Genomic DNA, 57,671 nt, shown 5'->3' with positions numbered 1-57,671 from the left:
GGGGCGAGCGACGGATCGGTGCGCGTGGGTGCGTGGAGGTAGAGCGAGAAGTCGTCGGCGAGGCGGCGCCGCACGAAGATGTCGTCGAGCAGCCCGCGATACCGCGGCCCGAGCACGATGGTGTGGTGCGCGAGCGCCGGGTACGCGCGGTCGACGCCGAAGTAGCCGACGAACAGCCCCATCGACTGCCGCACGCGCGCGACGCGGCGATCGGCGTGCACGCGGCGGTGACGCGCGTCGACGAGCTGCGCGTACACCGTGGTCGGATCCGCGTTGCACACCACCCGGTCGGCACGCAGCGTCTCGCCGCACGCGAGGCGCACGCCCTCCACGGCACCGCCGCGGCCGACGAGGATCCGCTCCACGGGCGCCGAGAGCCGCAGCTCGCCGCCCATCTCTTCGAGCAGCCGCGCGAGCGCCGAGACGATCGCGCCCGTGCCGCCTAACGCGAAGTGGACGCCCCACTTCCGCTCGAGCCAGTGGATCAGGAGGTAGATCGACGAGGCACGAAAGGGGTGCCCGCCGACGAGCAGCGGCTCGAACGTGAGCGCCTGCCGGAGCCGCTCGTCGCGCACGTGCTCGGCCACGAGTGCGTAGACGGACCGATGGCTGCGCAGCCGCACCATGTCGGGAACGACGCGCAGCATGGTCGACAGCCGATCGAACGGCTGATCGGCGAGCCGCGTGTAGCCGACGTCGAAGATGCGCTCGGCCACGCGCGCGAGCCGTCGGTAGCCGTCGACGTCGCGCGGGCTCAGTCGCTCGATCTCGGCGAGCAGCCGCTCCTCGTCGCCGTGGTAGTCGAACGTCGCGCCGTCGTGAAAGAGGATGCGGTAGAACGGATCCACCGGCACGAGCGACACGTAGTCGCGGCGGTCGCGGCCGGCGAGCGCGAACAGCTCGTCGAGCAGGTACGGCGCGGTGATGACGGTGGGGCCGGCGTCGAACGTGTAGCCGTCGCGGCGGAACGTGCGCGCCCGGCCGCCCGGCTGGTCGAGCGCCTCGACGAGCACGACGTCGTCGCCCCGCGCGCGCAGGCGGATCGCCGCGGCGAGGCCCCCGAGTCCCGCGCCGACGACGACGGAGCGCGCGCGGCCGCGCCGCGTCACGCCGAACGTGCCGAAGGTCGCGCGGCGTGCTCCGCGAGCCACGGGCCGACGCCGCGGAGGCGCTCGACGCGCGCCGCGCCTAACGCGGCGAGCAGCCCCGCGTGCCCGGGCGCCTCCGCGCCGCCGACGAGGAGCGCGACCTCGTCGTCGAGCGCGGCGCGCAGGGCGCGCAGCTCGGGCTCGATCGCGTCGCCGGCGCCGGGCACCACGACGCTGAGCGCGACGACGCGCGCGCTCGCCTTGCGCGCCGCGGCCGCGATGTCCGCCGCCGGAAGGTCGGCGCCGAGGTAGGAGACGCGCCATCCGGCCGCCGCGGCGAGCACGGCGACCATGAGCGCGCCGAGCTCGTGCCGCTCGCCCTGCGGCGTGGCGGCGACGAGCGCCGGCGCGGTGTCGCTCCACGCGGCGCCGCGCGACTCGTTCGCGGCGCGGAACGTCTCGAGCATCCAGCCGAGCACCTGCCGCACGGCGACGGCCGCCGCGTGCTCGTGCGCGACCGTGATCTCGCCGCGCTCCCAGAGCCGGCCGACGCGGCGCAGCAGCGGCACGACGACACGCTCGAAGAACGGCCGCGGCGGCAGGCCGACGAGCGCGCGGCCGAGCAGCGTCTGGAGCTTCGGCGCGTCCATGTCGCGCACCGCGGCGTCGCACGCGCGGAGCAGCGCGCCGAGCACCGCGGGCTCGCGGCCGCGCGCCGCCGCCGCGCGAGCCGTTCGCGGCGTGCGGGCCGCGCGTGGCTCGGCGAGCCCCTCCACGAGCGCGCGGAGGCGCGTCGTCGGCACCCGCGAGAGATCGGTCAGGGACCGTCCCGCCGCGGCGAGCGCGCGCAGGAGCCGGAGCCGCTCGATGTCGGCCTCGGAGTAGAGGCGGCGGTCGGTCTCGGTGCGCGCCGGCGCGACGGCGCGGTAACGGCGCTCCCAGGCGCGGACGGTGGCGGTGGTGAGCCCGGCCCGTCGCGCGGCGACGCGGATGGGGTAGCGCGGCTCCGCGTGGTCGGCGGGCTCGGACGGCGTCGGCATGCGCAGGAGGATAGGCCGTTGTACAACTTCTGTCAAATATCGGCACCAGAATAAATTTGACAGAGCATGGACAGGCGGTTAACCTTCCCCTCGCACCGGTCAGGGGACCGGGCGGACGACAGGGGGGAGGATGGGGGGAGGCACGCGCAGTCTGGCGTCACGGGTGGAAGTGGATGGGGCAGGATGGGAAAGGGCCCCGTGGCGTCAGACTCCGCTGCGTCCCGCGCGCGCGGCGCTCGGCGCGCGCATCGCGCTCGGCGCGCTCGTCGCGCTCGTCGGGTTCACCGCCGCCGCGCTCGCGGGCTTCGCCGTCTTCGGACGTCACCCCGACCTGCTCGCGCGCTATCCCGGCGCGGGACCGGTCTACGCGGTCGCGTTCACGTTCTTCGCGCGCACGCAGGTCGCGCTCGCGTTCGTCGCGCTCGCCGTCGCGCTCGTCCACGTCGCGGGCGCGCGCTGGCTCCCCGCCCTCGCCGCCGTGTACGCGGCGAGCCTGGCGAGCGAGCTGTTAGGCACCACGGTCGGCCTGCCGTTCGGCCCGTACCACTACACCGACGGCCTCGGCGCGAAGTGGTTCGGCCACGTGCCCGTGCTCATCCCGCTGAGCTGGTTCACGATGGCCGTGCCGTCGCTCGCGCTCGCGCGGCGCGCGCATCCCGCGGCGACGGTCGTCCTCGGCGCGCTCGTGCTGCTGTCGTGGGACCTCGCGCTCGACCCCGCGATGAGCCGCGTCACGACGTACTGGCTGTGGGGCGGCACCGGCCCGTACTACGGCATGCCGTGGTCGAACCTCGTCGGCTGGTTCGTCACGGGGCTCGCGCTGATGGCGATCCTCGTGCGGCTCGGCGCCGGCGCGTGGACCGCGCGGCTCGACCGCCGGTGGGTCGCCGCGTTCTACGCGACGAACCTCGCGCTCCCGTTAGGCATGACCGCGGCCGCCGGGTACTGGGGCGCCGTCCTCGTCACCGTCGGCGCGCTCTCGGGGTGCGCGCTGCTGCAGAGCGTCCTGCGGTGACGTCGCTGCTGCGGATCGAGCCGCACCACGCCGACGTCGCCGAGCTCCGCGCGCTCGTCGATCCGCCACGCGACGGCTGGCTCGCGTACATGGCGCGCCATGGCCGCTCGTTCCGGTTCGCCGCGCGCTGCCTGGACGCCGCGGACCGCGACCGCATCGCCGCCGTGTACGCGTTCTGCCGCTTCACCGACGACCTGGTGGACGTCGGCGACGCCGACGACGCGCGGCGCACGGAAGCGCGTCTCGACGCGTGGCTCTCCCTGCTGCGCCTCGAGCACGCCGGCGGCGTGTCCGGTGTGCCGCTGCTCGAGCGCGTCGTGGGCGATCTGCGGCGACACGACGTGCCCTTGCGCCACGCCGAGGAGCTGATCGAGGGCGTGCGCATGGATCTGCGCCGCGTGCGCTACCCCACGCTCGACGCGCTGCGCGTGTACACGTTCCGCGTCGCGTCGACGGTGGGGCTCTGGCTCTCCGAGCTGTTCGGCGTGCGCGGCGCGTTCGCGCTGTCGCGGGCCGCGCGGCTCGGGCACGCGATGCAGCTCACGAACATCCTGCGCGACGTGGGCGACGACCTGTGGCACGGCCGCGTGTACCTCCCCGCCGATCTGATGGCCGTGCACGGCGTGTCGTCGTTCCACCTCTCGGCGTGGGGGCTCGGCGGCGTGCCGCACGACGACGGGTGGCGCGCCCTGGCCGAGTCGTTGATGGCGGAAGCGGAGGCGGCGTACGACGACGCGCGGGAGGCGTTGCCGGTGCTGCCGCCGGGGTTCCGCCGCGCCACCGCGGTGGCGGCGCGCGTCTACCTGGGCATCCACGACGAGATCCGGCGCGCCGACTACGACGTCTTCGGCCGACGCGCGTGGGTGCGCCCGCGCCGCAAGCTCACGCTCGCGGCGCGGGCGCTGCTCGACCTCGGGCCGCGCGGCGCGTTCAGCGCAGCCGCGCGACGGTGACGGCGCCCGACGCGCCGGTCGTCGTCCAGCTCACCGTGCCCGTCTGCCCCGCGGCCACCGTGAAGCGCAGGTAGGCCGCGCTTCCGCCGCGCACCGACAGCGTCGTCGGCGCGCCGCTCGACAGCGCGCGCGTGGCGAGCGGGTAGGTGCTCGTCGACGTGATCGCGTCGAGGATGGAGCGCTCGTTCCAGCTCGGCTCCTGCCACTGCGTCGCGACGCCGGCCACGTCGTCGAGCAGCAGCGACGTCGCCCAGTCGCGGAACAGCGGCGCGAGATCGCTGCCGAAGACCTGGCGCAGGTTCGCGAGCCCCGTCGTCGTGGAGTTCACGAGCCGCTGCCACACCACGTCCTGCGCGGCCGCCTGGTGATCGACGGCCCACCGCAGGAAGCTCCACGTCGCGCCGCGCGTGGCGAGCGAGTCGTCGTCGGCGTAGGGCGAGTTGCTCGACGGATCCTCGAGGTACGACGACAGGCGCCCGAAGTTGTCGATCCCCTCGTCGTTGAACGCCGCGCGGAAGATCGCGTTCGCGCGCAGCGTCGCCGCGTCGAGGTTCTTCAGCGGCGCGAGCCCCGACCGCGCGTAGAACACGAGCTCCTCGGCGACGTGCGCGAGCCCCTCATCGAGCCACGTCTCCTCGAAGTCGGTGGCGGCGGTGTTCACGTACAGGCGGCGCGAGGAGTTGATGAGATGCTGGTACTCGTGCGCCGTGGTCGCGATCGTGGCGCTCGTGACGAACGACTTCGAGAACGCGTTGCCGTTGATCGCGCCCGACGGATCCGGCACGACGAGGTAGAACATCTCGCCGACGTTGCTCGACGCGCACGCCTCGAGGCCGTTCGTCGCCGTGGTGGGGAACAGGTCCCGGCTGTAGAAGAAGCCGCCGATGTAGTAGTCGGCGTTGCGCGGCGTGAGCGCGTTCACGGCGCTCGTGAAGAACAGGATGACGTGGCCGTTGCCGTCGATGTCGGTGGGCTGGCCGAAGTTCTTCGTGTCGACCGCGTCGACGAGCGTGTCGAACGTCGCGGCGATCGAGGCGTAGTCGGCCTGCGTGAAGCCGCCGGACGGGTTCAGCGTGTCTGCGACGACGATCGCCTTGCTGCCGACCGCCATCACGCGCGCGCCGCGCATCTCCGGACGCGTGCACGCGTCGTCGGCGTTCGCGTTCAGCGAGACGACCGTGCCCAACGTGGGATTCGCCGGGATGACGTCGAGCCGCGCCGTGGTGCCGCCGCGCCGCGCCGTGTACCACGCGCGGGCCGTGCCGACCATCGGCGACAGCGCCGCGCGCTCGGTCGCCCGCAGCCGGCGCTCGAACTGCGCGCGCGGGCTCACCGACGCCGACGCGCCTAACGTCGCGAGGCCGCCGGTCGGCGCCGAGCTCGCGAGCACGGTGCTCACCGGCTGCACGCCGGCCGCCTGCACGACGAACGTGGCGCGCGTCGCGCTGCTGCTCGATCCGTTGAACGGGATGACGGCGTACTCCGCCCCGGACGTGCCGCCGTCGAGGCACACCGACGAGCCGCTCTGCACCGCCGTCGCGCCGACGGCGAGCGACGTGGGCGTGCACGGCGCCGTGATCTCCGCCGCCACCGCGGTCTCGGTGATCGTCGTGGCGATGCTCGTTCCCTGCACCGACGCGCCGATGACGACGCTTCCGGCGGCGGTGCCGAGCGTGACCTGCGTGCTCGCGAGCCCGCTCGCGTCGGTGACCGCGCTCGACGCGGAGAGCGTGGCGGCGCCTGACGAGACGACGAACGCCACCGTGGCACCCTGCACCGGTGCGCCCGCGGTCGTCGCGACCTGCACGACGACCGACGAGGACAGCGTGGTGCCGACGGTGCCCGACTGTGCGCCGCCGCTGACGACGGTGATCGCGCCCGGCGTCGGCGTCGTCGTGGAGGTCACCGCCGAGTCGCCGCCGGCGCACGCCGCGAGCAGCGAGAGGGCGAGCGCGTGCCGGGCGAGAGACGTGCGCGACATCGAGGTGATCCGGTGGTCGATGGTGTGGCATGCGATGCGGCCTTCACGCAATGGAACACGCGTCGGGGGCCGCACCCTTACCGCGGCACCCGACGCGTGTCCGTTAGGCGTGTTCAGCGGCCGCCGCGCTCGCCGCGCTCGCCGCGCTGCGCCTGGCGCTTCTCCATCTCCGCGACGTTCGCGTCGAACTGCGTGCGCTGGTCGGCGGTGAGCAGCGAGCGGATCGACGCGACCTGCTGCTCGCGTCGGCGGTCCATCTGCGTGCGCAGCTCGGCCATCTTCGCGCGCGCCGCCGCGGTGTCACCGCGCTGACGCGCCGCGCGCACCTCGTCGAACGCCTTGCGTCCCTCGTCGCGCGCGGCCTCCGCGCGCTGCCTGTCGTGCAGCGCGGCGATCTGCTGCCGCTGCGCGTCGGTGAGCGTGATGCCCTTCAGCAGCATCCGCTCCGGGCCGCCCGGGCCGCCGGGACCGCGCCGGCCGCGGAACGTGCTGTCGGCGGTGTCGCGGCGCGGCGCCGCGTCGCCGCGCGGCGGCTGCGCGCTCACGCCCGCGGCGACGAGAGCCAGGGCGAGCGCGCCGATCGAGATCGTCTTGCGCATGGTGCAAACTCCGCGTGGACGTCGTCCCGTCGTCGCGCGTCGGAGATGACGCGTCGCACGACCGGTTCGCATCGTCGTACGCCGCGCGCGGCGAGACGATCCGCTGGCGTGCACCATCTGCACGTACGTGTTGCGAACGGCGGTTGCGGCGACACGAACGGCGGCTCACGCGGAGGCACGGAGGACACGGAGGAGAACCACTTCTTGTTGGGTTCCTCCGTGTCCTCTGTGTCCTCTGTGGTTGAGGACTGCAAAGCAGGTCACGTTCCTTCCGGCCGGTTCCAGGTGCTGGGCGAGGACCCTAGGGATCCAACGGCGATGAAAAGGATCTCGAGATCTCTTCAATCGCACGTGGATCCCCAGGGTCCTCGCCTGTCACCTCGCGCCATCCATGTTCGTCGAGGACGAGAGCGCCGTCGGCGCGCGGTGGCGGCGGCACGCTCGCGCTCACCGCACCGATCGTCACGAAGGCATCGGGCGACGCGTGGACGCGGCCGCGAGGGACGACCAGGGCGTGAACGCCGGCGTGCGGGCGGCGGGCGCGAGCCGCATCACGATCGCGGCGGCTCGGTGACGACGAGCGCGCGCGGCACGACCGGCACGGCCGGCGCGCGCGCGCCGGCGATCCTCGTCTCCGGCGTCGTGACCGCGACCGATGCGCGGCTCGCCGCCGCAGAGTCGGACGGCGCGACGCTCGACGACGCGGCGTCGCTCACACTGGTCGGCGGCTCGCTCGCCGCGGCCGGCGACGCGCTCGAGGACACGGAGGGCACGGAGGAAGCCGACAAGTGACGTGGTTCTCCTCCGTGTCCTCCGTGTCCTCTGTGGTTCAAACGACTCGTGCGCTACCGTTCGCATCGCACCGGTGCATCTCGTGCGCGCACGCGTGCGATCCGTGCCACGAGGGGTAGCCGCGGGCCGGCGACGTGCGACAGAATCGAGTGCATCGTGACCGCCGACTCCGACCCGCTCGCCCACCCCGGCGCCCCCGAGCGCTTTCCGCTCTCGCGCCGCGAGCTCGCGATCATCGCCGCCGTGTGGAGCGCGTACGCGGTGCTCTCCATCGCGAGCCGGCTGTTCGACCTGCCGGAGCGCGGGTCGACCTTCATGATCGGCTCGGCCGGCGTCGCGCTGGCGGAGGCGCTGTGCTGGGCGCTGCTCACGCCGCCCATCCTCGCGCTCGCGGACCGGTTCGATCCCGACCGCGACCGTGCGCGGCAGATCGTGCAGTTCCTCGTGCTCGGCGTCGTCGTCGCCGTCGCGGTGGGGTGGCTCGGCACGTGGCTGCGGCAGACGCTCACGCCGGGCGGGCCGCGGCCGCCGCGCGACGTCGCGTCGTTCGACGCCATGCGCGGATTGACGCGCGGGCGCGGCGGGCGTGGGCGCGGCGGGCCGCCGATCTGGTTCGGCATCCTGAACGCGATCGTGCTCTACCTCGGCGTCGTCGCCGCGGGGATCGCGCGCGCGTTCTCGCGTCGGTACGCGCTGCGCCGCCACGAAGCCGCGCGGCGCGAGGCGGAGCTGCACGCGCAGCTCGCCGAGGCGCGTCTCGATGCGCTGCGGCGGCAGCTCGATCCGCACTTCCTGTTCAACACGCTGAACGCCGTCTCCGCGCTCGTCGAGCGCGACCCGCGCGGCGTTAGGCGCATGATCGCGCGCCTGAGCGAGCTGCTGCGCCACAGCTTCGAGGGCGGCGACGAGGCGGAGGCGCCGCTGCGCGAGGAGCTCGCGCTGCTCGCGCGCTACGTCGAGATCATGCAGGTGCGCTTCCAGGGGCGCCTCACCGTGGAGACACACGCCGACGAGAACGTGCTCGACGCCCTCGTACCGACCATGATCCTGCAGCCCATCGTGGAGAACGCGATCAAGCACGGCGTGGAGCGCGCGACGGGACCGGGCAGCGTGCGCATCGGCGCTGCGGCGGACGGCGGCGCGCTCGTGCTCACCGTCCGCGACGACGGGCCCGGCCCCGCGGCCCCCTCCGCGCGCACCGGCGTCGGCGTGCGCAACACCGTGGAGCGGCTGCGGCAGCTCTACGGCGACGCGGGCTCGTTCACGCTCGCGCCGGGCGCGACCGGCGGCACCGTGGCCGAGATCCGGCTCCCGCTGCGCACGCGCGCCCGCGCGCTCGGCACCGTCACGGCCCTCGGAGGCGTCCATGTCTGACGACCGCGCGGCCGCGCTGCCGCCGGTGCGCGTGCTCGTCGTCGACGACGAGCCGCTCGCGCGCATGCGGCTCGAGGATCTGCTGAGGCACGAGACGGGTGTGGAGCTCGTCGGCACGGCGGAGAACGGCGTCGAGGCGGTCGACGCGATCCGTCGCCTCTCGCCCGACCTCGTGTTCCTCGACGTGCAGATGCCCGGCAAGACTGGCATCGAGGTCGTGCGCGAGGTCGGCGCGGAGCGCATGCCGGCGACCATCTTCGTCACCGCGTTCGACCAGTACGCGCTGCAAGCGTTCGACGTCGCGGCCGTGGACTATCTCGTGAAGCCGTTCGACGACGAGCGGTTCGAGGAGGCGTTCCGGCGCGCGCGCCGCCGCCTCGCGCTGGAGGGCATGGACCGGCTGCGCGCGCAGCTCCTCGGCGTGCTGCAGGGCACGCCGGCGCCGGCCACGCCGGCCGGGGTGCCTAACGCCGCGCCGCGCCGCTGGCTGGAGCGCATCGCCGTCGAGGTGCGCGGCAAGGTGCGTCCGGTGCCGGTGAGCGAGATCGACTACATCACCGCCGCGGGGCCGTACGCGGAGCTCCACGTCGGCGACCGCCGCCACGTCATCCGCGAGGCGATGCAGACGCTCGAGGAGCGGCTCGATCCCGACCGCTTCATGCGCGTGCACCGCTCGGTGATCGTGCGGCTCGACCTCGTGGAGGCGCTGCACCGCGGCGCGGGCGGCGACTACGAGCTGCAGCTGAGGGGCGGCGGCCGGCTCAAGGTGAGCCGCTCCCGGCGCGAGGCGCTCGAGCGCTGGCTCGGCGTGTCGTCGTGACGCGGGTCACATGCGGCCCCGCTCGCCGCATGCAACGTCCGCCGGAGGCGCGACGTGTGTTGAGGGATGCGGGAGCGCGGCGGTTGAGGTGTCTCCTCTCTGAGCGTCTCCGCGCACCGCTCGCGACCCGCGTCCTCTCACGCCTCTCGACTCCCGTGGCCTCGCACCCACTCGGCCCCAACGGTCGATTCGTCGACCTCTTTCTCGACCGCGTCTCGGCGATGACGCCGGCGGACGTGGACGCCGCGGTGGTCTCGTGGCGCGAGTCGCAGCATGCGCCTCGGGACTGGGCGGCGGCCGAGGAAGCGGCGGCCACGGCACTCGTGCGCACCGAGCGCGGCGAGGCGGCGTGGACGCTCCAGGACCGCATCCACGCGGTCGTGTGCGGCCCGCAGTGGGCGCGGCAGCGCGCGGCGGGGCTCGGCGCGCTGCGCTCGGCCGTCACCGCGGAGTACCTCGTCGCGTCGGCCGCGCTCGCGCTGCTCGTCGCCGACGTGCTGCCGCCGCGCCACCTCGCGCGGCTCTACGCGCCGTTCCTCGCGTCGGTCCCGCTCGCCGAGATCTCGGCCGTCTCCGCTCCGACTTCGCTCGCGGCGAACGACGCCTAACGTGCTCAGCCCCCCGACGCGTTCGGGTTCGACTGCCGCTCGGCGAGGCTGATCGGGATGCACGTCGCGCGGCCGTCGAGGAAGCCGTTGTGCGACGCGTCGGTCGCGGCCTGCCAGCGGCGGAGCTGCCACAGCCGCCGCCCCTCGAGCCACACCACCGCGCCGTACTCCTTCTCGAGGATCTGCCACGCCGCCGCGAGGCCCGCCGGCGGCGGGGACAGGGCGGGCAGCCGGTACACCGTGCGCTGCTGGTTGATGAGCGCGAACGCGCCGCCGATGTCGCCGGTGCGCAGCGCCGCCTCGGCGCGGAGCATCAGCATCTCGGTCCCCTTCGTGAGCGGGATGTCGGCGCCGAGGTCCGTGTACTTCCGCTGCCGGAAGAAGTTCGTCTTGCCGTCCTGTCCCTTCTGCACGGCCGTCTTCGCGGCGCTCGTGTAGATCGTGTCCCACGGCACGCGCGGGTCGTTGAACACCTGCGCCCACTGCGTGCCGAACACGGTGAACTCGCGGCGCACGTAGGTCTCCTGCACGAGCGAGTTGTTCTCGCGCGTGGAGTTCGTGGAGTACACGGCGTTGTACACGAACGCCGCCGGCACCTGCTGCGCGTCGGCGACCGCGCCGGGCCAGTCGCCGAGCGACGCCTTCACGCTCGCGCGGCCGCCGTACGCCGCGTTCAGCACGTCCACCACGTTGCGCGCCTGCGCGATGCGGATGGCCTCCGTGAAGTAGGCCAGCGCGCGCTGGAAGTGCACGGAGTCGGACTGCACCGCGCCCCCGTCGATGACGGCCTTGCAGGCGTTCTCGCCCAGCAGGCGGTCGGCGAAGCCGGCGAGCAGGTTCGCGCGCGCCGACGCGGCGTCGTTGTCGTACGTGAAGCCGGGGAGCGCCTTCATGCGCGTGATCCCCTGCTCCGCGACCCACCGCGCGCGCTGCATCAGCGCCCACTGGTCGTTGATGTCCTCGGGGTTGATGATGCCGCGGTACCAGAGCCCCTCGCCCGTGTAGCTCCCGCCGTGTCCGAGCTCGTCGGACGCGATGCCCGAGATGCGCACGACCTCGTCGAGCGCGTTCGACAGGTCGCTCGACATGCCCGTGACGAAGCCGGGGACGGCGTCCGGCGTCTGCAGCGACTCGTCGGCGATGGGGCCGGGGTTCGTGACGGTGAGGTAGTCGTGGCACGAGGCGCCGAGCGCGATCGCCGCGGCGAGCGCGCCATGCCTAACCATCCGGGAGTGACGCATGGTCGTGTCTCCGTGTCGGTCAGAAGTGAACGCGCGCGGAGAGCAGGAACTGCTTGCTCGGCGGCAGCTGGTAGTACTCGCGGCGAGCGAGCGTCGCGCCCTGGTCGCTCGCGTCGCGCAGCTCGGGATCGAGCCCGTCGTAGTCGGTCGACTTCCACAGGTTGCGGCCGGAGAGGATCAGCATCGCCGACGCCGCGCCGGGCACGAACCGCTTCGGCACCGTCCACGCGACGGAGGCCGAGCGGATCTTGAAGAAGTCGGTGGGCTCGATCCAGTAGTCGCTGTTGATCTTCGTCGGGTCGATCGCGCACTTCGCGCGCTGCATCGCGGTGACGCCCTGGAGCTGGTTCGCGCGGATCGCCTTCTGCGTGCCGTAGCACGGGTACCATACCGAGCGGTTCTCGTTCTGGTAGCCGACGAAGTTGCCGAGCATCCCGCCGCCCTGGTACTCGCCGAGCACGTCGAGCGCGAGGTTGCGGAACAGCCGCACCGTGGTGCTCACGCCTAACAGATGGTTGGGATACGCCGAACCGAGGAACTGGTCCTGCTCCACGACCGGCTCGGCGATCGCGTCGGGGTTCGTGACCTTGCGCCCGAAGTACGACGGCACCGGGTACCCCTCGCGCACGTACACCGACGAGCCCATGGAGATGATGCGGCCGCCGAGGTCGATCGCCTTGCTGTTCATCGCCGTGTAGCTCACCCGGCCGCTCCACTGCAGCTTGTCGAGCCGCAGGATGTCGCCCGAGAGCTGCACCTCCACGCCGCGGTTCTGCAGCGTGCCCACGTTCTCGAGCTGCGTGCGCGTGAAGCCCTGCGTCGGCGGGTACGTCACGCCGATCAGCGCATCGAGCGTCTTCGCGCGGAACATCGTCAGCTCCAGGCTCACGCGATCCTCGAACGCGCCCGCGTCGAAGCCGAGCTCCAGCTCGCGCGTGCGCTCGGGGCCGAGGTTCGGGTTGCCGATCTGGTTCGGCGTGAAGCCCGGCTTCCCCTCGTCGCCGGCGATCGGATCCCACGTGCGCACGGCGTCGAACGCGCCCGGCGCCTTGCCCGACTCACCCAGCGCGGCGCGCAGCTTCATCGTCGAGAGGAGCTGCTTGGGCCAGAAGCCTTCCTCCGAGATCACGTACGCGGCGCTCACCTTCGGGTAGCTCTGCAGCCCGAAGTTCGATCCGAACGCGCTGTTGCCGTCCATGCGCAGCCCGCCGGTGACGAACAGCCGGTCGCGCCAGCCGAACATCTGCTGCACGAACAGCCCCGCGTTCACGACGCGCGGGCGGTCGACGCGGCCTAACGTCACGCGCGCGGCGCTGCCCAGCGTCGGGTCGCCGGGGCCGGAGAAGTCGTTTCCCGTCTCGCCGATGAACTTGTCGCGGTCGTCGAACATCTGGCCGCCCCACGACGACGTCGAGGCGAGGCCGAGCAGCGTGTGCTGGAACGTCCCCGCGTAGTCGAGCGACAGCTTCGTGTGGTTCCAGTCCGTCTTGTCGAGGCGTCCCAGCGGCAGGTTGATGTAGCCGAACGGGATCACGTCCTGACTGTCGACGTTGTTGTAGTCGTAGCCGATCGCGACGCGGTTCGTGAGCGCCTGCAGCGGGCTCCAGTTCGCGGTGAGGCCGGTGATGAAGTGGTCGGCGCTGTTCGTCGCCTGCTGGTCGAGGATGTACTTGTTCGTCACGCACGTCGTCGTGATGCCGGCGCACTCGCCCTTGCCGCCCTTGAAGTTCCCGAAGCTCCCGCGGCCGACGTTGAGCATGAAGCCCCACGCGAAGTTGCCGTCGGGGATGAAGCGCGTCTCGTTGCGGTTGTAGGCGGTGTTGACGTTGAACGTCAGGCTCGGCCGCGGCGAGAACTGGAAGTTGGCGCGCGCGCCGCCGGACTTCGCCGAGCCGGTGGGCACGACGCCCTGCTCGCCGTCGTACGTGCCCGAGAGGTAGTACGACATCTGCTGTGCGCCGCCCTTCACCGCGACCGACGCCTGCGCCACCGCGCCGGTGCGCAGCCAGCTCCCGCTCGCGGGGCACGTGGGATCGACCCACAGCGAGTCGCGCGAGTCGCGCAGGTCCGGCCCGCGGCACTTGTTGACGAACACGCCCGTCGGATCCTCGCTCGAGCCGATGTGCCCCATCGCGTTCGCGCCGCCGCCCGCCTCGATCGACCATTCCGGCGTGCCGGCCGCGCCGCGCTTCGTGAAGATCTGGATCACGCCCGGCGCCGCCTCGGTGCCGTAGAGCGTCGTCGCCGCGGCGCCCTTCACCACCTCGATGCGCTCGATGTCCTCGGGCTTGATGTCGTTGTACGACGCGGTCGCCTGCCGCGAGCCCGGGGAGATCGGCCCCGCGTCGCTGTAGATGCGGATGCCGTCGACGTAGATGATCGGGTTGTTCCCCTGCGTGACGGAGTTCGTGCCGCGCAGGCGGATCGTGCCGCCGGCTCCCGGCTGCCCGGAGTTCTGCAGCACCGTGATGCCCGGCGCGCGTGCGCCGAGGATGTCCTGCGTGTTCTTCACCGGCGCGACCTCGAGCTCGCGCGCCGAGATCGCCGCCATGGAGTTGCCGACCTCCTTCTTGCGCGACTCCACCGCCGTGCCGGTGACGACGAGCGCGTCGAGCGACACCGCCGCCGGGCGCAGCTCGAAGTCGACGACCACGGAGTCGCCGCCGCGCAGCGTGACGGCGCGCGTCTGCGCCGCGAAGCCGATGAGCTGCACGCGCACCTGCTGCGCGCCGGCCGGCACGCCGACGATGCGGTAGACGCCCTGCGCGTTCGTGCGCGCGCCGCGGGTCGTGCCCACGATGGAGACCTGCGCGGCGTCCATCGGGATGCCGCCGACCTGCGTCACGCGGCCGCGCACGATGCCCGTCGGCGGCTGCGCTCCCAGCGGAGCGGCGAGAGCGAGGGTGGCGAACACGAACACGAACACTCGAGGACCCGACATCGCGACCTCCGTGGAATTCGATCGGGACGAGTTGCAAGGTCTAAGGGAAAACCTGCAGGGGGATCTCGACGGCGATCTTCATGGATCTCGGGATAGGCTCGCGGCTCCAGGCTGGAGCCTATCCCGAGATCCACGGAGATCGCCGTTGGATCCCCAGGCGTATTCGCCTAACACCCTCATCGCGCTCCATCGTCCTTCAGCCGCTGCACGACGGCGCGCCCCACCGCCAGACCGAGCGTGTCCCCGGCCTCCACGTCGAAGCGGTAGTGCACCGCCGCGTAGACGCGCGACAGCGACGCGTCCGTCGCCTTGTCGCGGTACGTCCGCGCCGCGTCGGGAAACAGCTCGGCGAACACCTCGGCGGCGGCGGTCGAGATCGTGGAGTGCCCCGACGGATAGCTCGGGAACGGCGGCGTCGGGAACACCGTGCGCAGCGTGGAATCCGCCGTGACGGGACGCTCCACCCAGTAGTGGAACTTCGCGTCCCAGCAGGCGACGAACGCGTCGTACATCGCCACGCTCGACGCGGCCTGCGCGCGCGCGGCGTGCACGGTGGCGATGCCGCGGTCGGCGAGCTCGCGCAGCATGAACTTCTCCCAGATCACCGACGGCGCGTCGGTGGCCCAGTACCGCGCCACGTCGGCCTGCGCCGCGGTGCGCCCGACCGAGAGCGCGCGCAGCTCGGCGACGTCGCGCGCGAAGCCCGGCGAGCCGGGCGCGGGCGGCGGCGTCGGGCGGAACGCGGCGCCGTTAGGCAGCACCCACGTGCGCCACCCGCCGGCGCCGGCGTCGAACGGCACGCCGACGAACTTGTTCGGCGTCGGACGCCACAGCCCGTCGCCGGCGGGGATCGCGCCCGTCCACGGTTCCGCGGCGCCGTCGACGCGGGCGCGCGCGATCACGCGCGCCGCCACCGCGCGACCGATCGCGGCCCCCGCGTCAACGTCGCTCGGGTACGCCGCGCCGGCCTCCACGCGCGCCTCGCCGGCCTCGCGCGCGAGCGCGTGGAACGCGAGCGTGTCCTCCGCCGGGAAGAGATACGCGAGCACCGCGGCCGCCGCCTCCGCCACCGCGGCGTGCTCCGACGGATAGCTCGGCACGTCGCCCGCGGGCACGAGCGCACGCACTCGGCGGTCGGTCGCCGACGGCGCGGTGCGGCGATACGCGTACTTCGCGTCCCATGCCGCCACGAGCGCGTCGTACGCCGCGACGTGCAGCAGCGCCATCACGCGCGCGGCGCGCACCGGCGTCGCGAGCCGCACGTCGGGGAGCAGCGGGAAGTAGAAGTCGAGCGTGCCGAGCGCCACCGAGTCCCACGGCGCGGTGGGATGGCCGCTCCACCGGCGCAGCGCGGCGTCGCTCACCGCGCGGTGCGCCTGCCGCTGCACGATCGCCTCCAGCTCGCGCGCCTCGTCGGCGGAGCCGGGCGCGGGCGGCGCCGCGGGGCGGAGGGCGCTTCCGTCGGCGAGCACCCACGTGCGCCACTGCCCCGCGTCCGACTCGGCCCGCGCCGCGTTAGGCGCCGACGGCGCGTCGCGGCACGCGACGACGACGAGCGCCGCCCAGGCGACGACGCGAACGGCTCGGTGCGCGCGGCGCGCGCGGCGCGACCGGCTCATCGCACGTCCGCGGTGCCGCGCGGCATGGTCTCGAGATGCGCCGTGATCGTGCGCGCGATGCCCGGCCCGAGGTCGCCGAACGCGTCCACGTACGGGTGCAGCACGAACGGGCGCTCGGTCGTCACCGGCTCGCCGCGGTCCGTCGCCGGCTCGATCGTGATGACGTGCGACCACCGCATCCGCCCCTGCGCGTCCTTCTCGCGCAGGTCGAGCGGCAGCGTGAGATCGGCGCGCCACGGCAGGCGCAGCGGGTTCGAGATCCAGTCGTCGCCGGGGAAGTCCTCCAGCCGCGCGCGGCGGAAGTCGAGCACGCCGGAGAACGGTCCCCACCCCGTGTCGTCCGGCTGGTTCACGGCGCTCGTCCAGTCGGGGACGAACTTGCCGTACGAGAGCCAGATCGCGTTAGGCCGGTCGAGGTCGCGCACCATCCACCCCTCGTACGTCCATCCGCTCTGCAGCGGCGTGAGGCGCACGTAGTAGTCGCGCTGCGCCGTCTGCGCGGGCGCCATGTTGAACAGCCACACCCCCGACTGCTCGTTCGACGGGTAGCCGAGGCTGTCGTTGTCGCTCGGCGTGAACATCGTGAACTGGCCGGGCGACGGGCGCAGCGGGAGGTCGTTCTGCGTCACCGCGCCGGCGTACCCGAGGTCGGCGTGGCCGCGTTGTACCCGGCCGCGGAGCAGCAGCTGCGCCGACGGCACCGCGTCGGCGTCGTCCGGCCGCTCGAGCGTGATCTCGATCGCGGTCGGGTCGGCGACGGGGCTCGCGAGCGTGTACGACCCGCCCGTCGCGAAGCGGCCGATCGACCGCCGCGTCTCGCCCGCATCCACGACCCACGCCTCGTAGCGGCCGTCGCGCGCGGTGTCGAGCGCCGGCAGCGCGACGGTGAGCAGCACCTGTGCGGGGCCGCCGGCCGTGCCGTGCGGACCCGTCGGCGCGACGCCATCGGCGCCGCACGCGGCGAGCGACACGGCGAGCGACACGAGCAGCGCGCAGCACGCGCGCGAACGCAGGCGACCAGCGGGGGGCATGGTCTCGAGCGGGGGTGGACGGAGTCGCGGGCTACGTTACTGGCGGTCCCACGCTTGTCAAACGGGAGACCCGCGCACGGGCCCGTACGCCACGCGCGGCGCGCGGCGGCAGCGTGCGGTGTGACGAGCGGCTGGGCATGTGAACCGCAGAGGACGCAGAGGACGCAGAGGGTCGCAGAGCCTTTCATTCGAACCACAGAGGACACGGAGGACACGGAGGCGTACCACGCTCGTTGGTTTCCTCCGTGTCCTCTGTGCCCTCTGTGGTCGAAAAAGCAGTCCTCTGCGGCCCTCTGCGTCCTCTGCGGTTTCGACTCCGAAAGGCAACGACCTGCCGAACGGTGGCACGAGCCGTATGTTGGCCGAGACGGGCGCCCCCCCGCGCGCCGTCTTCCGCTCCCCGCTCCGCCCATGGCTCACTGCATCCGTCACCGCACCCGCCTCGTCGGCGCGCTGCTCGTCGCCGTCGCGAGCACCGCCGCCGCGCAGAACCCCGCGCCGAGCGCCCCGCGCCGCGGCGCCGACGTGCCGCTCGACTCCGCGCGCGTACGGCTGCTCTACGTCAGCAACCGCCCGGCGGACCTGCCGAAGGCCGACTACGACCGACAGATCGCGCAGAAGCGCGCCACCGACAGCATCTACGCCGCCCGCAGCGCCGGCCTGATGGAGTTCCGCAAGATCACCTACAAGAGCCGCGCGGACGGCATGGAGATCCCGGCCTACCTGTTCGCGCCGCTCGCCAAGCGCGGCACCGGCGGCCACGCGGCGATGGTGTGGGTGCACGGCGGCGTGCACGGCGACTGGGGCACGAGCATGTTCCCGTTCGTGCGCGAGGCCGTGCAGCGCGGCTACGTCGTCGTCACGCCCGACTACCGCGGCAGCACCGGCCACGGCGCCGCCCACTACGAGGCGATCGACTACGGCGGCAAGGAGGTCGACGACGTCATCTCCGCGGTCGACTACCTGAAGACGCTGCCGTACGTCGACATGAACCGGCTGGGCATCATGGGATGGAGCCACGGCGGGTTCATCACCGCGCACACGCTCTATCGCACCGAGCACCCGTTCAAGGCCGGCGCCGCGATCGTGCCGGTCACCAATCTCGTCTTCCGCCTCTCGTACAAGGGCCCCGGCTACCAGCGCGACTACGCCGCGGAGGAGGGGATCGGCGGGCTGCCGTTCGAGAAGCGCGAGGAGTACATCAAGCGCTCGCCCGTCTTCCACGTCGAGAACCTGAAGGTGCCGATCCTCGTGCACGTCGCGACGAACGACGAGGACGTCAACTTCGTCGAGGATCAGCAGATGGTGTACACGCTCCGCGCGCTGAAGCCCGATCTCGCGGAGACGAAGATCTACGTGAACCCCGCACCGTGGGGCAGCAGCGTCGGCCACGCGTTCAGCCGCCGCGTGGACCCGAAGACGCTCGAGCGCGTCGACTCGCCGGAGCAGATCGACTCGTGGAACCGCACGTGGACGTTCTTCGAGTGGAACCTGCGCCCGTACGAGGACCGCTCCAAGCCGCTCCCCCCGGTGCGCACGATGCCGTGAGCTCGCCGTGGACACGCCGCACTCCACGCCGCATTCCACGGAGACGCTGTTCGTCGCGCTGTACGACGAGTTGAAGCGCCTGGCCCACCGCCAGATCAACGCGGTGGACGCGTTCGCGACGCTCCGCACCACGGAGCTGGTCCACGAGGCGTACCTGAAGCTCGGCCGCGGCGACGACACGTCGTGGGAGGGGCGGGCGCACTTCTTCGGCGCGGCGGCGCGCGCGATGCGCCAGGTGCTCGTGGACTTCGCGCGCCGCCGCCGCTCGCTGAAGCGCGGCGGCCCGGACGCGCCCGTGACGCTGCGCGACGACGACGCGGCGCTCGAGCTGCAGCTCGAGGAGCTGCTCGACCTCGACACGGCGCTCGACCAGCTCGACGCCATGAACCCGCGGCTGCGACAGGTCGTCGAGCTGCGCTTCTTCGCCGGCGTGGCCGAGGAGGAGATCGCGCACATGCTCGGCGTGTCGGTCCGCACCGTCGAGCGCGACTGGCTCAAGGCGCGGCTGTTCCTCCTCCGCGAGCTGGATCGGGAGCCGGAGCCGCCTAACGCCGACGAATCCGGAGGCGTCGCATGACGCAGCTCGACCGGTGGCGGCGCGTGGAGCAGGTGCTCGACGCGGCGCTCGCGCGCGAGCCCGCGCAGTGGCCGGCGCTGCTCGACCAGACCTGCGCCGGCGATCCGGATCTGCGGCGCGAGGTCGAGTCGCTGCTCGACCGACTCGGCACGGCGCGGCGCTTCCTCGACGCGCCGCCGATCGGCGCGGCCGCGGCGGCGATGGCCGAGCGGCGCGCGGAGGCGTACGCGGCGCCCGCGCAGGAGGGGCGGCGCGTCGGCGCGTACCGGCTCGTGCGCGAGATCGGCCGCGGCGGCATGTCGCGCGTATTCCTGGCCGAGCGCGCCGATGGACAGTTCGACCAGCGCGTCGCGTTGAAGCTGCTGCGCCCCGGCCTCGACGCCGACATCGACCGCGAGCGGTTCCGCGCCGAGCGCCAGATCCTCGCGACGCTGAACCACCCGAACGTCGCGCGCCTGCTCGACGGCGGCATGACCGACGACGACCAGCCGTATCTCGTCCTCGAGCACGTCGACGGCGTCCCCATCGATCGCTACTGCGCGGCGCGCTCGCTCTCCGTCGCCGAGCGCGTGCGGCTCTTCCTCCCCGTCGTCGAGGCGACGCAGTACGCGCACCGCAGCCTGGTCGTGCACCGCGACCTGAAGCCGTCGAACGTGCTCGTCACCGACGACGGCACGCCGAAGCTGCTCGACTTCGGGCTCGCGAAGCTGCTGCAGGACGGCACCACGCCGGTGGTCGGCGCCTACGCGCCGCCCAGCACGCGCGCGGGACACCGATGGATGACGCCGGAGTACGCGGCGCCCGAGCAGATCCGCGGCGAGCCGGTGACGACGCTGACCGACGTGTATCAGTTGGGCGCCCTGCTCTACGAGCTGCTCGCCGGCCGGCTCCCGTTCGGCGCGCGCGTCGGCCGCGAGGGCGGCGAGCGCGCGCTGGAGGACGCGATCCTGCGCGGCGACCCGCCGCCGCCGTCCGCGGTGGCGGCGACCGACGACGCGCGCCGTGCGCTGCGCGGCGATCTCGACGCCATCGTGCTGAAGGCGCTGCGCAGGGAGCCGGAGCGCCGGTATGCGTCGGCCGCCGCGCTGCTCGACGACCTGCAGCGGCTGCGCGATGGACGCCCCGTGCTCGCGCGGCCCGACGACGCGTGGTACCGCGTGCGCAAGTTCTGCGTGCGGCACCGCGGGGGCGTCGCCGCCGCGTTCGGGATCGGCGCGCTGGCGACGGCGTACGTGAGCACCGTCGTCGTCGGCCGCGCGCGGATCCAGCGCGCGCTCGTCGAGGCCACGGTGAACGCCCACAAGGCGGAGCAGGTCACCGACTTCATGCTCGGCCTGTTCGAGGCGAGCGAGAGCGGCAAGGCGCTCGGCGACACCGTGACGGCGCGGGCGCTGCTCGGTCGCGGCCTGGCGCGCGCCCGCGAGCTCTCCGGGCAGCCCGAGCTCCGCGCGCAGATGCTCGACGTGATCGGGCGCGTCCACACGCAGCTCGGCGACTACGACGAGGCGCGTCCACTGCTCGACGAGGCGCTCGCGATCCGGCGCCGGCTCCACGGCGAGAATCACGTGGACGTCGCGAACTCCCTGGAGCACCTCGCCGACGTGTACGAGAACAAGCAGGAGCTGCCGGAGACGATCCGGCTGCGCCGCGAGGTGCTGGCCGTCAGGCGCACGCTCGGCGGCGAGCGGGACCCGAAGACGGTCGACGCGCTCTACGACCTCGCGGTCGACCTGCACCAGGCGGGCGACGCGCGCACCGCGGTGCCGCTGTTCGATCGATGGCTGTCGCTCATCGCGCGTCAGCCGCGCGAGATCACGCCGGCCCGCGCCGCGCGGCTGACCGGCGCGGCGAACCTGTTGAACTACCGCGGCGACTTCGTGCGCGCCGAGCCGCTGTACCGCCAGGCGCTCGCCGTCACCCGCGCGTTCTACGGTGAGCGGCACCCGGCGGTGACCGCGAACCTCATCGAGCTCGGCATGTCGTTAGGCGAGCACGATCGCCACGACGAGGCCCAGGCGCTGCTCCGCGAGGCGGTCGACATCCTGCGCGCGGCGCACCCGCAGGGACATCCGGATCTCTCGGTGGCGCTGCGCAACCTGGGCGTCGAGCTCGCGCGGGCGAAGCGCTATCGCGAGGCCGAGCCCGTGCTGCGCGAGGCGCTGCAGATGAACCGGCGGTTCCTCGGGCCCGATGCGATCGACGTCGGCGTGCTGGACGTCGACCTCGCGAGCGTGCTGACCCAGAACGACCAGGCCGACGAGGCGGTGGCGCTGAGCCGCGACGCGCTGCGCGTCTTCCGCTCGCAGCTGGGCGAGAAGAGCGCCATGGTCGCGAACGCGCGCGTCCACCTCGGCGACGCCCTGCGCGCGCAGGGACGCCTCGCCGAGGCGGAGCCGCTGCTGCTCGCCGGCTACGAGCGCTTCCGCGTCGACAACGTCATCACCCGACAGTGGCGCCTCTACGCCCTCGCCGCGCTCGTGCGGTTCTATACCGCGGCGAAGCGCGACGCCGAGGCCGCGAAGTACCGCGCGCTGCTTCCGCCGGACTGATCACGGCCGCGGCACGCGCAATCCGCTCGGCACGCGCTCCGGCGTGAGCGACGAGAGGTTGCGCGCCGCGTCGTCGGTCAGCGCGGACATGTAGGCCATCAGCTTGTTCACGACGTCGTCGCCGAACACGACGCCGTTCAGCAGCGTGTCGCGCGTCGCGAGGATGCGCGACGCCGTCGCCAGCAGCGACCCGCGCAGCCCCGCGTCGAGCGACGCGCCGTCGAAGCTCTGCAGCTTCAGGTCCGACTGGCTGTAGTGCGCGACGAACGCCCGCAGCGACGTGACCGCGCCGTCGTGGCCGTACGGCGCGGTGAGCTCCACGTTGCGCAGCGGCGTCGTGCGGAAGCGGTACCGGTCGGCGGCGAGCCCCGTCACGTTCATGCGCCCGAAGTCGTCGCGCCCCCCGTCGCCGTTCCCCTCGCCGGGGCCGATCTGCGCCACCGCGACGTTGTGGAACTGGTCGTCGCTGAACGTCGCGCCGTCGTGGCACACGGAGCACTTCAGCGACAGGAACGTCTGCGCGCCGTCGAGCTGCGCGGTGGTGAGCGCGCGGTCGTCGCCGGCGAGGAAGCGATCCCACGGCGTGTTCGTGAACGTCAGCTTGTCCACGATGAAGCCGCCGATCGCGTTCGACGCGTGCGCGAACGTCATCTGGTCGAACCGCGTGCCCGGGTACGCGGCCTCGAACATCGCGCGGTACTGCGGGATCGCGCCGAGCCGCCGCATGAGCGCGGCCCAGATGCCGCGCAGGTCGGTGTCGGCGACCATGCCGACCTCGTTCTCGCGGCCGGCGCGCATCTCTGCCCGGCTCGTGACGGGGAACATGCCTAACGCGGAGATCGGGCCGAACTCGAACGTGCGCTGCATCTCCGCCGTGACCTGCGCGCCGGCCGGCGTCTGCACGCGCCCGTCGGGGCCGAGCTGCACGCGGCCGTCCCAGAACAGGTGCTTCATCGCGCCGAGGGCGAACATCGGCGGCGCGTTGCGCGGGATGAGCGTCCCCGCGGGGTGCAGCCGCGACGGCCCGAACCCCGAGCCGCCCTGACCGATCGACAGCGAGCGGCCGTCGCCGGTGGAGAAGCCCGGCAGGTGGCAGGTGGCGCACGCGATGTCGCGGTTGCCGCTCAGGATCGGGTCGAACAGCAGCGCGCGGCCGAGCGCGACGAGCGCGGGCCGCACCGGCGCCGGACGACGCAGCGGCACGATGCCGCGCGACGCCGCGAGCTGCCGCACGATCGCCGCCGTCGCCACCGCATTCTCGGCGGACGTCATCACGCCGCCCGACGCGACGCTGGCCGACGCGGCCCCCGGCGCGCGCGTCCGGGCCGGCTCGGTGGGACGCTCGGCGCAGGCGGCGAGCGTGCATGCGGCAGCGACGACGGCGGCGACGACGGCGACGGGCGACGACACAGGGCGACGCATGGGGCGGCTCCGGGAATCGCAGGGGACGACGCGGCACTCCGCGACCGGCGCGGGGCCGTTCTCCGACGGCGTCTGCTCATACGACAATCCGCGGCCGCATCCGCCATCCGACCCGTCGGGCGACGAAGCGGCCGTCCGGTGCGCCGCACCGCACCCCCTTACGCGCGCTTCGTCCCATCGTTCCGCGCATGAGCCCTTTCCCGTCCCTGCGCTGGCCGCGCTGGCCGGCGGCCGCCCAACGACGCGCGCTGCTGTGGGCCGCCGGCTGGGTGGCGTACGGTGCGGCGCTCGCCGGGCTGCGGCTCGCGCTCGACCGCGCGCCGGCGCCGGTGGCCGCGCGCTGGGTGCTGCCGACCGCGCTCGCCCTCGCGCTCGCGTGGATCGCGCTCACGCCCGTCGTCGCGCGCGTGGACCTCGCGGTGCGACGCGCCCGTCTGCCGTGGCGCCCCACGCTGCTGCTCCACGGCGCGCTCGCGCTCGCGGCGTGGCTGGTGCTCTCCATCGTGCGGCGCGGCGTGCTCGCCGCGCTGCTGCCCGCGGCGCCGCGGTACTGGCCGCTCGCCGTCGCCGAGGTGGACCTCGACCTCGGCACGTACGCGCTCATGCTCGCGCTGCTTCGCGCCGTCACCACGCACCGCGAGCTCGTACGCCGCACGCGCCGCGCGCTGCAGCTCGAGACCGAGCTGGCGCGCGCTCGGCTCGACTATCTGCAGCGGCAGCTTCGCCCGCACTTCCTGTTCAACGCGCTGAACGCCATCGCGCAGCTCGCGCGCGACGCGCCGACGACGTCGGCGAACATGATGCGCCACCTCGCCGAGCTACTGCGCGCCGCCACCGTGGCCACGGACGTGCCCGAGGTGACGGTGCGCGACGAGCTGGCGACGCTCGCGTCGTACGTCGCGATCGAGCGGCTGCGCTTCGGCGACCGGCTCGACATCACCCAGCGCGTGGATCCCGCGGCGTGGTCCGCGCTGCTGCCGCCGCTCCTGCTGCAGCCGCTCGTGGAGAACGCCGTGCGCCACGGGCTGCGACACGGCGGCCGGGTGCACGTCGACGTCGCGGTCGTCGGCGAGACGCTGCGTGTGACGGTGGAGAACGGCGCCGCGGAGCAGGCGTCGCCCGACGTGTCGATGGGCGCGTCGATGACGTCGACCGGCGGGCACGGCATCGGGCTGCCGAACACGCGCGCGCGGCTCGCCCAGCTCTACGGCGCGCGCTACGGGCTCGCGTTAGGCACCGACGCGACGGGCCGCACCACGGTCACCATCGAGCTGCCGTGGCACGACGTGCCCGAGCGCGAGGTCGCGGAGCTCGACGACCCCGCGGGCCCCCCCGACCCCACCGGTCTCACCGGCGAGCATCCGGTGCCCCCGCAGCGCCCCGCGCCTAACGTGCCGCTGCTGTGGCCCGCCGTGATCGGCGTCGGCGCGGTGTGGACGGCGCAGGATCTCGCGCGGCTCGCGCTGCGTCCGGCCGTCACGGGGGTGGCGGGCGCCGCGCCCGGAGGTGACCGCATCGTCGTCGCCGTGATGCTCGTCGCCGCGCTCGTCGCGTGGGGCTACGCGCGCGGCGTGCGCGCGTGGTACAGCGAGCGCGCGCTCGCCTCGGCGCGGCTGGAGCGGGAGATCGAGCGCACTCGGCTGCAGTCGCTCACGCTCGACGTGCGCCCGCCGTTCATCCTCTGGCTGCTCGACCGCGCGGCGCGCGTGGTGGTGTCCGACCCGCCGCGCGGCGAGCGGATCGCCGAGCGCACCGCCGACCTGCTGCGGATGCTGCTCGACGCCTCCGGCCGCACGCGGCTGACCCCCGACGAGGAGCGCGCGCTCGCCGCGATGACCGACGAGCTGCGCGCCCTCGCGACTATCGAGCGTTGTAGCGCCACTGGAGGATGATGGCCCCCGCCGGGTGCCGCCGGCCGAGCAGCGCCGACTCCTCGCCCGCGGTCAGCCGCCGTATCTCGATCACGTCGTCGGCGCGCACGCTCACGAGGTAATCGGGCCCGCCGAGGAACGCGCCGCGCGAGTCGTACACGCCGAAGCGGTCGAGCGACTGCGTCGGAACGAGCCCGAAGTCGCCCCGCGGCAGCTCGCCGCGCACCATCTGCGGCCACCGCTGCGACACGACGTCGGTCAGTCGCTGGTCGCGCGGCAGCGACGCGGCGGCGATGACGTACGAGTCGCGGGACGTCGTCACGAGCTTCGGCAGCGTCGTCCCCTGCTCGAACAACGCCCCCGACGAGAGCCCCCCGCTCGCGCACGCGGCGAGCGCGGACAGCGTCGAGGTGGCGAGGACGGCGCGGGCGAAGGACTGTAGCGTCGGGCGCATCGGGAAGAACCTCCGTCGAGGGGTGAGCCGGTGTTCTGGACATCACCCTAGGGCCCGGCGCCGCCGATCTCTCCGCCCGCGCGACGGAACGTCCGTCCGGTGCGACGAAGCGGCTGCGGGACTACGACACCTGAGTGGCTGCGTGGCTGCGTGACACCGACGTACTCACGCAGCCACGCAGCCACGCAGCCACGCAGCCACGCAGCCACGCAGCCACGCAGCACTCACGCGTTGCGGTCGATGCACCCCTTGTTCGGGATCCGCTCCCCGGTCCGCGGCGTGTTCGGGTTGTTCCCCTCGTCGATCGGGATCGGGAGGTTCACGTCGGTGCCGTACGTGCCGGTGCGCCCGTTCGACAGGTAGTTGCCCGACGGGAACACGCTCGACGCGGGGCGCGCGTACTGTCGCACGAGGCGGCGCATGTCGCCCAGGCGGTGCGACGTGCCGAACAGCCAGAACGCCCGCTCGCGGAACAGCAGGTCGCGCGCGGCATCCTGCGTCGCCGGCACGGCGAGCGGCACGAGCGCGGAGAAGTCCTGCTCGAACCCCGTCGGCAGGTCGGCCGGCACCCGCTGCTCGCGCGCCGTCGGATCCGCGCGGAGCGCGTTCAGCGTCGCCGTCATCCCCGCGCGGTCGCCGCGCCGGAGCTGCGCCTCGGCCACGATGAGCTTCGCCTCGATGCCGTCGGCGAGCACGGTCAGCGACGAGCGATCGGGGTACTTCAGCTGCAGCGGCGACGGGCCGTTGTCGAAGCCTAACGCGCCGGCGTCGAACGGCACGCGCGGATCCTCCGCGGTCACGAAATCGAGCCCGTTGCCGCCCTCGCGGTCGGCCACGCCCCACCGCCCCTCGTTCGCCGTCAGCTCCCACACGCCGTTGTACTGGCGCGCCGAATTGCTCGACGACTCGATGATCCACTGGAACCCGATCGGCACGCTCGCCACCGCCGCCGCGGCGTCGTCGAACCGCCCGAGGTCGAGCAGCGCGCGCCCGCGTCCGACCTGCGCCAGCGCGCGCTGGTCCGCCGAGATGCCCGGGATCGCGAGCGCCGAGTCGAACTTCGCGATCGCGCTGCCGAACATCTGCGACGTCGTCTGCGGCTGGCCGTACGTGATCTGGTTGTTCTCGTCGAGCGTGCTGAACGGCACGCCGGAGCAGTAGTTCTCGCCGAACAGCGTGTACGAGAAGCCGGCCAGCGTGAGCGCGTCGATCCGCCCCGACGCGTTCGGCTGGTTGAACTTCACGTACTGCGCCGACGCGCGCTCGGCGGCCGCGCGGGCGCGCGACAGGTCGAGGAAGATCCCCGCCATCGTGCCGTTCTCCGACTGCACCTGGCGCCGGTCGACGTCGAAGCGCGACGCGAACGATTCGGTCTGGATGAACTCGTCCGTGAACAGCCCCGCGATGTTCGCCTGTCCCTCGTTGCCGAGGCCCGTGCCGCTGAACGCGGTCTGGAAGTCGCTCTGCGCGCCGGCGAGGAACACGGGCAGGCTCGTCGAGTCGCTCACCGCCGTGGGGCGGACCACGTCCTGGTCCGTCACCCGCAGCAGCGAGTCGGTGTTGCACGCCGTCCCCAGCGCCAGCGCGGCCGCGCCTAACGCCCGATAGGTGTTGCGCATGGTGCGAGGGTCAGAAGGTGAGGTTCAGGCGCGCCGTCCACGTGCGGACCGGGGGCACCGTGAGGAAGTCGGCCGACGTGAAGTTCGATCCCGGCGTCGACGTGATCTCCGGATCGAAGCCCGTGTACTTGGAGCTGAGCCACAGGTTGCGGCCGGCCACCGTGAAGCTCGCGGCGCTCGTGCGCAGCATCCGCGCGATGCGCGGCGACGCGGAGAGCGTGAACGTCAGCTCGCGCAGCTTCGTGAAGCTGCCGTCCTCGACGAACCCCGCGTCGGTGCCGTAGACCGCGGCCGCGATCGCGCGCGCCTGGTCGGCGAGCGGCGCCGTCGGGTCGGCGATCGCGAGGCAGTTCCCGAGCACGCAGCGGTAGCGCTCCGTGAGGTTGTAGACCTTGTAGCCGGCGCGGTGGCTCACCAGCGCCTGCACGCGCAGCCGCTGGAACAGCGTCACCGCCGGCGTGAGCTGCCACTCGCGGCGCGGCAGCGGGTTGCCGAGGTAGACGGTCGTGTCGCCCGCCGTGACCTCGGAGCGCGCGATCATGCCGTCGTGGTTCGCGTCGGCGAACGTGTACGGCACCGCCCAGTAGCCGCCGGCGGGATAGCCCGGCCGGTGCTGCTGCACCGCGCCCGCGCCCGCGTTGAACGTGATCGGCGACACGCCGGCGCCGAGGTTCAGCAGCTCGTTGTCGTTCGTCGAGCCGCCCACCGTCAGCTCCACGCCTAACGGACGCGTGTCGAGCAGCTTGCCCGAGAGCTGCACCTCGAACCCGCGGTTGCGCAGCGAGCCGAGGTTCTGGAAGCGCTGCGCCACCGACCCCACCGACGGCGCCACCGGCAGCTGCACGAGCGCGTCGTCCGTCCGCTTCGTGTAGTAGGTGAGCTGCGCGCTCACGCGGCCGTTCAGGAAGCCGAGGTCCGCGCCCGCCTCGGTCTCGCCCGTGCGCTCCGGCTTCAGCGCCGGGTCACCGAGCCCACCGTTCGCGAACGAGATCGCGCCCACCTCCTGCCCCGACACGCGCACCGCGTACGGGCTGTAGTACGTGATCGCGTTGCGGAAGTCCGGCTTCTGCCCCGAGCGGCCGTACGCCGCGCGCACCCGCGCCGAGCTGAGGCCGGGCACGCGCGGGAAGAACGGCTCGTCGCTGAGGACCCACGACGCGTTCACGCTCGGGTACCACACGAAGCCGAGGTTCTGGCCGAACGCGCTGTTCCGGTCGCCGCGGACCGCGCCGGTGACGAACAGCCGGTCGCGCCACGCGAGCTGCTGCTGCACGAACGCGCCGAGCAGCACGTTGTCGGTGTTGAACTCGCTCACCGCGAACCGCGCGCTCGTGCCGGAGAGGGAGCTCGTGCCCGGCGTGAGCACGGCGCCGAACGCGTTCGTCCCGTGGAACGTCACGCGCGAGTACTGCCCACCGACCTGCGACGTCGACGTCAGCGACGCGCTGGGATGGAACGTGGCGTTCAGCGACCCCTGCGCCGTGTAGTTGTAGTTCTGCATCGGGTCGGAGTCGGCGCTCCCCTGCGGCAGGTCGCCGAAGCCGACGCGGTTCGGCTGGATCGCCTGGTAGCTGACCTGATTGAAGTAGTCGAGCCCCAGCACGCCCGCGGCGCCGAGCCAGGGCAGCAGCTGCGCGTTCGTCGTCACCGACGTGAGAAAGCGGTCGGTGCGCTGCCGGATGCTGAGGTTCTCGAGGATGTCGGGCGTGAAGCCGGAGAAGAACCCGCCGCTGAGCGAGTCGCGCGACAGCGGCCGGCCGAGCAGCGCCACCGACAGCAGCCCGAGCACGCTGTTGTCGTTCACCGGCAGCTGCAGTCGGTCGCCGACGTAGCCGGTGTTCACCTGCACGTTCCAGTTGTCGCGCAGGTCGGCGCGCACGTTCGCGCGAAAATCGGTGCGGCGGTCGTTGTTGGTCTGCTGCACGCCCGCCTCGCGTTGCACGTCGCCGGAGACGTAGAACGTCGTGCGCTCCGTGCCGCCCGACACGCTGCCCCCGCCGCTGAACCGCTCGCCCGTGCGGAACGGGCTGTTGTCGCGCAGCGGGTTGAGCGACACGATGTGGTCGACCGTGCACAGCCCGCGCGTGCGCGAGTCGATCGTGCACGGCCCGCGGCGTCCGTTCGACGCGAACGTGCCGAGCGCGCCGTAGTTCGACGGGAAGTCCGTCGTCTGCTTCAGCGACCCCGTCTCGCCGAACGCGCTCCACACCGTGCGCCCGGCGCGGCCGCGCTTCGTCGTCACCTGGATCACGCCGTTCGCCGCTGCGGTGCCGTACAGCGCCACGCCGGCGGGGCCGCGGATCACGTCGATCGACTCGATGTCCTCGGGGTTGAGGTCGTTCAGCCGCGACACGACCTGACCCGCCGTGCTGACGTTCGTCGCCGGGCCGCCGCCCGGAACCTGCCGGTCGCCGACGTCGTTGTTCGCCCGCACGCCGTCGATGATGAGCAGCGGCTCGTTGCTGAGCGAGATCGAGTTCGCGCCGCGGATGCGGATGCGCGACCCCGTGCCGGTGCTCCCCGACGCCTGCTGCACGTAGACGCTCGGCGCGCGCGAGTTCAACACGTCGGTGATGTTGCCGGCGGCGGCGAGCTCGCTCGTCGTCGGTGCGATGGTGGCGACGGTGTTGCCGGTCTCGCGCTGGCGGATGGTGTTGCCCGTCGCCGTCACGCTCACGACGTCGAGCGTCACGGCGGTCGCGTTCAGCCCGAAGTCCGCCGTCGTCGTCTGCCCCGCGGTCACGCTCACGATCTGCGACGTCGCGGCGTAGCCGATGCGCAGCGCCCGCAGCGGGTGCGCGCCCGCGGGGACGCCGGCGATGCGGTACACGCCCTGGTCGTTCGTGAGCGTTCCGCGCGTCGTGCCGATGAGCACCACCTGCGCGCCGGCGAGCGGCTGCTGCGAGCCGCGGTCCAGCACGCGTCCGGTGATGACGCCGGTGCCGGACGGTGCAGGCTGCGTGGACGACGTGGCCGGCGGCTGCGCCGGCGCGGGCGTCGCGAGCGCGGACGTCGCGAGCGCGACGGCGGCGCACGCGAGCAGCCCTCGGAAGAGCGCGGTCATGATGCCTCCTGCAGTGGGAGTGCGAACGACGCGTGACGCGTGACGAGTGGCGCGTCCGATCGCGTTGGACATCCCCACGGTACGGCGGCGTCACCGGGCGGCGCCTAACGGCGTGCGCGCCTAACGCGGATGATCACGCGTCGCGCCAGGTGACGAATGCACGCCGCCGCGGGGCGAACGGTACGCGTCGAGGGCAGAACGGCGGCGGGGCGGGCCAAGTCGCGCCGGGCCGCCGACGACACGTCGGCGAGTCGCGCCGCGTTCCGTCGACGGGCGGCGCCGGCTCATCGCGCGTTTCGGCCGTCTCGCCGACTCGCGCGGCCGTCTCGTCGCTCCGTCCCACCGCGGCCCCGCCGCGCCGCGTAACGTCACGCTGGCGCCATCCGCCCGCGCGGGACTCCACGTACGAGATCGCGTGGGACTGAAGAAGGACTGAAGAGGGACTGAAGAAGGACCAACAACGAAGACGTTGTGGTTGGTCCTTCTTCAGTCCTCCTTCAGTCCTTCTTCAGTCCTACGAACACACGTACGTGGAGCCGTGCCCGCCTCACAGCCCCTGCCCCAGCGCCGCCTCGAGCCGCGCCCGGTACGTGCGGCTCAGCTTGAGCCGCGTGCCGTCGTGCAGCACCACGACGTACTCGCCGTGGAAGTACGGCTCCAGCTCCCGGATGCGGCTCGTCCGCACGATCGTCGACCGGTGGATGCGCACGAACGCCGTCGGGTCGAGCTGCTGCTCCAGCTCGGCCAGCGTCGCGCGGTGCAGCCGCGACACCTTCCCCGTCCATACGCGCACGTAGTCGCCGTCCGACTGCAGCCAGTCGACCTGCGCCACGTCCACGATCTCGATCTTCTGCAGCGAGCGCACGAGGATCTGCTTCAGGAACGGCGCTCGGCCCGTGCCGTTCTCCGGCGCCGCCGGCTCGGCGCCGGGCCAACCGGCGCCTAACGACGGCGGCGCCGCCGCGTCGCCGCGTGGGGCGAGCCGCGCGCGCACGCGCTCCAGCATCTGCCGGAAGCGCTCGTCGCTCACCGGCTTCAGCAGGTAGTCCAGCGCGTCGTGCTCGAACGCCGCGAGCGCGTGCTCGTGGTGCGCCGTCACCAGCACGAGCGCGGGAAGCACGCCCACGCCGACCGAGCGCACGACCTGCAGCCCGTCGAGGTCGGGGAGATGCAGGTCGAGCAGCAGGAGGTCGGGACGCAGCCGCCGCACCGCCTCCACGGTGTCCGCGCCGGAGGCGCACTCGGCCAGCGGAGCGACGCCGGCGTGGCGCAGGAGCAGCGTCCGCATGCGCGCTCGCGCCAGCGGCTCGTCGTCGGCGACGAGCACGCGCAGCGGCGCGGCCGGCGACTCGTTAGGCACCACGGCGCCCATCGGGGCGAGCGCGGCGAGATCCGGCCGGGTGGGCTCCGGTCGGGCGAGGGGCGACGTGTGCGGCATGGGGGCGTCGGCGTGGCGTGTCCGTACCCCTGAGACACGCTCGCCCGCGTCGAAAGTTTCGGCGCTTGACGGGGCGTGCCCCCGCCGCCGCGAGCCGCGCGGCACGGGGGACGAATCGGCCGCCGCGCTGCCCGCGCGCTATCCGACGGCGGCGATGCGTCCCGTCATCCGGTCGATGTCGAGCCGCAGCACCACGTCGCGCCCGCGCACCGGGTCGTCCGCCGTGAGGGCATCCGGCTCGATCGCGCGCAGCAGATCGACGGCGCGACGGCGCAGCGCGCGCTGCGCCGCCGTGCCGCGCGCGCGCACCGCGTACACCGTGCCGTGCACCACCACGCTCCGCCAGTCGTACGTGTCGCGCACGTCGTCCACCTCGAACGCCACCCACGGGCTGTGACGGAGCGCGAGCAGCTTCGTGCCCGGCGCCGTTCGCAGGTAGATCGCCGCGCCGTCGAACACGTAGTGGATCGGCCGCACGTCCACGTGGCCGCGCCACGCGAACGCGAGTCGCCCCACGCGCTGCTCGCCCAGCAGCGCCCGCATCTCCACCGGCGTGAGCTCGCGGAACCTCGGGCGCCGCGCCGACCTCGCCGTCTGCATGAGATCCTCCCGGAATCGCGCGCCCCACGATGGCGCGCGGCGCGACCGCCGGGTGTCGGGGACGCGCGCACGCGGCGTCGGGGGATCCGCTACGCCGCGCGTTAGGCGCGCTACCTCACGACGACGACGCCCTTCATGAACGGGTGCGGCGTGCAGTGGAACGTGTACGTCCCCGGCTTCGTGAACGTGCGCGCGTACCGCTTGCCCGGGTCGATCAGCCCCGAGTCGAAGCTGCCGTTGTCCGCCACGATGGAGTGCTGCAGCGGCGCGTTGTTCGTCCAGATCACCGTCGTCCCGGCTGCCACCTCGATCCGCGTCGGCGCGAACTCCAGCTGCCGCATCGTCGCGCGCACCGTATCCCGCCGCGCCGGCGCGGCCGCGCTCGTCGGCCTCGGCGTCGTGCGCGGCGCGGTCGGCGTCGGGGCCGCCGCCGCGGGTGCGGGGGTCGCCGTCGCCGTCGGCATCGGCGTCGGGGTCGGCGTCGCCGGCGCGTCCTTCGTCACCGGGATCGGCGCGGTCGGCGTCGGCGCGGCGGGCTCGGTCGGCGTCGGCGTCGGCGTGACGGGCACCGGCGCCGGCTCGGGCGTCGCGGCCACCGCGGCCGCCGGCGGGGTCGAGTCGCTCGCGGCGGCCACCACCGGCGCCGACTTCGGGCGCAGCGCCGGGATGTAGCGCGCGAGCGTGATCGGCACCGTGTACTCGAAGCCCCACCGCGTGTGCCGCGTGCCGAGCGAGAGCCCTTCCAGCGTGGCCGTCACCGTGTTCGTCGCGTAGATCGACAGCGAGTGCGGCGTCGTCGGGATGCCGAACATCAGCCCCCCGCTCCACCCGATCCGCTCGCCGGTGCGGCGCTGGTGCATGGAGTTCACGTCGCCCGCCGCGGCGAGCCACTTCATCAGCTTCAGGTTCACGCCCCCGCCGTAGCCGAGCCGCGCGTCGCCCTCGCCGAACGCGTTGCTGAACCCGCGCGCCGCGCCGAGCAGCCGCAGCGCGCCGAAGCTGCGCGCGATCCCCAGCTCCCCGTCCGTGCTCGCCGCGCCCACGTTGTGGCCGAGGTGCAGCGTGACGTCCGCCACCTTGTTGCCGGGCCGGAACGGCATGTTGCGCAAGAAGAACTCCCACTCGTTAGGCCGCAGGGCGACCACCTCGGAGCTCGTCGAGTACGCGAAGCCCAGCGACGTGCGCGCCGGCATCCCCGCCGCGACGAAGAACGTCGGCGTGTTCGAGATCTGATGCTGCGGCGGTCCGCTCTCCGTGAACCGGTGGATGAAGTTGAACTGGATCGTCCACGGGTCGTTCACCCAGTTCGTGACCATGTTCGGCGTCCGTCGCAGCACGGAGCCTTGCGGGTCCTGCGCGCCGGCGGCGAGCGGAAGGGCGAGGAGCAGCGCCGAGATCCGACGCGGGGCGGTGAAGCGCGGCATGAGTGCGGAGGTGAGATGGTGGCGCGGGGTCGCGGTCATCGCACCGAGGACCGACCGAGCGGGGGACGTATTCCCGTCGGAATAGCGCTGCGCGTCGCGCCGTCAGTACCCGTGATTCCGAGCCGTCACCCGCGTCCATGCCCATCCAGCGAATCCCTTCGAGGCGAGCCCGCATGCGCCGAATCCCTCTCCTCACAGCAGTCGCGCTCGTCGCCACGGCGTGCTTCAGCGAGAAGCCCGAGCCCCTGGAGCCGGGCGCGCCGAGCACCGGCGCCGTCACCGCCTCCTCCACCGCGAACTCGTTCACGCCGCAGATCCTCAACGTGCTGCAGGGCGGCACGGTCACCTGGACGTTCGGCACCCGCCCGCACAACGTGACGTTCGTCCAGACCGCCGGCGCCCCGCAGAACGTCCCGACGACGACGAGCAACACCGCGTCGCGCACGTTCGCGTCGCCCGGCACGTTCGCCTACGTGTGCACGCTGCACGCGGGCATGGTCGGCACCGTGAACGTCGTGCCGGCGCCGACGCAGCCGACGCGTTAGGCGGTCGGACGGTCCCCCGGGGCCACGCCCCGGGGGTAGCGCGGAGGCGGGCGCATCGGTTTCGTGGAGAGACCGATGGCCGCCCAGACCCCCACCGCCGACCCCACCGAGGGGCGTGCGCCGCAGGGACTCGCCCGCTGGGTCGTCTACCAGCGCGAGCGGTTCCCGGTGCTCGCCCACGGAGCGCTCATCCTCGCGTTCTCCGCTGGGGCGGTGTGCTACTCCGCGCTGCTCCGCGCGCGCGCGCACGGCACTCCGCCGTCGGCCGCCACCGCGTCTTTCGTCGTGGCGTTCGCGAGCTGCTTCCTGTTCTTCTTCCAGCTCCGCGTCTCGGACGAGCTGAAGGACTTCCGCGACGACGCGCGCCACCGGCCGTACCGCCCCGTGCCGCGCCGCCTCGTCACGCTGCGCGAGCTGCGCGGGCTCGGGCTGCTCGCCGCGCTCGTGCAGCTCGGGCTGGCGCTCTGGCTCTCGCCGCGCCTCCTGCTGCCGCTCGCGCTGGCGTGGGCGTTCGTCGCGCTCATGACGAAGGAGTTCTGGCTCCACGCGTGGCTCGCCGACCGGCCGGTGACGGTGCTGTGGACGCACATGCTCGTCATCCCGCTCATCGACCTGTACGCGACGTCGTGCGACTGGCTCGCCGCCGGCGCGGGACGCGACGTCGGCGCCGGCATCGCGTGGTTTCTCGCCGCGAGCTTCGGCAACGGCATGGTCGTCGAGATCGGCCGCAAGCTCCGCGCGCCGCACGACGAGGAGCGCGGCGTGCGTACGTACACCGCCGTCTGGGGCGTGCGACGCGCCGTCGCTGCATGGCTCGGCGTGCTCGCGGCGACGGCCACGTTCGCCACCGTCGCCGCGGCGCACGTCGGCGCGGCGTGGCTCGTCGCGGGGCTGTTAGGCACCCTCGCCGTCGTCGCGGTCGTGCTGGGTGCGCGCCTCGTGTCGGTCCCTTCGCCGGGCGCGGGACGCCGGCTGGAGACGCTCGCCGGGGTCTGGACGATCGCGCTCTACCTCGGCGTCGGCGTCGTCCCGTTCGTCGCGCGGCGATGACGGGCGCGATCGCGCGGGCGGGCTCGGCGGCCGAGATCGGAGGCAAGGCCGCGTCGCTCGCCGCGCTCGCCGCGGCGGGGCTCCCCGTGCCACCCTGGTTCGCGCTCCGCGCCCCCGACGGCACCGACCCCGACGCCCCACTCCCCGAGGCGCTCCGCGACGAGCTGTGCGCCGCGGTGCGCGCGCTCGCGCCGGGCAGCCAGTTGTTGGCCGTCCGCTCCTCCGCCGTCGAGGAGGACGGCGCCGCGCACTCCTTCGCGGGTCAGTTCGAGTCCTACCTGAACGTGTCGCCGGTCGACGTGCCCGAGCGCGTGCGCGACGTGTGGCGTGCCGCGCGCGCCGAGCGCGTCACCGCCTACCGCGCGCAGCACGGCCTCGCGCACGGCACGCTCCCGGCCGCGCTCGTGCAGCGCATGGTGAACGCCGACGCCGCCGGCGTCGCGTTCAGCGCCGACCCGGTGTCCGGTCGGCGCGCGGTCTGCGTCGTGAGCGCGGTGCGCGGGCTCGGCGACCGGCTCGTGAGCGGCGAGGCCGACGCGGATCTCTGGCACGTCGACCGCGCCGGCGCCGTCGTCCACCGCGCGATCGTCGGCGACCGGCCCGCGCTCGACGACGACACCGTGCGGCGCGTCGCCGACCTCGCGCGCGCGGCCGAGCGCCACTTCGGCCGACCGCAGGACGTCGAGTGGGCGATCGAGAGCGGCACGCTGTGGCTGCTCCAGTCGCGCCCCGTCACGTCGCTCGCCGCGCTCCCCGACCCCGACGGCGCGCTCGCCGTGTGGGACGACAGCAACATCGCCGAGAGCTACGGCGGCGTCACCACGCCGCTCACGTACTCGTTCGCGCGCTACGTGTACGAGGCCGTCTATCGCCAGTTCTGCCGCATCGTCGGCGTCCCCGAGCGGCGCATCGACGCCGAGGCGGATGCGCTGCGCGCGATGCTCGGGCTCGTGCGCGGACGCGTCTACTACAACCTCGTGAGCTGGTACCGCATCCTCGCGCTCCTCCCCGGCTACCGGCTCAACCGCCCGTTCATGGAGCAGATGATGGGCGTGAAGGAGGGGCTGCCGGCCGAGGTGGCGGACCGCGTGCCCGCCGCCACGACGCGCGAGCGCCTCGCCGACGCCGTCGCGCTGTTAGGCACCGTGTGGGGGCTCGTGCGCGCGCATGCTCGGCTCGACCGCGACGTCGCGTCGTTCCGGTCGCGTCTCGACGATGCGCTCGGCGGCGTCGACCTCGCGGCCATGCGGCCCGACGAGCTGGTGGCGCACTATCGCGACCTGGAGCGCCGGCTGCTCGCGCGGTGGGACACGCCGCTCGTGAACGACTTCTTCGCGATGATCTTCTACGGCGTGCTGCGCAGGCTGGCCGCGCGCTGGTGCGGCGACGCCGACGAGACCCTGCAGAACGATCTCGTCGCCGGCGAGGGAGCGATCGTCAGCGCCGAGCCGGCGCGTCGCATCGAGCGCATGGCCGCCATCGCCGCGAGCGACCCCGCGGTCGTCGCCGCGCTCTGCGACGCGGCCCCCGACGCCGCGCGTGCCGCCGTCGCCGCGCATCCCGTGCTCGCCGCGGAGCTCGACGACTACCTCGCGACGTTCGGCGACCGTTGCCTCGAGGAGCTGAAGCTGGAGACCGAGACGCTCGGCGACGACCCGCTGCTGCTCGTGCGCTCCGTCGGCCGCCTCGCCCGCGCGCGCGGCGCGCACCCCTCCGACCGCGCGCCGCGTGTCGACGTGCGCGCGGCCGCCGAGGCCCGCGCCGACGACGCGCTGCGCGGCCATCCGGTCAGGCGGGCGATCTTTCGCTGGGTGCTGCGTCGCGCGCGCCGCCGCGTGCGTGACCGCGAGAACCTGCGCTTCGAGCGCACGCGCGTGTTCGGCCGCGTCAGGCGCATCTTCGTCGAGCTGGGAAAGCGCTACGCCGCGCTCGGCGTGCTCGACGAGCCGCGCGACGTCTTCTGGCTCACCGTGGACGAGGCGCTCGGCTGGCCCGGCGCGACGACGGCGAGCGCCGACCTGCGCCCGATCGTCGCCGCCCGCGCTGCGGAGTTCGCGCGCTGGCGCGCCATGCCCGCACCGGCCGGCCGCTTCGACACGCGCGGTCCGGTGCACGTCGGCCACGACTTCCTCGCGCGGCGCGCCGATCCCACGCCGCCGGCATCGTTAGGCGGCGACGAACGGCGCGGCACCGGCTGCCACCCGGGCGTCGTGCGCGGCCGCGTGCGCGTCGTGCGCGACCCGCGCGAGGCGGTCATGGAGCCCGGCGAGATCCTCGTCGCCGAGCGCACCGACCCGGGATGGGTGATGCTCTTCCCCGCCGCGAGCGCGCTGCTCGTCGAGCGCGGCAGCCTGCTCTCGCACTCCGCGATCGTGGCGCGCGAGCTGGGCCTCCCCGCCGTCATCGCGATCGACGGGCTCACGACGTGGCTGCGCACCGGCGACGAGGTGGAGCTCGACGGCCGTACGGGCGAGGTGCGCCGCCTGTGACCACCGACGCCCTCCGCAGCGAGGCCGCGGCGCACGCCGACTTCACGTCCATCCTCCGCTACGCGCAGGTGTGGGAGGACGCCGACATCCTGGTCGAGGGGCTCGCCGTTAGGCCGGGCGACACGGTGCTGTCGATCGCGTCGGCCGGCGACAACACGCTCTCGCTGCTCGCCCAGCGCCCCGCGCGCGTCGTGGCGGTGGACCTCAACCCGGCCCAGCTGGCCGCGCTCGAGCTGCGCGTCGCCGCCTATCGCACGCTGTCGCACGCCGAGCTGCTGGAGCTCGTCGGGTCGCGGCCGAGCGTCGGGCGCGGCACGCTGTACGCCCGCTGTCGCGCGGCGCTGTCACCCGACGCCCGCCGCTTCTGGGATTCGCGCGCCGACGCCGTGGCGCGCGGCATCGGCGCCGCGGGGAAGTTCGAGAACTACTTCCGCATCTTCCGCGAGCGCGTGCTCCCGCTCGTGCATCGCCGCGCGACGGTGGAGGCGGCGCTCGCTCCCCGCGACCCTGCCGCGCGCCGCGCGTTCCACGACGACCGCTGGGACACGTGGCGCTGGCGGCTGCTCTTCCGGATGTTCTTCTCCGAGACGGTGCTCGGGCGACTCGGCCGCGACCCGAGCTTCTTCCGCTACGCCGAGCGCAGCCCCGCCGAGCACCTGCGAGACCGCGTGCGCCACGCGCTCGTCGACCTCGACCCGTCGGAGAACCCGTACGTCGCGTGGATCCTCACCGGCGAGCACCGCGCGGCGCTTCCGCACGCGCTGCGCGCGGAGCATTTCGACGCCATTCGCGACCATCTCGACCGGTTGGAGTGGCACTGCGAGCCGCTCGAGACGCTCGCCGACCGCGGCGTCATCGACGGCTTCGACCGCGCGAACCTGAGCAACATCTTCGAGTACGTGTCGGTGCCGAACGCCACCGCGCTCCTCGAGCGGCTGTGCGACGCGGCGACCCCCGGGGCGCGCCTCGCGTACTGGAACCTGCTCGTGCCGCGCCACGGCGCCGAGTACCTGCCGCGCCGGCTCCGAGCGCTCCCCGACGCGCGCCGGCTGCACGACGCCGACAAGACGTTCTTCTACGGCGACTTCGTGCTCGAGGAGGTCGTCGCGTGATCGCGGCGCCCGCGCCGTGGATCGGCGTCGGCATCCTCGTCGTCGCGCTCGTCGCGATGCTCGTGGTGCTGCGCGCCGTGCGCGCGCGCTGGGCGCCGCACCCGGAGGTCATGCGCAAGACGGCGCACGTCGGCCTCGGGCTCGCGACGCTCTCCTTCCCCTGGCTGTTCAGCGACGTGTGGCCGGTGCTGCTGCTCGGCGCGGTCGCCGTGTGCACGCTGCTCGCGCTGCGCTACGTGCCCGCGCTCCGCACGCAGGTCGGTGGCGTGGTGCACGGCGTCGACCGCGCGTCGCTCGGCGACCTGTACTTCCCCGTCGCGGCGACGGGGCTGTTCGTGCTCGCGCGCGGCGACCGGATCCTGTACACGGTGCCGATCCTCACCCTCGCGTTCGCCGACGCGGTGGCGGCGCTCGTCGGCGTGCGCTACGGCCAGCACCGCTTCGAGGGTGCCGACGGCGGCAAGAGCGCCGAGGGATCGATCGCGTTCTTCCTCGTCGCGTTCCTCGCCACGCATCTCCCGCTGTTGCTCTTCACGACCGTCGGCCGCGCGGAGTCGGTGTTCATCGGCCTCACGTTCGGCGTGCTCGTGATGCTGCTCGAGGCGGTCGCGTGGCGCGGGCTCGACAACCTGTTCATCCCGTTCGGCGGCTTCCTGCTGCTGCGCGCATCGATCGCGCTCGACGCGGCGGCGCTCGCGCGTCGGTTCGCCGTGACGGTCGCGCTGCTCGTGCTCGTGCTCGGGCTCCGCCGCCGCCGCACGCTCACCGATTCGGCGATGCTCGCCGGCGTGCTCGTGGGATACGTCGCGTGGTCGGTCGGCGGATGGCGCTGGCTCGTGCCGCCGTCGGTGCTGCTCGTCGCGTACACCATCGCGTGGCCGCGCCACCATCAGATCCGCGAGCGGCCACACGACATCATCGCGCTGTTCTCGGTGACGTCGTGCGGCATGCTCTGGCTGCTGCTCGCCGTCGTGCTGCGGCGCCCCGACTTCTACTTCCCGTACACGCTCGTCTTCGCCGCGAACCTCTGCTTCATCGGCGTCACCTGGTGGCGCGACTTCCGCCGCAGCGCGTCGCGGTGGCGCGTCGTGCTCGCCACCGCCACGGTCGCGTGGGCCGTCGTGCTCACGCCGTACGTCGTCGTGACCGGGCCCGCGCACTCGGTGCTGTTCGACGCGGTCGCCGGCTACGCGGCGCTCGTCGCGGGCGCGATCGCGTTCACGCTCGCGGTGCCCGACCTGCAGGGGCGCAAGAACCACGAGTATCCGTGGGCCCGCCAGGCGCTGCTCGGACTCGGTGCGTCGGCGTTCGGCCTGGTCATGACGGAGCTGGGGCGATGACGCACGGTGCACGACGCCACGTCCTTCGCGTTTCAATGGGGAACGACGCACGGGCGCACCGATGACGCGACCGTTCTCGATCATGCGGTTGGACCCGAGCGAGCTCGCCGCCGAGCCCGCGCCGCCGGAGTGGCCCGCGCCTGACGTCGACGACATCGCGCGCCAGGCGCCCGATGCGAGCCTCGTCGTGCGTGCGGGTGCCGCGCTCCGCGCGCGCTGCTCGCTCTGGTGGACCGACGCGCCGCCGTACGAGGCGCACCGCGTCGGCGCCATCGGCCACTTCGGCGCGGCGGACGCGGAAGCCGCGCGGCTGCTGCTCGATGCCGCGTGCGACGCGCTCGCGGCGCGCGGCTGCACGCTCGCCGTCGGTCCGATGGACGGCAACACCTGGCGGCGCTATCGCCTCGTCACCGAGCGCGGCGACGAGCCGCCGTTCTTCCTCGAGCCCACGAACCCCGACGCGTGGCCCGCGTGGTTCGAGGCGGCCGGGTTCGCGCCGCTCGCGCAGTACACCTCCGCGCTCGCCACCGACCTCACGCGCCCCGACCCGCGCGCCGAGGCGGCGGCCGAGCGTCTGACGGCGTCGGGCGTGACCGTCAGGCCGGTCGACCTCGCACGGTTCGACGACGAGCTGCGGGCGATCTACTCCGTCGCCGCGGTGAGCTTCCGCGCGAACCTGCTGTACACGCCGATCGCCGAGCGCGAGTTCGCCGCGCAGTACCAGGCGGTGCGCCGGCTGGTGCGCCCCGAGCTGGCGCTCCTCGCCGAGCACGAGGAACGCGCGGTCGGCTTCGCGTTCAGCATCCCCGACGCGCTCGAGGTGGCGCGCGGCGAGCCGCCGCGCACCGTCATCGTGAAGACCGTCGCCGTGCTGCCGGAGCGCGAGCGCTACGGCGGGCTCGGTGGATGGATGGTGCACCGCACGCATCGCACGGCCGCCGCGCTGGGCTTCACACGGGCCATCCACGCGCTGATGCACGAGACGAACGCCGCGTCGCAGTCGGTGAGCGCGCGCACCGGCGCCACCATGCGCCGCTACACGCTGTTCGCGCGCGCGCTCGCGAGCGCGCGCGCTGGCGTGCCGCGGTGAACGTCGCCGAGCTGCTCGCCGGACCGGTGGCCGAGCGCCCCGACGCGCCGGCGCTCGTCGAACGCGTAGGCGGGCGCACGCGCGCGACGACGTTCGCCGCGCTCGACGCCGCGGCGCGCGCGACGGCGGCGCTGCTCGTCGCGCGCGGCGTGCGCGCCGGCGACGCGGTGCTGTTCTTCGCGCCGCCGAGCGTGGAGCTGTACGCGGCGCTCGCTGCGGTCTTCCGCGTCGGCGCGGTGGCGATGTTCGTCGAGCCGTCGGCCGGCCGCGGGGTGCTCGACGCGGCGTGCGCGATGTGGCCGCCCGCCGCGCTCGTCGCGAGCCGCAAGGCGCACCTGCTGCGGCTCGTCAGCCGCGCGATACGGCGCATTCCCGTGAAGCTCGTCACGCGGGGGTGGGTGCCAAGCGCCGCACGCCTCCCGTTAGGCGGCGCCGACGCGCCGCTGCATCCGTGCGACGCCGACGCGCCCGCGCTGCTCACGTTCACGAGCGGCAGCACCGGCACGCCGAAGGCCGCGGTGCGCACGCACGGCATCCTGCGCGCGCAGCTCGACGCGCTGCGGCCGCTCGCCGCGCGCGCGGGGGAGCGCGAGCTCGTGAGCCTGCCGATCGTGGTGCTCGTGAACCTCGCGGCCGGCGCCACGACCGTGCTCCCCGACGCCGACCTGCGACGTCCCGGCGCGATCGACCCGGCACCGGTGCTCGCGCAGCTCGCCGAGCACGACGTGGGCCGCGTGACCGCGTCGCCCGCGTTCCTCGAGCGTCTCGTCGACGCGTCCACCGACGGGGCGCTCGCTCGGTTGGCGTCGGTCGTCACCGGCGGTGGGCCGGTGTTTCCGGACCTCGTGGCGCGCGTGAAGCGCGCCGCCCGCGACGCGCGGATCGTCGCCGTGTACGGCTCCACGGAGGCCGAGCCGATCGCCCACGTGCGCGACGACGAGCTGTCGCCCGACGATCACGCGGCGACGCGCGCCGGCCGCGGGCTGCTCGCCGGGACGCCCGACGCGTGCGTGTCGCTGCGCATCATACACGCGCGTCCGGACGCGCCGCTCGGACCGTTAGGCGCCGCGGAGCTGGAGGCGCTGCGGTGCGCGCCCGGCGAGCCGGGCGAGATCGTCGTCGCCGGCGCGCACGTCGTGCGCGGCTACCTGCGCGGCATCGGCGACGCCGAGACGAAGGTGCGCGTCGACGACGTCGTGTGGCATCGCACCGGCGACGCCGGCTATCTCGACGAGCGCGGACGCCTGTGGCTCCTCGGCCGCGCGGCCGCCGCGATCGTCGACGCGCGCGGCACGCTGTACCCGTTCGCCGCCGAAGCGGCCGCCCGCGCGATGCTCGGCCCGCGCCGCGTCGCCGTCGTCGCGCACCACGGTCGCCGCGTCCTCGTCGTCGAGCGTGGCGCCGACGTCGACGTGCCGACGCTGTTGGGCGCCCTCTCCTGGGCCCACCTCGACGACGTCGCGAGCGTCGACACCATGCCGACCGACCGTCGGCACAACGCGAAGATCGACTACGCGGCGGTGCGGGCGATGTTGCGGTAGTGTCTCACGCGGAGCACGCGGAGAACTGCCTTGGCTGTGTGAATGAACCGCAGAGGACGCAGAGGGCCGCAGAGGACTGCCCTCTTGATTTGAACCACAGAGGACACGGAGGACACGGAGGAGAACCACTTCGATTGTTGGTTTCCTCTGTGTCCTCCGTGTCCTCTGTGGTTCAATATCAAGAAAGGCAGGAAGAGGCAGTCCTCTGCGGCCCTCCGCGTCCTCTGCGGTTCAATTCGAAGCGGCCGAGCCGCAGTCCTCGCCGACCTCCGCGTGAGATCCGATCAGCCGCTGACTGCGTCGGTCGCCAGGAAGCACCGATGCAGCACGCCGTCGGTGACGATGCGGTCGCCGACCTGGCAGTAGAGCCGATACTGCACGCTGCGCACGTCGGGGCGCGGCGTCACCGAGCCGGGCGTGGCGACGGAGCCCTGGTAGAGCACCCCGTCGAGCACGAAGAGGTCGTGATCCGCGTCCGACGGGCCGGCGCGGCGCAGCGGCAGCGTGTCGCCGTGGATCAGCGTCGCCTGGGCGTCGAAGAAGTGCACGTCCACCCACACGCCGTCCGGGTCCACCGGACGACGCACGCGCGCCGCGACGTGGAGGCTCGTCTGCAGGCTCGTCGAGTTCGACGGGTAGCCGGGACGGCTCTCGAACGCGTTCTCCTTCACCGCCGCGTCCTCGGCCACCGTGATGAGCGCCGCGTCGACCGTCGCGCCGGCGCGCGCGTGCAGCGAGTCCGTCGGACGCGGCCGCGGACGCACGACCTCGAAGCGGTAGTTCTCGCCGAACCGACTGTCCCAGACCGTCTCGCCGTCCGCGTCGACGCACTGGAACCACAGCTCCACCTGATCCGTCTCCGGCGGCACCGCGATCTCGGCGGCGACCGCCGTGGTGCGCGGCGCCCGCCGCTCGCGCAGTGTCGCGTGCCGGATCTGGCCACCGGGAAGGAAGCGCGCGTAGCCGACGATCTCCTTCGCCGACGCCCGGAAGCGCGACGGCTCGTAGCGCACGACGAGGGAGCCGCCCGCGGTGATGTCGCCGTGCTGCAGCTCGCGCCATCCGTCGAGGAACGCGAGCACGGCGGCGTCGGGGACGGTCGGATTTCGTGCGGACATCTCTACTCCGGGAATGAGGCTCGAGCTCAGGCGACGGGCGGTGCGGCGAACGTCGGCGCCGCGACCAGGGCGACCGCGCCCAACAGTCGGTATTCGGCCGGGCGGCGGTCCGGCAGGACCGGCGTGAGGCGCGCCGCCTCGGTGAGCGTCCCCTCGGTCAGCGCCTGGCGCAGCGGGCCCTCGATGAAGGCCCAGCCCGCCGTGATCTCGCCGCCGACGTAGATGCGCCCCGGGTTGAACGCGCTCACGACGGACGCGAGCCCGCGCCCGATGTACCAGCCGGTCTCGGCCAGCGCCCAGATCGCCTCCTCCTCCCCACGCCCCGCGCGCCCGACGATCTCCTCGACCGTCGTGGGGCGGGCGTACGCATCGGCGCTCAGCGTCGCGTCGCTCCACCGCTCGCCGGCGGCGCGGCGGGCCCGTCGGTGCATCACGCGCTCCACGTACCGCTCCACCGTCATCGCGTTGCACGTGAACGACTCCCAGCACCCGCGCTTGCCGCACACGCACGTCGGGCCGTGTGGATCGAGCAGCACGTGACCGAACTCGCCGGCGGTGTGCGCCTCGCCCCGCAATGCCTCCCCGTTCGCCACGAGCCCCACGCCGACCCCCTCGGAGATGCTGACATACGCGAAGTTGCGCACGGCTGCCGTCTCCTCCGGTGCGAGCCAGAGTCGCGCCAGCGCGCACGCGATCGGGGCGTTCTCGAGGTACACCGGCAATCCGAGCCGTCGGGAGAGCGGCGCGCAGAGATCCACGTCACGCCAGCGCAGCCGCGGCGCGTACAGCACGCGGCCGGTGCGTCCGTCGACCATCCCCGGCACGACGATCGCCACGCCGCGCCGCTCGCCGTGGCCGGCGCCGAGGCCGCCGGCCGGCGGCGGGTGCAGCACCGGGATGCGCTCGGCCAGCTCGTCGATGAGCGCCTCGGGGGTGTCGGGCGTCGCGAACGTGTCGCGCGCGAGCACCTGCCCGGAGAAGTCGGCGAGCGCGATCGTCGTGTCCGTCGAGCGGACGTCGACCGCGATGGCGAGCTGCGCGTTCGTGCGCACGCGCAGGAGCGTCGGGCGTCGCCCGAGCCCGTGCGTGCCCGAGTCGTCCACGCTCTCGTAGATCGAGCCCGACGCGACGAGCTCGCGTACGATGAGCGTCAGCGCGGAACGCGCGACCTCCATGCGCCGCGCGAGATCCGCCCGCGAGATCGGCTGCTGCTCGCGGATCAGGTTCAGCACGATCTGGCGGTTGACCTCGCGCGAGGTCGAGCGGCTGGCCCGGTGGAAGTTGCGAGTGTTGATCTTCCGCATTCAGCGCTCCTCCGTCTCACGGCGGACGTGCCTCGGACTCTCGGAACTCCCCATCAGCGTTTCCTCCCTCCTGCGCGAGCCCCCCGAACCTCCGACACCCCACACGACGACGCCCCCGCATCCGGACCGGAGCGGGGGCGCGATTGCAGAGCGGTGTCTCACTCAGCGCATTCGCATCCGCGTCCGGTCACGCGCGACTCCGAGAAGGGAGGCACGGGTCGGAAGCGGCTGATTTACGAAGCGACGGGTGCGGAGCATGGTCGGGGAGCCGTGGTGACGCGGCGGACCGAATGCCGGCTGCTTCGCGAATGTACGCCGCCGCACCGGGTCCGTCAATCTTCCGTGTGCCCGAAACGCAGAACGTCTGAATCGTGGAACGCTCCAAGATGGGCCATTACGCGATCGTGACATCCGTTCCGTGCACGTACGGCAGAAATCGCCGTACACCCTCGCGCTCGCTATCCCGGCGGTCGCGTCACGGCGCCTGCGATGCCGCGAGCACCGTCGCCGCGCGGTGGAAGAACGCGCGCACGGCGCCGGCCTGCTGACCGAGGGGCAGCGGCCCGACCGCGTCCGCCGACCGACCGAGCTCCCCCGCGACGCCTCCGGGCCCGTCGGGAACCGCGGCGAGCAGGCGCGCGGCGTGGGCAAACGCGGCGTGCGCGTGCCCGGCATCGGCGTAGTCGGCCGTCGCGGCGTCGCCGGCCGGGACGAGGAGCTGCTCGCCGTGCCACCGCATGAGATCGAGCGTCTCCCGCAACCGCTCGCCCCGCCCCGCGGTCGCCTCCTCGAGCGCCGCGGCGAGCAGGCGGATCCCCTCGGCCACCGACTCGCGCCGCGCCAGCCCATCGACCGCGCCGTCGCGCTGCCGTGCCTCCCAGTCGGCGAAGCGGTTCGCCGCCACCGCGTCCAGCGCCACCGCGTCCAGCGCGACCTCGCCCCCCGACGCTACGGCGATCGGGGCCCCGGCTACCTGCCCCGAGGGCACGTCCTCGTCGGACGAGGCGGCGGGAAGCAGCACGACCAGCGGCGTCACGAGCACCCACAGCCACGGCGCGAGCCGACGCCGCCGCGGCGGCGAGGGCGCCGCGCGCGGCACGACGAGGGCCCGCGCGCGCGCTCCGAGCGCGGGAGACCGGAGCACCCGCACCACCGAGCCGGACGCACGCTCCACGTGGCCGGGCAGACCACCGTTCCGCGCCATCTCGCCGACCTCCGACGACTGCTCCGCGAACCACGACGCCGCTCGCCCGTTGCGCAAGCGTCGCGCCGGTGACGCGTCGCGCGGCCGTCGGTCAGCGCACCGTCGCCCCCTTCCGGTCGTCGGGGACGAAGTGTCGGCGCGCGGGCATCACCACGCGGGGCAGCGAGCGCGCGTCCATCACGGCGTCGCCGGGGATCACGTGGTTCTCCGCCAGGAGATACGCGACCACGGCGTACGTCTCGTCGGGGGTCAGCGATCCGGGCTGCGTGTACGGCATCGCGTGGCGCACGTAGTCGTAGAGCGTCGTCGCGTACGGCCAGTAGTTGCCCACCGTCTTCGCGATCTTGAAGTCGCGATCGAACGGGAACGAGTCGCGCGTCACCGGGTCGAGCGCCGCCGGCTGCACGAGCTTCGGGAAGGCGCCCTGCCCCTCGCCCTTCGCGCCGTGGCAGCTCGCGCACTTCGCCGCGTACACCTGCGCGCCCTCGGCCGCGGTGCCGCGCCCCGCGGGCAGCCCGTGGCCCGTGGTGTCGACGTCGATGTCCCACGCGGCGACTTCCTGCGCCGTCGCCGCGCGTCCCACGCCGTAGCGCTCGGCCGCGGGCGAGGCGTCGCGCGCGCACGCCACCGGTGCGACCGCCGCGAGCGCGGCGAGGTGCCTAACGATGCGGGCGCGCATCAGCTCACCCCGTAGAACACGTGTCCGTCGGCCGTCACGTCCCACGCCCGGATGTGGTTGTAGTGGTAGTCGGTGCCGGGCCCGCGCACGCGCCGGAACTCGGCGAGCGTGGGCTGCGTGTAGCCCGTCTCGTCGACGGCGCGGCTCATGAGGCGCGTGGCGCGCCCGTCCCATCGCCACATGTGGCTGAAGCGCGTGTACGCCTTCGGCAGCACGGGCCCCTGCAGCTCGGCGGCGGCCCACGAGCGGCCGCCGTCGGTGCTCACCTCGACCCGCGTGATGCGTCCGCGCCCCGACCAGGCGAGCCCCGTGATCTGCCACCAGCCGGGGCCCGCGAGCCGCTCGGGATACGCCGGCGACGTGATGATCGACTTCGCGTCCATCTCGAAGCTGAACTGCCGCGACGTGCCGTTAGGCAGCGGGTCGGTGTACTTCGCGGTCTCGTTGCGCGTCATGCTCGGCACCGTCTTCACCTCGAGGCGCCGCAGCCACTTGATGCACATGTTGCCCTCGAACCCCGGGAGCAGGAGCCGCACCGGGTAGCCGTTCGCCGCGCGCAGCGCTTCGCCGTTCTGCGCGTAGGCGACGATCGCGTCGTCGAGCAGCTTCGCCATCGGCACCGAGCGCGTGAGCATGGACGCGTCGCCGCCCTCGGCGAGCACCCACGACGCCCCGCGCTGCACGCCCACCTCGCGCAGCAGCACCGACGCCGGGACGCCCGTCCACTCGCTGTTGCTCGACATGCCGTCGACGTCCTGCGGCGTCATCTCGCGCTTCGGCGTGCGGTACGCGGCGCGGCCGTTCCCCGAGCACTCCACGAAGCAGGTGCGCGTCACGCTCGGCAGGCGCTTGAGGTCCGCGAGCGTGAACATGGTCGGGCGGTCGACGAGGCCGTGCACGAGCAGCTCCCATCGCGCCGGGTCGATGATGGCGACGCCGGCGTGGTGGCGCTGGAAGTGGAGGTCCGACGGCGTGATGGTGCCGGCGAGCGCCTGCAGCGGCGTGTTCGCCGCGCCGGTCGTCACGCCGGTCGGCGCGAGCGCGGGCGTCTCGAACGGCGAGCGCGGTCCCAGCGCCTCCGACGGCGGGCCGGGCACCTTCGTGGGATCGGGCGGCGCCTGCGGCGGTCCGGGCGGCCCGGCGTTCGGCGCCGGCTCGCTCGGCTGCGCGGCGCGCGCCGCCTCCGACACCGCGCCGGCCTTCGCGTTGGGCTGCGCGGTGGCTGCGTTAGGCGCGTTAGGCGGCTGCGTCCATGCGCCGAGCACCGCGCCGCCGGCGGCGGCGGCGGCGCCGCCGAGGAGCGCGCGTCGGGAGAGGGGCGGAGGGGATCCGTCCTGGTCAGGCATCGGAGACTGTGCGGAGGGGGGTCAGAGCGTCGCCGCGCGCGGCGGACGGGGCACGATGGCGCCGTCGGCGTTCGTGCGCGGCAGGACGGGCGGGGGACGGTGGGCCTTGTGGCCCGACTTCGTGTCGTACGGCACGTCGTTAGGCGCGCCGCCGGCGGGCCAGTCGAGCTCCTTCCCCGGCGAGTCGGGGCGCGCGTGCGCGTTCACGTACGCCGCCACGTCGAACGCTTCCTGGGGCGTGAGCGTCTTGCCCGCGCCGAACGGCATGTTGTGCCAGATGAACGTCGCCGCGCGCTCCTCGCGCGCCATCGACGCCCCGACGCTGTACGACTTGGCGCCCCACAGCGCCGGCACGCCGGGCGGGATCGCGGGGTTGCCCGCCCCGTCGGCGCCGTGGCACGCGGCGCACTTGCCGCGGAAGACGGACGCGCCGCGCAGCGTGTCGCCGACGAGCGTGTCCTTCATCGCCACCAGGCCGCCGGCGCCGGGCAGCTTCGCGCCGACCGGCACGCCGCGCGAGATGAACGCGAGGTACGCGAGGATGTCGCTCATCTCGCGGCTCTCCACCGGCAGCCGCCGCCCGGCGAGCGACCGCGTGAAGCAGTAGTTCACGCGGTCGGCGAGCGTGATCGTCGCCCCGGTGCGCTCCATGTACTTCGGGAAGCGCGCGTGCGAGCCGGCGAGCGGTGCCGCGTCGACGTTCCGTCCGCCGTCCAGGTGACAGTTGCGGCACGCGATGCGTCCCGGCGCGTAGTGCGGCAGGCTGTCCGGCGTGTGCTGCAGCAGCGCGAGCCCGCGCCGGATCGACGCGCCGAGCGAGTCGGTCGGGATCTCGGAGTCGGCGGGGGCGCGCCACGCCGCCGGATCGAACGACGCCGCCCGCACCTCGGTCGCGGCCGGCCGGTCGGCGCCGCCCTTCGCCGCGGGCGCGTCGCCGGGCTCGCCTGCCCGACAGGCGGCGAGCGACGCGACGACGAGCGCGGCGACGAGGTGGCGCGGCATGCGGCGAAAGTACACGGGGGAACGCGCGCCGGCGAGCGGGCTTGCCGTCGCTCCCCGGAGAATGTCTCTTCGACGCGACCCAGGCCGGGAGGAGACATGCGACACGTCGACGAAGGAATTCCGCGCCGTGGCTTTCTCGGACGACTCACGCTCGCGGCCGCGGCGCTCGCCGCGCGCCCGGCCGGTGCGCAGCCGCGCGCCATGGCCGACGAGGCGTGGCTGCGCGGACTGACGGCGAAGCACCGCACGGTGTTCGACATCCCGTCGCACAACAACGGGCGCGCGCTGATGCAGGCGGCGAACTTCCTCGACGCGTACGAGCGCGACTACGCGGCGTCGCCGCACGACGTGAACCTCGTGCTCGGCTTCCACGGCACGTCGCTGCCGCTCGTGCTCTCCGACGCGATGTGGTCGAAGTACCGGCTCGGCGAGCAGTACACGATCGCCGACCCGCAGAGCCAGAGCGCCTCGACGCGCAACCTGTTCACCGCGGCGAACGGCGGCGCGCGCATGCCGGTGACCGCGGCACAGACGGTCGAAGCGCTGCAGAAGCGCGGCGTGCTGTTCCTCGCGTGCAACAACACGATCATCAACACGTCGCGCCGACTCGCCGCCGCGGGACTCGGCGCCGAGCCCGCGATCCGCCAGGACCTCGCGGGCGGGCTGCTGCCGGACGTGGTGCTCGTGCCGGATCTCTACATCGCCATCGGGCACATGCAGGAGCGAGGGATCTCGTACCTGCAGGTCGGCTGATCGGTCTCACGCGGAGCCGCGGAGAACGCCGGGGAACTGCCTTGGCGGTGTGAACGAACCGCAGAGGGCCGCAGAGGGCCGCAGAGAACGGCAACTGCTTCAACTGCTTTCTTACCACAGAGGACACAGAGGACGCAGAGAAACCACCTTTCTTGAAGGGTTTTCCTCCGTGTCCTCAGTGTCCTCTGTGGTTCAATTCAAAGAGGGAGTCCTCTGCGGCCCTCTGCGGCCCTCTGCGGTCGAAAGGTGTTCTCCGCGTTCTCCGCGTCTCCGCGTGCGCCAAGTCAGCCCCCGAACGCGCCGCGGTTCTGCCACACGACGAGCGCGCCGAGGAGCACGAGAAACACGCCGAACGCGCGGCGCAGCGTGAGCGCGGGGATGTGGCGCACGAGGCGCGTGCCGATCACGATGCCGACGATCGCCACGGCGGTGAACGCGGCGACGAGCGGCCATGGGACGTGCACGCGCCCCGCGTAGCCCGCGTAGCCCGACGCGGAGTTCATGGCGATGACGACGAGCGACGTGCCCACGGCCTGCTTCATCGGCACGTGCGCGAGCACGACGAGCGCGGGGACGATGAGGAATCCGCCGCCGATGCCGACGAGCCCCGTGAGGAAGCCGACGCCGAGCCCCACGGCGTAGACGAGCGGACGCACGTGCGCCGATCCATCCACGGCGTCGACCGCTTCGGCGTCGCGCAGCGCGCGCGGACGGCGCAGCATCGACGCCGCCGCGGCGAGCATCACGGCGCCGAGCAGCAGCAGCTGGAGCGGTCCCCGCACGCGCGCGGCGAATCGCGCACCGGTGAACGAGCCGAGCATCGCCACCACGCCGAACAGCAGCGCGACGCGCAGGTTCACGTTCCCCTCGCGCCAGTGGCGCACGGCGCCGACGAGGCTCGTCGTGCCGACGACCGGAAGGCTCATCGCGATCGCCGGCTTCGCCGCGTAGCCGAGGACGTAGACGAACACCGGGACCGTGAGGATCGACCCGCCGCCGCCGAGGAGGCCGAGCGACAGGCCGATGAGCGCCGCGAGGGCGAGTCCGAGAGCGAGCATCGCGGCGGAACTTATCGCGCGCGCCCGGCATCACCAGACGCGCGCGTGCCTAACGGTGTGCCGCGCTCACGGGCGCGCGCTCACGAGCGCGGGCGAATGTGCACGGTGGTGCGCATCCACGGGTGGATGCAGCACTGATACAGCTCCGTCCCCACCTCGTCCGGCGTATCGGGGAAGCTGCCGCCCGGCCGCACGTCCGCGCTCGCCGGCAGCGCGAGACACTCCGGCGCGGGAATCGGGTTGCCGGACAGGTCGTTCAGCAGCTGCAGGCGGCCGCCGCCGAAGTGTGCCACCTCGGTGAACGTGTGCACCTCGCCGCCGCGGTTCACGGCGAGCAGCGTCGTGCCGAGCGGGATCGTCACCTCGCCCGGCTCGAAGCGCCACGCCTGCGCGGCGCCCGTCCGCTGGATCTCGGCGATGAAGTCGGGGAGCGTCACCCCGCGCTCGGGGCGAATGCAGGTGCCGGCGCCGAGCGTGTTGAACGTCAGCGCGTCGCACCGGTCGAACATCTGGATCGGCTGCTGCTTCACCTTCGCCGCTGCGAGACTCGCGGCCGCGGGCGTGCGTGCGCCCGGCCCCGTCGTGTCGGGGTGATCGGCGCACGCCTGGGCGGCGAGCAGGATGACGGAGAGCATGATCGTGCGTGAGCGGCGCATCGGAGAACCTCGCAGGTCGAGAGCACGTTGCGCGGGCGGACGGTCGCCGCGAGCCGCGCGGGGCGCGGTCCCGATCGTCGGGCCTCTGCGCTCCCGTCGGCTGAAACGCGCAACGCGCGCCGCCCAGGACATCGGGTGGCGCGCGTCGCGAGCGGATCTCGACGTGCGGTGCTGCGACTCGATGCGCGTCAGCAGCGCATCAACTGCACGTCAGCTGCACGACGGGCGGCCGCGCGGCAGCGCGATCGTGCAGTTCTTCGTCGTGCCGTCCTGTGTGATCGTGAGCTTCGCCGTCGCCGAGCCGTCGTACGTGATCACCTCGCGGCGCGTCGTCGACTGCGCGGCCTGGCCGGTGAACGTCACCGTCGCCGACATGGCGCGGATCACCGTGCCCGCCGTCGGATACGGACGCGTGTTCGTCGACGTCGCGACGGGGATGACGAGCCCGCGCGTCGTGTCGCCGGTGGCGCGCGTCGACGTGAACGCGCCGGCCGAGCTCTGGCCCGTCGTCGACTCGCGACCCGCGGCGGTCGCGTTCACGGTGCGCTGCGTGCTGCCCGTCGCGAGGCCGGACACCACGCGGTCACTCGACTCGTTCACCGTCGTCGACGCGCTCGTGATGGTCACGCGCGAGGAGTCGGGCCCGCGGCCGAGACCGAAGAAGCCCGGGCCGCCGTGTCCGTGCCCGTCGCGACCGCGCCCGGAGTCGGCGGTGAACGTCGTCGTCCCGGTCACCGTGCGGTGCTCCGAGATGGAGTTCGTCGTCGCGGTGTCGTACGCCGCCTGCGGCGAGCCGGCGGCGTTCTTGAACTGGATCGTGCGCGCGATCGTGAGGCCGTTGCGCGTCTCGCTCGGGCAGGTGACGACGCCGGTCGTCGCGCTGTAGGTGCCGCCGGTGCACGTCGCCGCGACGCCGAACGGCCCGCCGTGCGGCCCGTGGCCGGGTCCGCCGCCGAACGCGAAGAACACCTCGCCGACGTAATCGGCGCCGAGGCCGCCGCCGAGCAGGCTGCCGATGCCGAGGGCGTTGCGCCCCGGGCCACCCGGGCCGGGGATCCACGCCGCCTGCGTCGCGCCGGACGCGAAGCTGGTGGAGAGCTGATCCATGCCCGGCGAGAGCGTCGTCAGGGCGTTCGCGAGAAAGTCGCTGGTGCTCGCGCTGGGCGAGGTGGCCGACTCGCCGCACGCCGCGGCGGCGAGCACGAGGGCGCCGGCCACGGCGCGCGAAGTGGTGCGGTTCATGGGCTGGTTTCGTCTCCGGGGTTGAGCCGACCCGGCCGGCGCCCGACTTCGCTCGGGCCCGCGCCGGTCCACAGCGAGAGGACACGGAGCCATGCGATCACCCCTACGTCCGCGTCAGCCGTCGCGTGCGCTGGCCCGGTCGCCCCCCGGCAGCCACGGGGCGAGCCGTTCCCGCAGCACCCGCAGCGCCTTGCCCATCTGCGCCTCGACGGTCTTCACCGAGATCTCGAGCGACCGCGCGATCTCGGCGTACGACAGGCCGTGCACGCGACTGAGCTCGAACACTTCGCGACAGCGTGGCGGCAGTCCGGCGACGGCGTCGCGCACCGCCGAGTCCAGTTCGGCCTCCACGAGGCGGGACATGCCTTCGGGCGCGTCGGCATCGCGGCCGCCGATGTAGGGCGCGCTCTTCTGCTGGACGCGGAGGTGGCGGACGTGGTTCAGCGCCCGATTGCGCGCGGCGCGGATGAGATACGCGCGCGGGCTCTCCTCCTTGCCGAGCGACTCGCGGCGGCGCCACACCTCGAGCAGCACGTCCTGCACGACCTCCTCGGCCACGGCGCGCTCGCGGACGATGCCTTCGGCGATGCGCACGAGCGGCGGATACCAGGCGCGGAAGATCGCGTCGAACGCCTCCTCGTCGCCGGTGGCCAGTCGGGCGAACAGCGCGCGCTCGGCCTCGCCGCGGGTGGCGGTCGCTCGGTCGTCCGTCACGTGGGTGCGCGGTGGTCGGGCGGAATGCGGAACGAGGGGTGCGAGGAGACGCGGAGGACGTGCCGCGCACGCTGGCGCACGTCCGCACACGCTTGACCGCGCCGAACCGTTGCGCCAGTCTGCTCGCGCAGCCCGCCGGCCGCCGTAGGGGTAGCCGGCAACCAGGGTGTCAACAAGGGTCATGGATCATCAGCCAGGCGCCGACCTCCCGCCCGACGAGTCGAACGAGCCGGGCGATCCGGGATGGGAGGCGATCGCCCGCGACCTCGCCGGCGAGGCGGACCCGGCATCGGCGTCGACGGCGCGGACCTGGCGCGGCGAGCACCCCGACGACGCGGCCGCGGTCGACGCGCTCGACCGCACGCTCGACCGGCTCGCGTTCGCGGCACCGCCGGATCTCGACGTCGAGGCCGCGCTCCGCCGGGTGAAGGCGCGCCGCGCCGAGGAGGCCACGCGCACGCCGGCGGACGTGTTCCCGCTCCGCCCGCGACCGCGGGCGTGGCCGGTCGCGGCGCGCGCCGCGGCGGCGCTGCTGCTCGTGGCAGGCGGCGTGGCGGGGTGGCGCGCGCTGCGCGGGCGCGCGGCGACCGAGGACGTCGCCGGGCGCACGTTCGCCACCGCGGTGGGCGTGCGCGACTCGCTGCGCCTCCCCGACGGCAGCCGCGTGCTGCTCGGCCCCGGGAGCACGCTCGACGTGGCGAGCGATTTCGGCGCGGCGCGGCGCGAGGTGCGGCTGCGCGGCGAGGCCTACTTCACCGTCAGGCACGACGCGCGGGCGCCGTTCGTGGTGCGCACCGGCGCGGCGAGCGTGCACGACGTCGGCACGGCGTTCGTGGTGCGCGACGGCAGCGACGGGCGCGTGACGGTGGCCGTCACGGACGGCGTGGTGATGCTGCGCGCGGCGACGGCCGACACGGCGGGCGTGCTGGTGCGGGCGCACGCGCGCGGCGTGGTGGTGCCGGGACGCTCGCCCGTCGTCGCGACCGACGTCGTGACGGAGCAGGACCTGTCGTGGACGCGCGGGCAGCTCGCGTTCCGGGACACGCCGTTCCCCGAGGTGGCGGCGGAGCTGCGGCGGTGGTACGGCGTGGAGCTGCGGCCGGCCGACCCGTCGCTCGCCGCGTCGCTCGCCGAACGGCACCTCACGGCGGCGTTCCACGGCGAGCCGGCGGACGAGGTGCTGCGGGTGGTGGCGCTCGCGTTAGGCGCGTCGATCGAGCGACGCGGCGATACGGCGTTCGTGCGACCCTGAGACGGCGACCTTGAGACGGCGACCGTGCGACGGCGACCGTGCGAAGGGCGACCGTGCACACTCGATCGGTCGCCGTCACGTGGTCGCCGTCTTCCAGGTCGCCACGCTCACGGTCGCCGGGCTCGCGGTCGCCGTTCCCGCGTGGGCGCAGCCCCGCACCGTCGCGGCGGCGGGCGAGGTCGGCGGGCGCGCGTGGCCCACGCCGCTCGACCGGCCGGTGTCGCTGCACCTGCGCGACGTGGCGCTGCGCACCGCGCTCGACCGGCTCGCCGCGGCGGCGCGGGTGCGGCTGTCGTACAGCGCGGAGACGCTGCCGCTCGACCGCAGCGTGAGCGTGGCGTGCGACGCGACGCCGCTCGGCGCGGCACTGGAGGCGGTGCTGCGCGGCGCGGAGGTGCAGCCCGTGGTGGTCGGCGTGGAGCAGGTCGTGCTCGCGCCGGCGCGCGTGCCGGCAGCCGCCGCGGCGTCCGACGAGGTGCCTAACGCCTCGCCGTCCGCGCCGATGGCGGTGGCGCGCATGGCGGTGCTCGATCAGGTCGTCGTCACGGGGAGCGCGGCCGGCGCGTCGCAGCGCGCGCTGCCGTTCGCGCTCGACGTCGTGCGCGCATCGACGGGCGCGCCGGGCATCGGCATGTCGACGCTCGCGCACGGCATCGACGGCACCGTGCCAGGCATCTGGGTGTGGACACAGTCGCCGTCGTCGCTGCTCGCGCGCTACGGCAGCATCCGCGGCGCGAGCTCGTTCGGCCTGACGGCGCCGAAGATCTACATCGACGGCATCGAGGCGGCGAACCCGCTGCTCGTGACCGCGCTGTCGCCGGAGAGCGTCGAGCGCGTGGAGGTGATCCGCGGGCCGCAGGGCGCGGCGTTCTACGGCGCGGACGCGATCAGCGGCGTGATCAACGTGGTCACGCGGCACGACGGCGCGGCCGACGGCGGACGGCAGCTCGAGGTGCGCAGCGGCGTCGGCGCGGCGGGCAGCGCGTTCGCCGAGCATCCGGCGCTCGTGCAGGATCATGGCGCCGCGCTGCGCGAGGGATCGGGTGCGCGCTCGCGCGGGGTGTCGCTCTCCGGCAGCTCGATCGGCGCGTACGTCCCCGGCGCCGGTGCGCGGCACCTGTTCGGCAACGCCTACGCGCGACGCGTCGGCTCGGCGTGGGCGCTGAGCGCCACCGCGTACGCCGACGGCGCGTCCGCGAACACGGCACCGAGCCCCCTCGTCGCCGCGGCGCTGCCGACGCGTCCGGGCGGCGGGACGACCGGCGGCGGGACTGCCGGTCGCCAGGTCCCCGCGACCGACGCGCCGCGGCAGTCGGTGTGGCAGTACACGTTAGGCGGCACGGCGACGCACGCGGCGGGCGAGCGGTGGACGCACGTGGTGCAGGCGGGGGTGAACGGCTACCGGCTCACCGGGCTCGCCGTCGATCCGGTCGCGGTCCCGTCGTCGGTGGATTCGGCGCTGCTCGCGGCGCGCGGCGGCGCGGACCGCGGGACGCTGCGCGCGAGCAGCGTGGCGCGGTGGGGCGAGGAGCGCGGGCTCGGCGGCTCGGTGACGCTCGCCGGCGACTGGGCCGTGCTGCGCGACGGAACCGCCGCGACGGCGTCGCCCGACGTGCCGCGGGGACCGGGTGCGGCGGGCCAGGTGCCTAACGACGTCACGATGGGCCACTCGACGTGGCTGCAGACGGCGGGGCTCTCCGCGCAGGCCACCGCGGGATGGCGCGAGGTGGCGTACGTGACGGCGGGGCTGCGCGGGGAACGCAACGGCGGCTACGCGGAGGCGAGCCGCTACGCCGCGCTGCCGATGTTCGGCGCCACGGTCGTCGGCCAGCGCGGCGACGTGACGGTGAAGCTGCGCACCGCGTACGGCCGCGGGCTGCGCCCCGCGCGCACGACGACGCGCTTCACGACGTGGCACGGCGGCGGCTTCGGGGCGCGCGTGCCCGACCTCGCGCCGGAGGAGCAGCGCGGCGTCGAGGGGGGTGTCGACCTGTACGTCGGCCGGGCGTTCGGCGTCCACGCGACGGCGTTCGACCAGCGCGCGTCGGGGCTCATCCAGCAGGTGTCGATCATCGCGCCGGGAGCGGACACGCTGCCCCCACGCGGCGGTCCGGCCGGCGCGCGGCGCATCACGTACGCGCTGCAGAACGTCGGCGTGATCACGAACCGCGGCGTGGAGCTCGAGGCGACGTGGCGCGCGGGGCCGCTCGGCCTCGCGGGGACGTTCACGCGCGTCGACAGCCGCGTGCGGCAGCTCGCGCTCGGCTACACGGGCGACCTGCGCCCCGGCGACCGCATGCTCGAGGTGCCGGCGCGCACGCTCGGCGTCGACGCGTCGTGGAGCGCGCCGCGGTGGGCGGCGACGCTCGGCGCGTCGCGCGCGTTCGACTGGACGAACTACGACCGGCTGCGGCTCGCGCAGGCGTACACGAGCAACGCACACGAGGCGCGCGAGCTGGTGGGCGCGCCGCTGCGCGCGTACTGGCGCACGTACGACGGCGTCACGCA

The 57,671-nt window shown here is 73.7% G+C and carries 46 protein-coding genes (2 of these 46 only partly in view); 21 read left to right on the top strand and 25 right to left on the bottom strand.

All coding sequences use genetic code 11. The annotated features are described in order from the left end of the window. Together crtI and J421_RS09170 are read right to left on the bottom strand one after the other, a co-directional pair. Positions 1-1,151, bottom strand: the 5' portion of a protein-coding gene (crtI, locus tag J421_RS09175) for a phytoene desaturase family protein (RefSeq protein ID WP_025410882.1). It extends 376 nt beyond the left edge of the window; 1,151 of the gene's 1,527 nt are visible here — the first part of the coding sequence; the start codon lies at positions 1,149-1,151; the stop codon falls past the left edge of the window. Next, positions 1,106-2,128, bottom strand: a complete 1,023-nt coding sequence (locus J421_RS09170; RefSeq protein WP_025410881.1) for a MerR family transcriptional regulator — start codon at positions 2,126-2,128, stop codon at positions 1,106-1,108. The genes crtI and J421_RS09170 overlap by 46 nt, the downstream gene beginning before the upstream one ends. 163 nt (positions 2,129-2,291) lie before the next feature. Between J421_RS09170 and J421_RS09165 the strand changes: the two genes are divergently transcribed. Both J421_RS09165 and J421_RS09160 read left to right on the top strand, forming a co-directional pair. Beyond that, complete coding sequence (locus J421_RS09165; RefSeq protein WP_158508715.1) at positions 2,292-3,143, top strand: carotenoid biosynthesis protein; 852 nt, start codon at positions 2,292-2,294, stop codon at positions 3,141-3,143. Continuing rightward, entirely contained in the window at positions 3,140-4,096 is a 957-nt protein-coding gene (locus J421_RS09160) for a phytoene/squalene synthase family protein (RefSeq protein ID WP_025410879.1), read from the top strand. Before J421_RS09165 ends, J421_RS09160 begins: the two co-directional genes overlap by 4 nt. On the opposite strand, the gene J421_RS09155 is transcribed toward J421_RS09160, so the two are convergent. Together J421_RS09155 and J421_RS09150 are read right to left on the bottom strand one after the other, a co-directional pair. Continuing rightward, positions 4,074-6,077, bottom strand: a complete 2,004-nt coding sequence (locus tag J421_RS09155; protein WP_025410878.1) for an Ig-like domain-containing protein — start codon at positions 6,075-6,077, stop codon at positions 4,074-4,076. The two genes, J421_RS09160 and J421_RS09155, sit on opposite strands and share 23 nt — an antisense overlap. A gap of 113 nt (positions 6,078-6,190) precedes the next feature. Beyond that, positions 6,191-6,676: a Spy/CpxP family protein refolding chaperone gene (locus tag J421_RS09150; protein WP_025410877.1), complete on the bottom strand. Its 486-nt coding sequence runs from the start codon at positions 6,674-6,676 to the stop codon at positions 6,191-6,193. Between the two features lie 391 nt (positions 6,677-7,067). Between J421_RS09150 and J421_RS09145 the strand changes: the two genes are divergently transcribed. The 5 genes from J421_RS09145 (at position 7,068) to J421_RS09125 (ending at position 10,270) form a co-directional block, all read left to right on the top strand. Further along, positions 7,068-7,250: a hypothetical protein gene (locus J421_RS09145; RefSeq protein ID WP_025410876.1), complete on the top strand. Its 183-nt coding sequence runs from the start codon at positions 7,068-7,070 to the stop codon at positions 7,248-7,250. Continuing rightward, positions 7,247-7,468 (top strand): hypothetical protein, encoded by a 222-nt coding sequence (locus J421_RS09140; protein ID WP_025410875.1) that lies wholly within the window; start codon positions 7,247-7,249, stop codon positions 7,466-7,468. Before J421_RS09145 ends, J421_RS09140 begins: the two co-directional genes overlap by 4 nt. Positions 7,469-7,624: 156 nt before the next feature. Next, positions 7,625-8,842 (top strand): sensor histidine kinase, encoded by a 1,218-nt coding sequence (locus tag J421_RS09135; RefSeq protein ID WP_025410874.1) that lies wholly within the window; start codon positions 7,625-7,627, stop codon positions 8,840-8,842. Further along, positions 8,835-9,662 (top strand): LytR/AlgR family response regulator transcription factor, encoded by an 828-nt coding sequence (locus tag J421_RS09130; RefSeq protein ID WP_025410873.1) that lies wholly within the window; start codon positions 8,835-8,837, stop codon positions 9,660-9,662. The genes J421_RS09135 and J421_RS09130 overlap by 8 nt, the downstream gene beginning before the upstream one ends. 155 nt (positions 9,663-9,817) lie before the next feature. Beyond that, positions 9,818-10,270 (top strand): hypothetical protein, encoded by a 453-nt coding sequence (locus J421_RS09125; RefSeq protein WP_025410872.1) that lies wholly within the window; start codon positions 9,818-9,820, stop codon positions 10,268-10,270. A 5-nt stretch (positions 10,271-10,275) separates the two neighbouring features. Here the strand turns inward: J421_RS09125 and J421_RS09120 are convergent, their stop codons facing one another. The 4 genes from J421_RS09120 to J421_RS32705 all read right to left on the bottom strand — a co-directional run bounded on the left by J421_RS09120 (position 10,276) and on the right by J421_RS32705 (position 17,102). Next, positions 10,276-11,511: a RagB/SusD family nutrient uptake outer membrane protein gene (locus J421_RS09120; protein ID WP_104022439.1), complete on the bottom strand. Its 1,236-nt coding sequence runs from the start codon at positions 11,509-11,511 to the stop codon at positions 10,276-10,278. A 19-nt stretch (positions 11,512-11,530) separates the two neighbouring features. Further along, on the bottom strand, positions 11,531-14,452 hold the full coding sequence (locus J421_RS09115; protein WP_104022438.1) for a SusC/RagA family TonB-linked outer membrane protein: 2,922 nt from the start codon (positions 14,450-14,452) through the stop codon (positions 11,531-11,533). 176 nt (positions 14,453-14,628) lie between these two features. Beyond that, positions 14,629-16,071, bottom strand: a complete 1,443-nt coding sequence (locus J421_RS09110; RefSeq protein WP_025410869.1) for a vanadium-dependent haloperoxidase — start codon at positions 16,069-16,071, stop codon at positions 14,629-14,631. Continuing rightward, positions 16,068-17,102: an anti-sigma factor gene (locus J421_RS32705; protein WP_158508713.1), complete on the bottom strand. Its 1,035-nt coding sequence runs from the start codon at positions 17,100-17,102 to the stop codon at positions 16,068-16,070. Before J421_RS32705 ends, J421_RS09110 begins: the two co-directional genes overlap by 4 nt. Positions 17,103-17,513: 411 nt before the next feature. Between J421_RS32705 and J421_RS32700 the strand changes: the two genes are divergently transcribed. From J421_RS32700 to J421_RS09090, 3 genes are read left to right on the top strand one after another with little or no spacing between them, the layout of a single operon-like run. Then, entirely contained in the window at positions 17,514-18,650 is a 1,137-nt protein-coding gene (locus J421_RS32700) for an alpha/beta hydrolase family protein (protein ID WP_025410867.1), read from the top strand. A gap of 7 nt (positions 18,651-18,657) precedes the next feature. Further along, on the top strand, positions 18,658-19,227 hold the full coding sequence (locus J421_RS09095) for an ECF-type sigma factor (RefSeq protein ID WP_104022437.1): 570 nt from the start codon (positions 18,658-18,660) through the stop codon (positions 19,225-19,227). Next, the gene (locus J421_RS09090) at positions 19,224-21,776 is read left to right on the top strand and encodes a serine/threonine-protein kinase (protein WP_025410865.1); all 2,553 of its coding nucleotides are present in this window, start codon (positions 19,224-19,226) and stop codon (positions 21,774-21,776) included. The genes J421_RS09095 and J421_RS09090 overlap by 4 nt, the downstream gene beginning before the upstream one ends. Here J421_RS09090 and J421_RS09085 read toward each other — a convergent pair whose 3' ends face one another. Next, entirely contained in the window at positions 21,777-23,198 is a 1,422-nt protein-coding gene (locus J421_RS09085; RefSeq protein WP_104023070.1) for a cytochrome-c peroxidase, read from the bottom strand. 188 nt (positions 23,199-23,386) lie between these two features. On the opposite strand from J421_RS09085, the gene J421_RS09080 reads away from it, so the two are divergent. Next, a complete protein-coding gene (locus J421_RS09080) occupies positions 23,387-25,090 on the top strand; it encodes a sensor histidine kinase (protein ID WP_158508711.1) in 1,704 nt (567 codons plus the stop codon). Here J421_RS09080 and J421_RS09075 read toward each other — a convergent pair. From J421_RS09075 to J421_RS09050, 6 genes are all read right to left on the bottom strand, one after another. Continuing rightward, entirely contained in the window at positions 25,059-25,523 is a 465-nt protein-coding gene (locus tag J421_RS09075; protein WP_025410862.1) for a hypothetical protein, read from the bottom strand. The two genes, J421_RS09080 and J421_RS09075, sit on opposite strands and share 32 nt — an antisense overlap. A gap of 224 nt (positions 25,524-25,747) precedes the next feature. After that, on the bottom strand, positions 25,748-27,142 hold the full coding sequence (locus tag J421_RS09070; RefSeq protein ID WP_025410861.1) for a RagB/SusD family nutrient uptake outer membrane protein: 1,395 nt from the start codon (positions 27,140-27,142) through the stop codon (positions 25,748-25,750). Positions 27,143-27,152: 10 nt separating this feature from the next. Further along, entirely contained in the window at positions 27,153-30,206 is a 3,054-nt protein-coding gene (locus tag J421_RS09065) for a SusC/RagA family TonB-linked outer membrane protein (protein WP_025410860.1), read from the bottom strand. Between the two features lie 547 nt (positions 30,207-30,753). Then, the gene (locus tag J421_RS09060; protein ID WP_025410859.1) at positions 30,754-31,644 is read right to left on the bottom strand and encodes a LytR/AlgR family response regulator transcription factor; all 891 of its coding nucleotides are present in this window, start codon (positions 31,642-31,644) and stop codon (positions 30,754-30,756) included. A gap of 138 nt (positions 31,645-31,782) precedes the next feature. Further along, a complete protein-coding gene (locus tag J421_RS09055) occupies positions 31,783-32,244 on the bottom strand; it encodes a pyridoxamine 5'-phosphate oxidase family protein (protein ID WP_025410858.1) in 462 nt (153 codons plus the stop codon). 110 nt (positions 32,245-32,354) lie between these two features. Continuing rightward, a complete protein-coding gene (locus J421_RS09050) occupies positions 32,355-33,668 on the bottom strand; it encodes a cupredoxin domain-containing protein (RefSeq protein ID WP_158508709.1) in 1,314 nt (437 codons plus the stop codon). Positions 33,669-33,841: 173 nt separating this feature from the next. Here J421_RS09050 and J421_RS09045 point away from each other — a divergent pair, with 173 nt between their 5' ends. The 7 genes from J421_RS09045 to J421_RS09020 all read left to right on the top strand — a co-directional run bounded on the left by J421_RS09045 (position 33,842) and on the right by J421_RS09020 (position 42,835). Continuing rightward, positions 33,842-34,213 (top strand): cupredoxin domain-containing protein, encoded by a 372-nt coding sequence (locus tag J421_RS09045; RefSeq protein ID WP_025410856.1) that lies wholly within the window; start codon positions 33,842-33,844, stop codon positions 34,211-34,213. 75 nt (positions 34,214-34,288) lie between these two features. Then, positions 34,289-35,263, top strand: a complete 975-nt coding sequence (locus tag J421_RS09040; protein WP_025410855.1) for a UbiA family prenyltransferase — start codon at positions 34,289-34,291, stop codon at positions 35,261-35,263. Next, on the top strand, positions 35,260-37,752 hold the full coding sequence (locus J421_RS09035) for a PEP/pyruvate-binding domain-containing protein (RefSeq protein ID WP_104022433.1): 2,493 nt from the start codon (positions 35,260-35,262) through the stop codon (positions 37,750-37,752). Before J421_RS09040 ends, J421_RS09035 begins: the two co-directional genes overlap by 4 nt. Next, entirely contained in the window at positions 37,749-38,864 is a 1,116-nt protein-coding gene (locus tag J421_RS09030; RefSeq protein ID WP_104022432.1) for a BtaA family protein, read from the top strand. The genes J421_RS09035 and J421_RS09030 overlap by 4 nt, the downstream gene beginning before the upstream one ends. Beyond that, positions 38,861-40,204 carry a diacylglycerol/polyprenol kinase family protein gene (locus tag J421_RS09025; RefSeq protein WP_025410854.1) on the top strand — a complete coding sequence of 448 codons (1,344 nt, stop codon included), beginning with the start codon at positions 38,861-38,863 and terminating at the stop codon, positions 40,202-40,204. The genes J421_RS09030 and J421_RS09025 overlap by 4 nt, the downstream gene beginning before the upstream one ends. Before the next feature lie 61 nt (positions 40,205-40,265). Then, positions 40,266-41,294 (top strand): hypothetical protein, encoded by a 1,029-nt coding sequence (locus J421_RS32695; RefSeq protein ID WP_025410853.1) that lies wholly within the window; start codon positions 40,266-40,268, stop codon positions 41,292-41,294. Then, the gene (locus tag J421_RS09020; protein WP_025410852.1) at positions 41,291-42,835 is read left to right on the top strand and encodes an AMP-binding protein; all 1,545 of its coding nucleotides are present in this window, start codon (positions 41,291-41,293) and stop codon (positions 42,833-42,835) included. Before J421_RS32695 ends, J421_RS09020 begins: the two co-directional genes overlap by 4 nt. 284 nt (positions 42,836-43,119) lie before the next feature. Here J421_RS09020 and J421_RS09015 read toward each other — a convergent pair whose 3' ends face one another. From J421_RS09015 to J421_RS08990, 6 genes are all read right to left on the bottom strand, one after another. After that, a complete protein-coding gene (locus J421_RS09015) occupies positions 43,120-43,953 on the bottom strand; it encodes a DUF6209 family protein (RefSeq protein WP_025410851.1) in 834 nt (277 codons plus the stop codon). A 26-nt stretch (positions 43,954-43,979) separates the two neighbouring features. Next, positions 43,980-45,257: an ROK family transcriptional regulator gene (locus tag J421_RS09010; RefSeq protein ID WP_025410850.1), complete on the bottom strand. Its 1,278-nt coding sequence runs from the start codon at positions 45,255-45,257 to the stop codon at positions 43,980-43,982. Between the two features lie 475 nt (positions 45,258-45,732). Next, positions 45,733-46,518 carry a hypothetical protein gene (locus J421_RS09005; protein WP_025410849.1) on the bottom strand — a complete coding sequence of 262 codons (786 nt, stop codon included), beginning with the start codon at positions 46,516-46,518 and terminating at the stop codon, positions 45,733-45,735. Between the two features lie 34 nt (positions 46,519-46,552). Then, a complete protein-coding gene (locus J421_RS09000) occupies positions 46,553-47,140 on the bottom strand; it encodes a c-type cytochrome (RefSeq protein ID WP_025410848.1) in 588 nt (195 codons plus the stop codon). Next, positions 47,140-48,486: a sulfite dehydrogenase gene (gene soxC / locus J421_RS08995; protein WP_025410847.1), complete on the bottom strand. Its 1,347-nt coding sequence runs from the start codon at positions 48,484-48,486 to the stop codon at positions 47,140-47,142. Before soxC ends, J421_RS09000 begins: the two co-directional genes overlap by 1 nt. A gap of 21 nt (positions 48,487-48,507) precedes the next feature. Beyond that, entirely contained in the window at positions 48,508-49,488 is a 981-nt protein-coding gene (locus tag J421_RS08990) for a c-type cytochrome (protein WP_025410846.1), read from the bottom strand. A gap of 96 nt (positions 49,489-49,584) precedes the next feature. Between J421_RS08990 and J421_RS08985 the strand changes: the two genes are divergently transcribed. Beyond that, entirely contained in the window at positions 49,585-50,241 is a 657-nt protein-coding gene (locus J421_RS08985; RefSeq protein ID WP_025410845.1) for a hypothetical protein, read from the top strand. A gap of 284 nt (positions 50,242-50,525) precedes the next feature. On the opposite strand, the gene J421_RS08980 is transcribed toward J421_RS08985, so the two are convergent. The 4 genes from J421_RS08980 to J421_RS08965 all read right to left on the bottom strand — a co-directional run bounded on the left by J421_RS08980 (position 50,526) and on the right by J421_RS08965 (position 53,911). Then, a complete protein-coding gene (locus J421_RS08980; protein ID WP_025410844.1) occupies positions 50,526-51,299 on the bottom strand; it encodes a sulfite exporter TauE/SafE family protein in 774 nt (257 codons plus the stop codon). 80 nt (positions 51,300-51,379) lie between these two features. Further along, on the bottom strand, positions 51,380-51,955 hold the full coding sequence (locus tag J421_RS08975; RefSeq protein WP_025410843.1) for a cupredoxin domain-containing protein: 576 nt from the start codon (positions 51,953-51,955) through the stop codon (positions 51,380-51,382). Between the two features lie 210 nt (positions 51,956-52,165). Beyond that, on the bottom strand, positions 52,166-53,197 hold the full coding sequence (locus tag J421_RS08970) for a hypothetical protein (protein ID WP_025410842.1): 1,032 nt from the start codon (positions 53,195-53,197) through the stop codon (positions 52,166-52,168). A gap of 114 nt (positions 53,198-53,311) precedes the next feature. Beyond that, positions 53,312-53,911, bottom strand: coding sequence for an RNA polymerase sigma-70 factor (locus tag J421_RS08965; protein ID WP_025410841.1), 600 nt, complete (start codon positions 53,909-53,911; stop codon positions 53,312-53,314). A gap of 181 nt (positions 53,912-54,092) precedes the next feature. On the opposite strand from J421_RS08965, the gene J421_RS08960 reads away from it, so the two are divergent. Both J421_RS08960 and J421_RS08955 read left to right on the top strand, forming a co-directional pair. Continuing rightward, positions 54,093-55,163 carry a FecR family protein gene (locus tag J421_RS08960; RefSeq protein ID WP_025410840.1) on the top strand — a complete coding sequence of 357 codons (1,071 nt, stop codon included), beginning with the start codon at positions 54,093-54,095 and terminating at the stop codon, positions 55,161-55,163. A 79-nt stretch (positions 55,164-55,242) separates the two neighbouring features. Then, positions 55,243-57,671: the 5' portion of a TonB-dependent receptor gene (locus J421_RS08955; protein WP_025410839.1), read on the top strand. 151 nt of this gene lie beyond the right edge of the window; the window shows 2,429 of its 2,580 coding nt (coding positions 1-2,429); the start codon lies at positions 55,243-55,245; its stop codon lies beyond the right edge, outside the window.

It is taken from the genome of Gemmatirosa kalamazoonensis (assembly GCF_000522985.1).
In the GTDB taxonomy this organism is placed as follows: domain Bacteria; phylum Gemmatimonadota; class Gemmatimonadetes; order Gemmatimonadales; family Gemmatimonadaceae; genus Gemmatirosa; species Gemmatirosa kalamazoonensis.
This window is presented reverse-complemented; position numbering and strand designations above follow the sequence as displayed.

Coding starts and splice junctions, on each gene's coding strand:
- J421_RS09150 (WP_025410877.1), bottom strand. CDS start 6,676: ATGCGCAAGACGATCTCGATCGGCGCGCTCGCCCTGGCTCTCGTCGCC.
- J421_RS09050 (WP_158508709.1), bottom strand. CDS start 33,668: ATGCCGCGCTTCACCGCCCCGCGTCGGATCTCGGCGCTGCTCCTCGCC.
- J421_RS09145 (WP_025410876.1), top strand. CDS start 7,068: ATGTTCGTCGAGGACGAGAGCGCCGTCGGCGCGCGGTGGCGGCGGCAC.
- J421_RS09130 (WP_025410873.1), top strand. CDS start 8,835: ATGTCTGACGACCGCGCGGCCGCGCTGCCGCCGGTGCGCGTGCTCGTC.
- J421_RS09120 (WP_104022439.1), bottom strand. CDS start 11,511: ATGCGTCACTCCCGGATGGTTAGGCATGGCGCGCTCGCCGCGGCGATC.
- soxC (WP_025410847.1), bottom strand. CDS start 48,486: ATGCCTGACCAGGACGGATCCCCTCCGCCCCTCTCCCGACGCGCGCTC.
- J421_RS08990 (WP_025410846.1), bottom strand. CDS start 49,488: ATGCCGCGCCACCTCGTCGCCGCGCTCGTCGTCGCGTCGCTCGCCGCC.
- J421_RS09115 (WP_104022438.1), bottom strand. CDS start 14,452: ATGTCGGGTCCTCGAGTGTTCGTGTTCGTGTTCGCCACCCTCGCTCTC.
- J421_RS09065 (WP_025410860.1), bottom strand. CDS start 30,206: ATGACCGCGCTCTTCCGAGGGCTGCTCGCGTGCGCCGCCGTCGCGCTC.
- J421_RS09170 (WP_025410881.1), bottom strand. CDS start 2,128: ATGCCGACGCCGTCCGAGCCCGCCGACCACGCGGAGCCGCGCTACCCC.
- J421_RS32705 (WP_158508713.1), bottom strand. CDS start 17,102: ATGCCCCCCGCTGGTCGCCTGCGTTCGCGCGCGTGCTGCGCGCTGCTC.
- J421_RS09085 (WP_104023070.1), bottom strand. CDS start 23,198: ATGCGTCGCCCTGTGTCGTCGCCCGTCGCCGTCGTCGCCGCCGTCGTC.
- J421_RS09060 (WP_025410859.1), bottom strand. CDS start 31,644: ATGCCGCACACGTCGCCCCTCGCCCGACCGGAGCCCACCCGGCCGGAT.
- J421_RS09040 (WP_025410855.1), top strand. CDS start 34,289: ATGGCCGCCCAGACCCCCACCGCCGACCCCACCGAGGGGCGTGCGCCG.
- J421_RS09055 (WP_025410858.1), bottom strand. CDS start 32,244: ATGCAGACGGCGAGGTCGGCGCGGCGCCCGAGGTTCCGCGAGCTCACG.
- J421_RS09075 (WP_025410862.1), bottom strand. CDS start 25,523: ATGCGCCCGACGCTACAGTCCTTCGCCCGCGCCGTCCTCGCCACCTCG.
- J421_RS09000 (WP_025410848.1), bottom strand. CDS start 47,140: ATGCGCGCCCGCATCGTTAGGCACCTCGCCGCGCTCGCGGCGGTCGCA.
- J421_RS09045 (WP_025410856.1), top strand. CDS start 33,842: ATGCGCCGAATCCCTCTCCTCACAGCAGTCGCGCTCGTCGCCACGGCG.
- J421_RS08960 (WP_025410840.1), top strand. CDS start 54,093: ATGGATCATCAGCCAGGCGCCGACCTCCCGCCCGACGAGTCGAACGAG.
- J421_RS09010 (WP_025410850.1), bottom strand. CDS start 45,257: ATGCGGAAGATCAACACTCGCAACTTCCACCGGGCCAGCCGCTCGACC.
- J421_RS09080 (WP_158508711.1), top strand. CDS start 23,387: ATGAGCCCTTTCCCGTCCCTGCGCTGGCCGCGCTGGCCGGCGGCCGCC.
- J421_RS09015 (WP_025410851.1), bottom strand. CDS start 43,953: ATGTCCGCACGAAATCCGACCGTCCCCGACGCCGCCGTGCTCGCGTTC.
- J421_RS09110 (WP_025410869.1), bottom strand. CDS start 16,071: ATGAGCCGGTCGCGCCGCGCGCGCCGCGCGCACCGAGCCGTTCGCGTC.
- J421_RS09155 (WP_025410878.1), bottom strand. CDS start 6,077: ATGTCGCGCACGTCTCTCGCCCGGCACGCGCTCGCCCTCTCGCTGCTC.
- J421_RS09035 (WP_104022433.1), top strand. CDS start 35,260: ATGACGGGCGCGATCGCGCGGGCGGGCTCGGCGGCCGAGATCGGAGGC.
- J421_RS08980 (WP_025410844.1), bottom strand. CDS start 51,299: ATGCTCGCTCTCGGACTCGCCCTCGCGGCGCTCATCGGCCTGTCGCTC.
- J421_RS08985 (WP_025410845.1), top strand. CDS start 49,585: ATGCGACACGTCGACGAAGGAATTCCGCGCCGTGGCTTTCTCGGACGA.
- J421_RS32700 (WP_025410867.1), top strand. CDS start 17,514: ATGGCTCACTGCATCCGTCACCGCACCCGCCTCGTCGGCGCGCTGCTC.
- J421_RS09070 (WP_025410861.1), bottom strand. CDS start 27,142: ATGCGCAACACCTATCGGGCGTTAGGCGCGGCCGCGCTGGCGCTGGGG.
- J421_RS32695 (WP_025410853.1), top strand. CDS start 40,266: ATGACGCGACCGTTCTCGATCATGCGGTTGGACCCGAGCGAGCTCGCC.
- J421_RS09090 (WP_025410865.1), top strand. CDS start 19,224: ATGACGCAGCTCGACCGGTGGCGGCGCGTGGAGCAGGTGCTCGACGCG.
- J421_RS08970 (WP_025410842.1), bottom strand. CDS start 53,197: ATGAACCGCACCACTTCGCGCGCCGTGGCCGGCGCCCTCGTGCTCGCC.
- J421_RS08975 (WP_025410843.1), bottom strand. CDS start 51,955: ATGCGCCGCTCACGCACGATCATGCTCTCCGTCATCCTGCTCGCCGCC.